General features: G+C 72.0%; 47 protein-coding genes, 2 tRNA genes and 1 pseudogene (2 of these 50 running past the window's edge). 5 read left to right on the top strand and 45 right to left on the bottom strand.

Annotated features, from left to right (window positions below; all coding sequences use genetic code 11):
- The 8 genes from DNK56_RS07795 to DNK56_RS07760 form a co-directional block, all read right to left on the bottom strand.
- A protein-coding gene (locus tag DNK56_RS07795) for a ComEC/Rec2 family competence protein (RefSeq protein WP_199563821.1) crosses the window boundary here: on the bottom strand, nucleotides 1-510 show its beginning. 2130 nt of this gene lie to the left of the window's left edge; 510 of the gene's 2640 nt are visible here — the first part of the coding sequence; the start codon lies at nucleotides 508-510; its stop codon lies off the left edge, out of view.
- Entirely contained in the window at nucleotides 507-1592 is a 1086-nt protein-coding gene (locus DNK56_RS35820) for a ComEA family DNA-binding protein (RefSeq protein WP_241989799.1), read from the bottom strand. Before DNK56_RS35820 ends, DNK56_RS07795 begins: the two co-directional genes overlap by 4 nt.
- A gap of 166 nt (nucleotides 1593-1758) precedes the next feature.
- On the bottom strand, nucleotides 1759-2604 hold the full coding sequence (locus tag DNK56_RS07785) for a DegV family protein (protein WP_111331752.1): 846 nt from the start codon (nucleotides 2602-2604) through the stop codon (nucleotides 1759-1761).
- A 65-nt stretch (nucleotides 2605-2669) separates the two neighbouring features.
- Entirely contained in the window at nucleotides 2670-3377 is a 708-nt protein-coding gene (locus DNK56_RS07780) for a hypothetical protein (RefSeq protein ID WP_111331750.1), read from the bottom strand.
- A gap of 136 nt (nucleotides 3378-3513) precedes the next feature.
- Entirely contained in the window at nucleotides 3514-6387 is a 2874-nt protein-coding gene (leuS, locus tag DNK56_RS07775; protein ID WP_111331748.1) for a leucine--tRNA ligase, read from the bottom strand.
- A gap of 293 nt (nucleotides 6388-6680) precedes the next feature.
- Nucleotides 6681-6753: transfer RNA gene (locus DNK56_RS07770), tRNA-Ala, on the bottom strand.
- A gap of 114 nt (nucleotides 6754-6867) precedes the next feature.
- On the bottom strand, nucleotides 6868-7101 hold the full coding sequence (locus tag DNK56_RS07765; protein ID WP_111331746.1) for a hypothetical protein: 234 nt from the start codon (nucleotides 7099-7101) through the stop codon (nucleotides 6868-6870).
- A 136-nt stretch (nucleotides 7102-7237) separates the two neighbouring features.
- Nucleotides 7238-8623: an MFS transporter gene (locus DNK56_RS07760; RefSeq protein ID WP_111331744.1), complete on the bottom strand. Its 1386-nt coding sequence runs from the start codon at nucleotides 8621-8623 to the stop codon at nucleotides 7238-7240.
- Between the two features lie 189 nt (nucleotides 8624-8812).
- Here DNK56_RS07760 and DNK56_RS07755 point away from each other — a divergent pair, with 189 nt between their 5' ends.
- Nucleotides 8813-9712 carry a helix-turn-helix transcriptional regulator gene (locus DNK56_RS07755; RefSeq protein WP_111331742.1) on the top strand — a complete coding sequence of 300 codons (900 nt, stop codon included), beginning with the start codon at nucleotides 8813-8815 and terminating at the stop codon, nucleotides 9710-9712.
- A 61-nt stretch (nucleotides 9713-9773) separates the two neighbouring features.
- On the opposite strand, the gene DNK56_RS07750 is transcribed toward DNK56_RS07755, so the two are convergent.
- From DNK56_RS07750 to DNK56_RS35255, 7 genes are all read right to left on the bottom strand, one after another.
- Nucleotides 9774-9846 (bottom strand) — tRNA-Ala (locus DNK56_RS07750).
- A gap of 117 nt (nucleotides 9847-9963) precedes the next feature.
- Nucleotides 9964-10617, bottom strand: coding sequence for a histidine phosphatase family protein (locus DNK56_RS07745; RefSeq protein ID WP_111331740.1), 654 nt, complete (start codon nucleotides 10615-10617; stop codon nucleotides 9964-9966).
- Nucleotides 10614-11045, bottom strand: a complete 432-nt coding sequence (gene rsfS, locus DNK56_RS07740; protein WP_111331738.1) for a ribosome silencing factor — start codon at nucleotides 11043-11045, stop codon at nucleotides 10614-10616. Before rsfS ends, DNK56_RS07745 begins: the two co-directional genes overlap by 4 nt.
- A gap of 477 nt (nucleotides 11046-11522) precedes the next feature.
- Nucleotides 11523-13343, bottom strand: a complete 1821-nt coding sequence (locus DNK56_RS07735) for an LCP family protein (protein WP_111331736.1) — start codon at nucleotides 13341-13343, stop codon at nucleotides 11523-11525.
- A 16-nt stretch (nucleotides 13344-13359) separates the two neighbouring features.
- On the bottom strand, nucleotides 13360-13977 hold the full coding sequence (nadD, locus tag DNK56_RS07730; protein ID WP_111331734.1) for a nicotinate-nucleotide adenylyltransferase: 618 nt from the start codon (nucleotides 13975-13977) through the stop codon (nucleotides 13360-13362).
- 38 nt (nucleotides 13978-14015) lie between these two features.
- A complete protein-coding gene (locus DNK56_RS35260; protein ID WP_199563822.1) occupies nucleotides 14016-14177 on the bottom strand; it encodes a hypothetical protein in 162 nt (53 codons plus the stop codon).
- Nucleotides 14178-14260: 83 nt separating this feature from the next.
- Nucleotides 14261-14413, bottom strand: coding sequence for a hypothetical protein (locus DNK56_RS35255; protein ID WP_199563823.1), 153 nt, complete (start codon nucleotides 14411-14413; stop codon nucleotides 14261-14263).
- 113 nt (nucleotides 14414-14526) lie between these two features.
- Here DNK56_RS35255 and DNK56_RS07725 point away from each other — a divergent pair, with 113 nt between their 5' ends.
- The gene (locus DNK56_RS07725) at nucleotides 14527-15672 is read left to right on the top strand and encodes a M48 family metallopeptidase (RefSeq protein ID WP_111331732.1); all 1146 of its coding nucleotides are present in this window, start codon (nucleotides 14527-14529) and stop codon (nucleotides 15670-15672) included.
- Here the strand turns inward: DNK56_RS07725 and DNK56_RS07720 are convergent.
- The 5 genes from DNK56_RS07720 to proB all read right to left on the bottom strand — a co-directional run bounded on the left by DNK56_RS07720 (nucleotide 15569) and on the right by proB (nucleotide 20676).
- Nucleotides 15569-16723 (bottom strand): SCO2583 family membrane protein, encoded by a 1155-nt coding sequence (locus DNK56_RS07720; protein ID WP_111331730.1) that lies wholly within the window; start codon nucleotides 16721-16723, stop codon nucleotides 15569-15571. The genes DNK56_RS07725 and DNK56_RS07720 overlap by 104 nt on opposite strands.
- Before the next feature lie 146 nt (nucleotides 16724-16869).
- Nucleotides 16870-17466 carry an SCO2584 family spore wall biosynthesis protein gene (locus DNK56_RS07715; RefSeq protein ID WP_111331728.1) on the bottom strand — a complete coding sequence of 199 codons (597 nt, stop codon included), beginning with the start codon at nucleotides 17464-17466 and terminating at the stop codon, nucleotides 16870-16872.
- A gap of 65 nt (nucleotides 17467-17531) precedes the next feature.
- A complete protein-coding gene (locus DNK56_RS07710) occupies nucleotides 17532-18815 on the bottom strand; it encodes a glutamate-5-semialdehyde dehydrogenase (protein WP_111331726.1) in 1284 nt (427 codons plus the stop codon).
- 134 nt (nucleotides 18816-18949) lie between these two features.
- Complete coding sequence (locus DNK56_RS07705; protein ID WP_111331724.1) at nucleotides 18950-19450, bottom strand: hypothetical protein; 501 nt, start codon at nucleotides 19448-19450, stop codon at nucleotides 18950-18952.
- 140 nt (nucleotides 19451-19590) lie between these two features.
- The gene (proB, locus tag DNK56_RS07700; RefSeq protein ID WP_241989944.1) at nucleotides 19591-20676 is read right to left on the bottom strand and encodes a glutamate 5-kinase; all 1086 of its coding nucleotides are present in this window, start codon (nucleotides 20674-20676) and stop codon (nucleotides 19591-19593) included.
- 242 nt (nucleotides 20677-20918) lie between these two features.
- Here proB and rfbC point away from each other — a divergent pair, with 242 nt between their 5' ends.
- Entirely contained in the window at nucleotides 20919-21572 is a 654-nt protein-coding gene (gene rfbC / locus DNK56_RS07695; protein ID WP_111331720.1) for a dTDP-4-dehydrorhamnose 3,5-epimerase, read from the top strand.
- Here rfbC and rfbD read toward each other — a convergent pair.
- The 4 genes from rfbD to galE all read right to left on the bottom strand — a co-directional run bounded on the left by rfbD (nucleotide 21491) and on the right by galE (nucleotide 25680).
- Entirely contained in the window at nucleotides 21491-22480 is a 990-nt protein-coding gene (gene rfbD, locus DNK56_RS07690; protein ID WP_111331718.1) for a dTDP-4-dehydrorhamnose reductase, read from the bottom strand. The genes rfbC and rfbD overlap by 82 nt on opposite strands.
- Nucleotides 22477-23466: a dTDP-glucose 4,6-dehydratase gene (rfbB, locus tag DNK56_RS07685; RefSeq protein ID WP_111331716.1), complete on the bottom strand. Its 990-nt coding sequence runs from the start codon at nucleotides 23464-23466 to the stop codon at nucleotides 22477-22479. Before rfbB ends, rfbD begins: the two co-directional genes overlap by 4 nt.
- Nucleotides 23463-24533, bottom strand: coding sequence for a glucose-1-phosphate thymidylyltransferase (locus DNK56_RS07680; RefSeq protein ID WP_111331714.1), 1071 nt, complete (start codon nucleotides 24531-24533; stop codon nucleotides 23463-23465). The genes rfbB and DNK56_RS07680 overlap by 4 nt, the downstream gene beginning before the upstream one ends.
- A 175-nt stretch (nucleotides 24534-24708) precedes the next feature.
- Nucleotides 24709-25680, bottom strand: coding sequence for a UDP-glucose 4-epimerase GalE (gene galE / locus DNK56_RS07675; RefSeq protein ID WP_111331712.1), 972 nt, complete (start codon nucleotides 25678-25680; stop codon nucleotides 24709-24711).
- 185 nt (nucleotides 25681-25865) lie between these two features.
- Here galE and DNK56_RS07670 point away from each other — a divergent pair, with 185 nt between their 5' ends.
- Nucleotides 25866-28094, top strand: coding sequence for a bifunctional glycosyltransferase/CDP-glycerol:glycerophosphate glycerophosphotransferase (locus DNK56_RS07670; RefSeq protein WP_111331710.1), 2229 nt, complete (start codon nucleotides 25866-25868; stop codon nucleotides 28092-28094).
- An 82-nt stretch (nucleotides 28095-28176) separates the two neighbouring features.
- Here the strand turns inward: DNK56_RS07670 and obgE are convergent, their stop codons facing one another.
- From obgE to DNK56_RS07570, 20 genes and pseudogenes are all read right to left on the bottom strand, one after another.
- A complete protein-coding gene (gene obgE / locus DNK56_RS07665; RefSeq protein WP_111331708.1) occupies nucleotides 28177-29619 on the bottom strand; it encodes a GTPase ObgE in 1443 nt (480 codons plus the stop codon).
- 138 nt (nucleotides 29620-29757) lie between these two features.
- Nucleotides 29758-30015: a 50S ribosomal protein L27 gene (gene rpmA / locus DNK56_RS07660; RefSeq protein WP_018103204.1), complete on the bottom strand. Its 258-nt coding sequence runs from the start codon at nucleotides 30013-30015 to the stop codon at nucleotides 29758-29760.
- A gap of 14 nt (nucleotides 30016-30029) precedes the next feature.
- Nucleotides 30030-30350, bottom strand: coding sequence for a 50S ribosomal protein L21 (gene rplU, locus DNK56_RS07655; protein ID WP_014045903.1), 321 nt, complete (start codon nucleotides 30348-30350; stop codon nucleotides 30030-30032).
- A gap of 177 nt (nucleotides 30351-30527) precedes the next feature.
- Nucleotides 30528-31631 (bottom strand): iron-containing alcohol dehydrogenase family protein, encoded by a 1104-nt coding sequence (locus tag DNK56_RS07650; RefSeq protein WP_111331706.1) that lies wholly within the window; start codon nucleotides 31629-31631, stop codon nucleotides 30528-30530.
- On the bottom strand, nucleotides 31619-32371 hold the full coding sequence (locus DNK56_RS07645; RefSeq protein WP_111331704.1) for a phosphocholine cytidylyltransferase family protein: 753 nt from the start codon (nucleotides 32369-32371) through the stop codon (nucleotides 31619-31621). The genes DNK56_RS07650 and DNK56_RS07645 overlap by 13 nt, the downstream gene beginning before the upstream one ends.
- A 28-nt stretch (nucleotides 32372-32399) precedes the next feature.
- Nucleotides 32400-33290, bottom strand: coding sequence for a UTP--glucose-1-phosphate uridylyltransferase GalU (gene galU, locus DNK56_RS07640; protein WP_111331702.1), 891 nt, complete (start codon nucleotides 33288-33290; stop codon nucleotides 32400-32402).
- A gap of 97 nt (nucleotides 33291-33387) precedes the next feature.
- On the bottom strand, nucleotides 33388-37668 hold the full coding sequence (locus tag DNK56_RS07635; RefSeq protein WP_111331700.1) for an Rne/Rng family ribonuclease: 4281 nt from the start codon (nucleotides 37666-37668) through the stop codon (nucleotides 33388-33390).
- Nucleotides 37669-37901: 233 nt separating this feature from the next.
- Entirely contained in the window at nucleotides 37902-38723 is an 822-nt protein-coding gene (locus tag DNK56_RS07630; protein WP_111331698.1) for a TIGR03936 family radical SAM-associated protein, read from the bottom strand.
- A gap of 121 nt (nucleotides 38724-38844) precedes the next feature.
- On the bottom strand, nucleotides 38845-40092 hold the full coding sequence (locus tag DNK56_RS07625; RefSeq protein ID WP_111331696.1) for a hypothetical protein: 1248 nt from the start codon (nucleotides 40090-40092) through the stop codon (nucleotides 38845-38847).
- An 89-nt stretch (nucleotides 40093-40181) separates the two neighbouring features.
- Nucleotides 40182-42107, bottom strand: coding sequence for a TIGR03960 family B12-binding radical SAM protein (locus DNK56_RS07620; protein WP_111331694.1), 1926 nt, complete (start codon nucleotides 42105-42107; stop codon nucleotides 40182-40184).
- 526 nt (nucleotides 42108-42633) lie between these two features.
- A pseudogene (locus tag DNK56_RS07615) lies at nucleotides 42634-43572 on the bottom strand (CYTH and CHAD domain-containing protein); the annotation flags it as partial.
- Between the two features lie 34 nt (nucleotides 43573-43606).
- On the bottom strand, nucleotides 43607-44797 hold the full coding sequence (rodA, locus tag DNK56_RS07610) for a rod shape-determining protein RodA (RefSeq protein ID WP_111331692.1): 1191 nt from the start codon (nucleotides 44795-44797) through the stop codon (nucleotides 43607-43609).
- Nucleotides 44797-46962: a penicillin-binding protein 2 gene (gene mrdA, locus DNK56_RS07605; protein ID WP_111331690.1), complete on the bottom strand. Its 2166-nt coding sequence runs from the start codon at nucleotides 46960-46962 to the stop codon at nucleotides 44797-44799. Before mrdA ends, rodA begins: the two co-directional genes overlap by 1 nt.
- 58 nt (nucleotides 46963-47020) lie before the next feature.
- A complete protein-coding gene (gene mreD, locus DNK56_RS07600; RefSeq protein ID WP_111331688.1) occupies nucleotides 47021-47686 on the bottom strand; it encodes a rod shape-determining protein MreD in 666 nt (221 codons plus the stop codon).
- Between the two features lie 11 nt (nucleotides 47687-47697).
- Nucleotides 47698-48726, bottom strand: a complete 1029-nt coding sequence (mreC, locus tag DNK56_RS07595; protein ID WP_111331686.1) for a rod shape-determining protein MreC — start codon at nucleotides 48724-48726, stop codon at nucleotides 47698-47700.
- A gap of 108 nt (nucleotides 48727-48834) precedes the next feature.
- Nucleotides 48835-49854 carry a rod shape-determining protein gene (locus tag DNK56_RS07590; protein ID WP_111331684.1) on the bottom strand — a complete coding sequence of 340 codons (1020 nt, stop codon included), beginning with the start codon at nucleotides 49852-49854 and terminating at the stop codon, nucleotides 48835-48837.
- 293 nt (nucleotides 49855-50147) lie between these two features.
- Nucleotides 50148-50561 carry a nucleoside-diphosphate kinase gene (gene ndk / locus DNK56_RS07585; RefSeq protein ID WP_111331682.1) on the bottom strand — a complete coding sequence of 138 codons (414 nt, stop codon included), beginning with the start codon at nucleotides 50559-50561 and terminating at the stop codon, nucleotides 50148-50150.
- 94 nt (nucleotides 50562-50655) lie between these two features.
- Nucleotides 50656-51015, bottom strand: coding sequence for a DUF4233 domain-containing protein (locus DNK56_RS07580; RefSeq protein ID WP_111331680.1), 360 nt, complete (start codon nucleotides 51013-51015; stop codon nucleotides 50656-50658).
- 3 nt (nucleotides 51016-51018) lie between these two features.
- The gene (gene folC / locus DNK56_RS07575; RefSeq protein WP_111331678.1) at nucleotides 51019-52539 is read right to left on the bottom strand and encodes a bifunctional tetrahydrofolate synthase/dihydrofolate synthase; all 1521 of its coding nucleotides are present in this window, start codon (nucleotides 52537-52539) and stop codon (nucleotides 51019-51021) included.
- Nucleotides 52540-52660: 121 nt separating this feature from the next.
- Nucleotides 52661-55282 (bottom strand): valine--tRNA ligase, encoded by a 2622-nt coding sequence (locus DNK56_RS07570; RefSeq protein WP_111331676.1) that lies wholly within the window; start codon nucleotides 55280-55282, stop codon nucleotides 52661-52663.
- A gap of 139 nt (nucleotides 55283-55421) precedes the next feature.
- Here DNK56_RS07570 and DNK56_RS07565 point away from each other — a divergent pair, with 139 nt between their 5' ends.
- A complete protein-coding gene (locus DNK56_RS07565) occupies nucleotides 55422-56417 on the top strand; it encodes a hypothetical protein (RefSeq protein ID WP_111331674.1) in 996 nt (331 codons plus the stop codon).
- Between the two features lie 79 nt (nucleotides 56418-56496).
- On the opposite strand, the gene clpX is transcribed toward DNK56_RS07565, so the two are convergent.
- Nucleotides 56497-57671: the 3' portion of an ATP-dependent Clp protease ATP-binding subunit ClpX gene (clpX, locus tag DNK56_RS07560; RefSeq protein WP_111331672.1), read on the bottom strand. Its footprint extends 124 nt past the window's final position; the window shows 1175 of its 1299 coding nt (coding positions 125-1299); the start codon falls outside the window, past its right edge; the stop codon is at nucleotides 56497-56499.

The raw sequence follows: 57671 nt of genomic DNA, 5'->3' as shown, positions 1-57671 counted from the left end.
GCGGGCGAACTTGCGGGCCAGTTCCGGCACCGGGCCTGCGCGTACGCCGGCGCCATGCAGTCCGGCGGACGCCACCCCGGCGGCGGCGCAGAGCAGCACCGCGGCGGCGGCCGTGGCGTTCAGTCGGCGCCGGACGCGGGCGCTCGTGCCCGCCCTGTCTCCCCCGGCCGCCCGCAGCCGGTCCGGGCGGGGCCCGCCTCGACCGGGGCGCGCCGTGCGGGGGCGTCGCAGGCTCACCGCGAGGAGGATCATCGCCGCCACCAGGCAGAGAGCCGCCCCTGCCGCCGCCCAGTGCCCCGGAGCGCCCACCGCGAGCCCGGCCCCGGCCCAGGCCGCCGCTGCGGGCGCGATCAGGCGGAGGTCGGCGGGGCCCTCCTGACGGGGGTCGGAAAGCCCCAGCCGCTTGCCGGACGCGGCGTGAATGTCCGGCCCGTGGATGGCCGACCCAGAGGTCTCCGGCCCGTCAACGTCCGCGCCCGTGCCGCCGGGTACCCCGGTCCGCGTGTTCATGGCCGCACCAGCGGGTGCAGGTCCGCGAATCGGCGCGCACCGATCCCCGTCACTTCGCGGAGTTCGTCGACGGACCGGAAGCCGCCGTGCTGGGTGCGGTAGTCGAGGATGTGTTGGGCGAGGACGGGGCCGACGCCCGGAAGCCCCTCCAACTGCTCGGCCGTCGCGGTGTTCAGGCTCACCGGTCCGGTGGCGCCCCCGGCGGACGCGGGGCCGGTGGCGCCCGCGGCGGGGGCCGGAGGGGCGCCGACCACGATCTGTTCGCCGTCCACGAGCACCCGCGCCCGGTTGAGCCCCGCCAGATCCGTACCGGGCCGCGCCCCGCCCGCCGCCTTCAGCGCGTCGTCCACCCGTGATCCGGAGGGCAGCCGGCGCAGCCCCGGGCTGCGCACCTTCCCGCTCACGTCCACCACGATCGGGCCGCCCGGCCCGGCGACGGGCGCGGCACCGGGCGCCGGCTCGGGCCGCCCCGCGCCGCCGTCCGGGGTCGGCTCCGCCTCCTCCGGGTCCGGGGCGTGCACCGCCTCGCCGACCGTCTCCGGAGCCCGTACGCCCTCGGGCCGGGCCGACCGGAAGTGCATCCCGGCGAACACGGCGGCGGCCACCAGGACCACGGCGAGCGCGGCGAGGGTCTTCGGTTCGAGGCCGCATCGGAGCTGCACCCACATCGGCAGCCGCTCCCGCACCGCGAACGCGGCCGCCGCCCACCGCCCCACGGGAGCCCCGGCCGAAGCAGCGGCCGGAGCCGGCGCAGGGGGCGGGGCGGGTTCCCCGGCCGGGGCCGGCCCCGGAAGCCCGCCCGGATCGGACACCGGCTCGGCCGGCACCGTTCCCGCATCCCCGGCCCAGGACTCCGGCCCCGCCCCCGGGCGCGCGACGCGCCCGCCGTAGCCGCCCGCCATGAGCGCATCGGCCCGGCTGCGGGCCGCCGCCACCGCTTCGGCGCGGTCCGTGGTCCGCCGCCTCCGGCCCGTTCCCGGGCGCGCCGTCGCGCGGAAGCGGCCGTCGGAGGCCGGGTCGCGTCCGGGGCCGGCACCCGGTCCGCCGGGTCCGCTGGTTGCACGATGTGATCGGGAAGCCATACGGGCGACGCTAGGCCGTCACGCCAAATCCCGCTGAGCGCACCCGATTTCGGTGGACGGCCGACCGAATGTGGATAACTCCCCCACTCCGGAGGGTGATCGACCTCCGCCGGAATCCGCACCGGGCCGCACCGGGCCGCCCCGGCCGCGCCCCCTCCCCGCCGTATCAGCGCGGCGAGACCACCGCGCCCAGCAGCCCCGGTCCCGTGTGGGCGCCGATCACCGCGCCCACCTCGCTGACATGCAGGTCCACCAGCCCCGGCACGCGCTCCCGCAGCCGCTCGGCGAGACGTTCCGCCCGCTCCGGGGCCGACAGGTGATGCACCGCGATGTCCACGCTGCCGTCGCCCGCGTGCTCGGCGACGATCTCCTCCAGCCGGGCGATGGCCTTCGAGGCCGTCCGCACCTTCTCCAGCAGTTCGATCCGGCCGCCGTCCAGCTGGAGCAGCGGCTTGACCGCGAGGGCCGATCCGAGGAGGGCCTGTGCCGCGCCGATCCGGCCGCCCCTGCGCAGATAGTCCAGGGTGTCCACGTAGAAGTAGGCGGAGGTTCCCGAGGCGCGCTTCTCGGCCGCCGCGACCGCCTCGTCCAGGCTTCCGCCCGTCTCCGCCGTCTCGGCGGCCGACAGGGCGCAGAAGCCGAGGGCCATCGCGACCATCCCGGTGTCCACCACCCGCACCGGCACCGGGGCGTCCTTCGCGGCGAGCAGCGCCGCGTCGTACGTACCGGAGAACTCCGCGGACAGGTGGAGCGAGACGATGCCGCTCGCACCGGCCTCGGCCGCGGCCCGGTAGGTGGCGGCGAAGACCTCGGGGCTGGGCCGGGAGGTCGTCACGGGGCGCCGCTTCTGGAGGGCCAGGGCCAGGGAGCGCGCCGAGATTTCGGTGCCCTCCTCCAGGGCCTGGTCGCCGAGGACCACGGTGAGCGGTACCGCGGTGATGCCGTGCCGCCGCATCGCGTCGGGTGGCAGGTAGGCCGTTGAATCGGTGACGATCGCGACATGGCGGGACATGAGCGGGAGGTTACCCGCAGGGGCGGGCCGTCGGCATTCCGCCCCCGCGCGTCCTGCGCCGGCGGTCAGTTGGAGGTCTCGGGCCTGGCCCTCTTCTGCCAGGGGTAGGTGGTGTTCTGCCGGGGGTCCCGGGCCGTGAGGGCCTCCGGCGGCGCCTGCCGGTCGCGCTCACCGGGCGCGGGCGCCGCTTCCGGCTCCGGTGTCGGCGCCGCCTCGGGCTCATGCGCCGTGGTGGCCCAGTGGCGCAGGGCGCCGGCCTCCAGGTCGATCTGGGCGTTCAGCGTGGACAGGTCGTCGTCCGCGAACTTGCGGGCCCGGTCCCTGGCGGCCCAGCGCAGCGCGTCGGCGGAGCGGGTGACCTGTGCGGTGCGCTCCTTGAGGCCGGGCAGCCGGGAGGTCACCGTCGCCTTGTCGGGCTCGTGCTCCAGCGCCTTGAGCTCGGCGTCCAGTTCGTGGCCGTGGACGCTCAGCCGGTCGAACAGGCTGAGGGACTCGGCGAGCGACGCGTCCTCGGCCACACCGGCCTGGAGCGCGTCCTGTGTGGCGCGCATCGACGTACGCAGCGAGAGGCGCAGCTGCGCCAGTTCGCCGCCGACGCCCAGCTGTCCGTAGCTCTTCGCCCGCAGGGTGGTGTCCTCCACCGTGCGGCGGGCCTGTGTGATCGTCCGGTCCACGCCGCGCCTGGCCGCGCCGACGACCTTGACCGTCGCGTAGACGCCGAGGGCCATGAAGGCGACGACGAGCAGCCCCAGGATCAGGATCACGGCTTCCATGAGCGCCCCTCGGTGGTGTGACGGCCTCCGGCACCCGTGCGCCGGTCCCCTCCACCGTAAACGGAACGGGCAGGCCGCGGGTTCCGATGGAACCCCCAACCTGCCCGTAGGGGAAAGCCCTCACCCGCAGAAAGTCCTAGGCGGGAACGATGTTGACCAGCTTCGGGGCGCGGACGATCACCTTGCGGATGCCGGCCCCGCCCAGCGCGGCGACGACCGCCGGGTCGGCCAGGGCCTGCGCCTCCAGGTCGGCGTCCGTGATCGACGGGGAGATCTCCAGGCGCGCCTTGACCTTGCCCTTCACCTGCACGACGCAGGTGACGGTCTCGTCCACGACGTACGCCGGGTCGGCCACCGGGAAGTCCTGGTGCACGACGGACTCCGTGTGGCCCAGGCGGTGCCACAGCTCCTCGGCGATGTGCGGGGCCAGCGGCGCCACCAGCAGCACCAGGGCCTCGGCGACCGAGCGGGGCAGCGGGCCGCCCGCCTTGGTCAGGTGGTTGTTCAGCTCGGTGACCTTGGCGATCGCCGTGTTGAACCGCATGCCGGCCATGTCGCCGCCGACGCCGTCGATCGCCTTGTGCAGGGCGCGCAGCGTGTCCTCGCCGGGCTCGCTGTCCACGACGGTGACCTGGCCGGTCTCCTCGTCGACGATGTTGCGCCACAGCCGCTGCAGCAGCCGGTACTGGCCGACGACCGCGCGCGTGTCCCAGGGGCGCGAGACGTCCAGCGGGCCCATCGCCATCTCGTACAGACGCAGCGTGTCCGCGCCGAACTCGGCGCAGATCTCGTCGGGCGTGACGGCGTTCTTCAGGGACTTGCCCATCTTGCCCAGGACGCGGGAGACCTTCTCGCCCTGGTGGTAGTACGCCCCGTCGCGCTCCTCGACCTCGGCGGCCGGGACCGCGATGCCGCGGCTGTCCCGGTAGACGAACGCCTGGATCATGCCCTGGTTGAACAGCTTGTGGAACGGCTCGGCGGAGGAGATGTGGCCCAGGTCGTGCAGCACCTTGGACCAGAAGCGGGCGTACAGCAGGTGCAGTACGGCGTGCTCGGCACCGCCCACGTACAGGTCCACGCCCCCGGTGGGCTGCCCCTCGCGCGGGCCCATCCAGTACTCCTCGATCGCCGGGTCGACCAGCTTCTCGGAGTTGTTCGGGTCCAGGTAGCGCAGCTCGTACCAGCAGGAGCCGGCCCAGTTGGGCATGGTGTTGGTCTCGCGGCGGTACTTCCGCGGACCGGAGCCGTCGCCCAGGTCCAGCGTGACGTGGACCCAGTCCGCGTTGCGGGACAGCGGGGTCTCGGGCTGGGTGTCGGCGTCGTCCGGGTCGAAGGTGCGCGGCGAGTAGTCGTCGACCTCGGGCAGCTCCAGCGGCAGCATCGACTCGGGCAGCGGGTGTGCGATGCCCTCCTCGTCGTACACGATCGGGAAGGGCTCGCCCCAGTAGCGCTGGCGGCTGAACAGCCAGTCGCGCAGCCGGAAGTTGACGGTGCCCTCGCCGACGCCGCGCTCCTTCAGCCACTCGGTGATGCGGGCCTTGGCGTCGGTGACGCCCAGGCCGTTCAGCGAGATCTCGTCGTTGGCGGAGTTGACCAGCTTCGCGTCGTACGAGGCGAAGGCGTCCTCCCACGTGGAGGCGTCGGTGCCGCGGTCGTCGGACGGCTCGACGACACAGCGCACCGGCAGCTCGAAGGCGCGCGCGAAGGCGAAGTCACGGGCGTCGTGCGCCGGTACGGCCATGATCGCGCCGGTGCCGTAACCCATCAGCACGTAGTCGGCGATGAAGACGGGGATCTGCTCGCCGCTGACCGGGTTGGTGGCGTACGCGCCGGTGAAGACGCCGGTCTTGTCCTTGGCCTCGGCCTGCCGCTCGACGTCGGACTTGGCCGCCGCCTGCTTGCGGTACGCGGTGACCGCCTCGGCCGGGGAGGCGTGGCCGCCCGTCCAGACCGGGTGGGTGCCCTCGGGCCAGGCGGCGGGGATGATCCGCTCGACCAGCTCGTGCTCCGGCGCCAGCACCATGTAGGTGGCGCCGAACAGCGTGTCCTGGCGGGTGGTGAAGACGGTGACGCTGCCCGCCCCGTCCACCGGGAAGTCGACGCGCGCGCCCTCGGAGCGGCCGATCCAGTTGCGCTGCTGCAGCTTGATCGCCTCGGGCCAGTCCAGCCCGTCCAGGTCGTTCAGCAGCCGGTCGGCGTAGGCGGTGATGCGCATGTTCCACTGGCGCAGCTTGGCCTTGAAGACGGGGAAGTTGCCGCGCTCGGAGCGGCCGTCGGCGGTGACCTCCTCGTTGGCCAGGACGGTGCCCAGGCCGGGCGACCAGTTGACCGGCGCGTCGGAGGCGTAGGCCAGGCGGTACCCGCCCAGGACGTCGGCGCGCTCGGCGGCGCTCAGGGCGCTCCAGTCACGGCCGTCCGGCGTCGCGCGCTCGCCGCTCTCGAACTGGGCGACCAGTTCGGCGATCGGCCGGGCCCGGTCCGTCTCGGTGTCGTACCAGGCGTTGAAGATCTGCAGGAAGATCCACTGGGTCCACTTGTAGTACTCGGACTCGATCGTGGCGAACGAGCGGCGCTTGTCGTGGCCCAGGCCCAGCCGGCGCAGCTGCGCCTTCATGTTCCCGATGTTGGCCTCGGTGGAGATCCGCGGATGTGTGCCCGTCTGCACGGCGTACTGCTCGGCGGGCAGGCCGAAGGCGTCGAAGCCCAGGGTGTGCAGGACGTTGTGCCCGGTCATCCGCTGGTGGCGGGCGAAGACGTCGGTGGCGATGTATCCCAGCGGGTGGCCGACGTGCAGCCCCGCACCCGAGGGGTAGGGGAACATGTCCATGATGAACCGCTTGGGCTTGGCGGCCAGCTCGGGGTCGCCCGCCAGGTCACCGGTCGGGTTGGGTGCCTCGTACGTGCCCTCGGCGTCCCAGAAGTCCTGCCAGCGTGCCTCGATGTCGGCGGCCATCGCTGCCGTGTAGCGGTGCGGCGCAGCAGAGTCGGCTGCGGAATTCGTCTCGCTCATGATCCTCAAAGCTCCATTGGTCGTCATCTGCCGGCATCCACGTCCACGGACGCATGTCCTTGGGAAACGAAAAATCCCCTCGCACAGGAGGGGACGCCGCGCTGATGCCGACCAGGCGTTCTCACCGGTCGGGACTGGTCAGCGCGGCTCGCTAAGCAGAAGGGCTACGGCACGCATGGCGTCAGGGTACCGCACGGAGCCGGTTCACCCCTGGCCAGTGGCCGGGAACCGAGCCCGTACACGCGGAACGGCGGGCCATCCGATTCGGACGACCCGCCGTTCCCACTTCACTGTGGAGCTAAGGAGAATTGAACTCCTGACCTCTTGCATGCCATGCAAGCGCTCTACCAACTGAGCTATAGCCCCTCGCTTTGCCGCCCGGTCTCCCTGGCGACATCGAGAACAGTACCGGTCCTCCCGGCCGTCCACCAAATCGATTCCGGTCCGTCCGGTTTTCACCCGGCCCGGAAGGGGAAGCGGTCAGGCCGTGGCGAAGGAGTAGAAGCGTTTGAGGGTGCAGTGCTCCTCCAGGAGCCGGCCGTAGATCGGCTCCCCCTCCAGCTCCCGGTAGGTCTCGATGGGGTCGCCCTTTATGACGAGCGCCCGCGCGCATTCCTCGCACCAGTACTGGTAGTCCGCGTTGACCGGGTCCATGTCCCTGACGATGGGCGTACCACTGCCGCACCAGTCGCACTTCCGCCTGTGAGCACCCATGGTTCAGCTCCGGCCCCGGCGGACGAAAGGCGGCTTCGGAACCTCGTGGCGGCTCCCAGGCATTGCGCACACCCTCCCGTTCGGTCCGTCGCCCCCTCCGGCGGTCCGATTCTGCCATGACCTCGCAAAAAGGGGGTCAGCCCGCGCGAGTCACCGTCCGCCGCCGTACGAGCCCCGCCGCCGCGCCCGCGCACGCGGCACCCGCCAGGGCCAGTTCGCAGACCCATAGCGCGTGCCCCGAACCCTGCGGTCCCGGCGTACCGAGGCGGTTGAGGTAGAGGGTGCCGATCGTGGCGACGCCGATGACCTGACCGAGCTGGGTCACGGTCACCAGCACACCGCTGGCGTCGGCGGCGTCCTGCGGCCGTACGTCCGCCAGGGCGCCCGCGAGGTTGGGGCTGAACGCGAGAGCCATACCCGTCCCCAGCAGCACGAAACCCGTGTACAGCGTCACGCCCCCGCCGGAGCCGTCCCGCAGCGCGAGGCCGATCAGCGCGTTCCCGACCGCCACCAGCGCGAAACCACCGGGCACCAGGCCCCTTCGCAGCCGGGCCGGCCACCGCCGCCAGGTCAGCCCGGCGACCCCGAAGGCCACCGCGGTCGGCACGCACATCAGCCCGGCGCGCAGCGCCGAGTACCCGAGGCCGCCCTGGAGGTGCAGGGTCAGCGTGAACAGGAAGCCCGCGTTGACCGCCATCACCAGCAGGATGCGCACCGACGCCACGGCGATGCCCGGCAGCCGGAGCACCCGCGGCGCGATCAGGGGCGCACCGCCCCGGGCGGCGAGCCGCGTCTCGTACGCCACGAAACCGGCGAGGACCAGCACGCAGGCGAGCAGGCAGCTCCACGTCCAGGCGGGCCAGCCCAGTTCCTGGCCGAGCACCAGCGGAACGGTGAGCAGGGTGACGCCCACGGCCAGCACGGCCAGGCCCACCGGGTCGAAGCCGCGCGCCCGCGCCTCGCGCCGGGCCCGCGCGGTGCGCGGTTCACGGGGCAGGAAGCGGGCGCCGAGCACCAGCAGGACCAGCCCGATCGGCACATTGACCAGGAAGACCGGGCGCCAGCCCGCGCCGAACAGATCGACGCTCACCAGCACCCCGCCCACCACCTGCCCGGCGGCGGCCCCGGTGGCCAGCACGGCGCTGTAGGCGCCGATCGCGCGGACCCGCGCAGGGCCGGTGAAGTGCTGCTGGATCAGGCTGAGCACCTGCGGGATCATCACCGCGGCGCCCGCCCCCTGGATCACCCGGAACGCGATCAGCTGCCCCGAGCCCGCGGCCAGCCCGCAGGCGAGCGAGGCCGCGGTGAAGACCGCGAGTCCGGCGAGATGGGCGCGGCCGTGGCCGAGCAGACCGCCGAGCCGTGCGCCCGCGACGAGGAGGACGGCGTACGCGATGGTGTAACCGGCCACCACGAGCTGCAGTTGGGCCCCGGACGCGTCGAGTTCGGTGCGGATCGTCGGGGCGGCGACGTTCACGATGAAGATGTCGAGCATGGCCATGAACTGGGCCGTCAGCACCACGGCGAGCAGTCGGCCGGGGGTCTTGTCGGTGCCGGGTGTTCTACTGGTGACGGAGCGTGAGGCCGTCGTTTCTGTGGTCGCGGTCATGGGCTCCAGGCTGGTGCCGCGCGCATACGGGTAACGAGAGCCCGCCGATGCTGGTACTGGCAGCACCTGGCAACACCCTGGCGCAGCACCGACGATGGGGGCGTGACGACGGTGACGGCACAGCGGCAGACGCGCCGGTCCGGACCGGCGTCCGGCAGGCGGCCGGAGCTGGCCGCGTTCCTGCGGGGCCGCCGGGCGCGGGTGACCCCGGCGGACGTGGGCATGGCCCCCGGCTTACGGCGGCGTACGCCGGGCCTGCGCCGCGAGGAGGTCGCCCAGCTCTCCGGCGTCGGGGTCACCTGGTACACCTGGCTGGAGCAGGGCCGCCCGATCAACGCCTCCTCGCAGGTCCTGGACGCGGTGGCGCGGACGCTGCGGCTGGACCCGCCGGAGCGCGAGCACCTCTACGAGCTGGCCGGGGTGCCGTTCCTGCCGGGCCGGGAGTCCGATGTCTTCGAGGTCGGCGAGGAGATCCAGGGCATCATCGACGCGCTGGACCCGCTGCCCTCGGTCGTCTACAACGCCCGCTACGACGTGCTGGCGACCAACGCCGGCTACCGCGACCTCTTCGGCGTACCGCTGATGCAGGGCACCCGGGTCCGCAACGCGCTGTGGTCGCTGTTCACGTCGCCGGAGGAGGAGTGCCCGATCGTCCACCGCGCCCAGGAGCTGCCGCTGATGGCGGCGACCCTGCGCAGCGGCTACGGGCGCCATGTGGGCGAGCCCGCGTGGGAGACGTTCATCGCGGCGCTGTCGGAGGCGAGCCCCTACTTCGCGAAGCTGTGGCGCAGCGGGGACGTCGCCCCGCCGGGCCGGCGCGTGAAGACCTTCCGGCACTACGCGGTGGCCGGTGAGATACGGATGACCTCGGTGTCGCTGACGGTCAACGGGCTGCCGGAGTGCCGGATCGTCACGTACACACCGGCCGACGACGAGAGCGGAAAGCTGCTCGCCGTCCTGCGGGGGCTCCGCCGGAGCCCAGGCCCGGAGGCCCGCCCCTGACCGTCGCGACGGCGCACACGAAAAATCCCGCCCCCTGGCGGGGACGGGATTTCTTCGATTGTGGAGCTAAGGAGAATTGAACTCCTGACCTCTTGCATGCCATGCAAGCGCTCTACCAACTGAGCTATAGCCCCGCTGTTCGCTGTGTTTCCCTGCGCTCTCGCGCTGCGAACAAGAAGAACTTTAGCCTGTGACCAGCCGGAAAGTGAAATCCGGCCCCCACAGCCCGGGGACGGCCCGCCGCGACCGGGTCAGGTGTCGTCGCCGAGCACCGGTTCCGGCAGGGTGCCGGCGTTGTGCTCCAGCAGCCGCCAGCCCCGGGCGCCCTCGCCCAGCACGGACCAGCAGCAGTTGGTCAGCCCGCCGAGCCCCTCCCAGTGGTGCGCCTCCAGGCCCAGCAGCCGGCCGATGGTGGTGCGGATGGTGCCGCCGTGGCTGACGACGACCAGCGTGCCGTCGTCGGGCAGTTTCCCTGCGTGTCCGAGGACCACGGGGGCGGCCCGGTCGGCGACCTCGGTCTCCAGCTCGCCGCCGCCCCGCCGCACGGGCTCGCCGCGCTTCCAGGCGGCGTACTGCTCGCCGTACCGCTCCACGATCTCCTCGTGGGTCAGGCCCTGCCAGGCGCCCGCGTAGGTCTCGCGCAGGGCCGCGTCGTGCACCACGTCGAGGCCGGTGATCGCGGCCAGCTCGGCGGCCGTGGCCGCGGCCCGCCGCAGGTCGGAGGCGACGATCGCGTCCGGTGCGAGGGAGGCGAGCAGCCGGGCGGCCCGGCGGGCCTGCGCGACGCCGGTGTCGGTCAGCTCGATGTCCGTGGAGCCCTGGAAGCGGCGCTCCAGGTTCCACGCCGTCTGGCCGTGCCGCCAGAGGACGATCCTGCGGCCCCTGCCGCTCCTGCTGCCGTTCAGCTCTGCTCACCTTCCGTGACGCCGTTGAGCTGCGCGTGCTCAGCGGCCTTGCCCCGGGTGCGCACGGCGTCCTCGGGAAGGTCGATCTCCGGGCAGTCCTTCCACAGGCGCTCCAGCGCGTAGAAGACGCGCTCCTCGCTGTGCTGGACGTGGATGACGATGTCGACGTAGTCGAGGAGAATCCACCGCGCGTCGCGGTCGCCCTCGCGGCGGACCGGCTTGGCGCCGAGGTCCTTGAGGAGCCGCTCCTCGATCTCGTCGACGATCGACTTGACCTGGCGGTCGTTGGGGGCCGAGGCCAGCAGGAAGGCGTCGGTGATCGACAGCACGTCGCTGACGTCGTAGGCGATGATGTCGTGCGCGAGCCGGTCGGCGGCCGCCTGGGCGGCGGCGTTGATGAGCTCGATGGAGCGGTCCGTGGCGGTCACAAGCAAGCTTTCGTCGTCGGTCGGATTGTTCTCTAAGGGCTGTCCCGTAATCCCCGGCGGGCGCACGACGACAGCTACGGCACCTCGCTGCGTTGTCGGAACGTCCGAATACGTCCAGTATGCGAACGCCCCTCCGCCTTGCGATGCACCGCATCTGACGCCGCGCGCTGATCCACCGGGGATTACGGGACAGCCCTTAGGGGGTGTCTGACAAATCCCCGTGGAGGAAGGAGCGGCGTCTGGTGCGTGCGATCGCAAGGCGCCGGGAAGTCCTCGTAGCGGAGCTACTAGGGCTTTTCGGCAACGCGGCGAGCGTGCGTGCCAGACGCCGCGACGCCGCGGGGATTTGTCAGACACCCCCTAGGGTCTCACGGGGAGGGCGGGGGCCACGCAGCGATATTTCGGGGGCCGTGCGAGCCCGTCGCGGGCCGGAGGTCCGGGCCGTGCGGGCCCGGACCTCCCGCGACCGCCGGGCGGTCAGCCGATCTTGTAGTCCTGGCCGAGCAGGACGGACACCGTCGCGTTCCCGGCCGGCTTGCCCTGCTTCACCGTGCTCGTCGGCAGCCCGAGGGTCTTGGCGACCTGGACCGCCTTCTCCTTGTCGGCCGCCCCTGCGTAGACCACCTGCGAGGAGGCGGCCGCGTCGGCCTTCCCGCTGTTGACGAAGGCGAAACCGCCGTTGACCAGCTTGGCGCGGGCGGATTCGGTGCCCTCGGAGTCGCCGGTGGCGTTCCTGATCCCGACCCGGACCACTCCGTCCGCCGAGGGCGCCTTGACCGCGCCGCCGAGGATGTCCTTGACGACGCTTTCGGTCGCCTCGTCGGTGAGGGTGCCGTCCTCCCGGACCGGCAGCAGCGCCGTCTTGTAGTCGCCGAGCTTGGCGTGCTGGGCGAGCTTGGCCAGCGAGGCTCCGAGGTCCTTCTCGGGCAGCGACGGGTCGAGGATCTGGGCCAGCGTCTGGACGGTGACCGTGGCGGCCTTCGGGTCGTCGGAGATCTTGCGCAGGACGCCGCGCATGACCTGCCCGAACCTCGTCAGCTGCTTGGCCTCGGCCTCGCCGGGCCCCCGGTAGGTGGCGTACGCGACGGCCATCTGGCCGCTGAGCGTCTGGTCCTCGCCCTTCTTCACCAGGTCGCCGGAGCCCTTCTTGGCGCCGGGCACGGCGGTGTCGGTGTCGATGTCGATGTTGCCGACGAGGTCGACGAGGTTCTCCAGGTACGGCGTGTCCAGCCGCCAGGTCCCGCCGATGTCGGTGCCCAGCAGGTTGTCCAGGGCCTCACGGGTCCCGGAGGTGCCGTCGTCGTCGACGGACTTGCCGAGCGTCGTGGTACTCCCGTCCTCGTCGGAGACGGCGAGCGCGTTGGGGAGCAGGACGGTGGTGCCCTGCTTGGTGGTGACGTTGTCCACGAGCAGCGCGGTGGACGTGCCGCCGCCCTTGGTGTCGTGCAGGTGCACCACGATGACGTCGCGGCGCTGCGGGCCGGTCGTCGCGGTGTTCTCCTTCTCCGCGCCGTCGGACATGCCGGGGATCTTGTCCGCCGACCACAGGTAGCCCACGCCGCCGAGGACGGCGAGGACACCGGCCACGATCAGCGCGACGATCCGGTTGCGGCCCCGGCGGCGCGCCTCCTCGCGGCGCTCGCTGCGGCTCTCGGTGAACTTGAGCCAGTCGATGACGTCCTCGGAGTCCTCGTCGGGCTCCTCGATGAAGGCGAACTGCTCGGTGCGGTAGTCGTCCCGGCCGCCGCGCCGCTGTCCGGGCACGGCCGCGTCGGCCTCCGGCTGCGGCTCGGGCACACGGGAGGGCGCGGGCTCGCGCGGAGGGGCGGGAGCGGCGGGGGGCTGGGCCTGAGCAGGGGGCTGGGCCTGGGCCTGAGCCGGTGTCTGGGCCTGGGCGGGGGGCTGCTGCTGGGGCTGGGCGGGCGCGGGGGCCTGCTGCGGGATGCTCCACTGCTGGGTGGTGTCCACCGCGGCGGGCTGCTGCCCGGTGCCGTAGCCGTACGGGTCGTAGCCGTAGTCCTGCTGCGGGGCCGCGCCCGCGTAGGGGTCGTACTGCTGCTGCGGCGGCGGGGCGGGGGGCTGCTGCTGGGCGTACGGGTCGTAGCCGTACCCCTGTCCGCCGTCCTGCGGTGCCTGCTGCGGCGGCTGCTGGGCCTGCTGGTCCCCGTAGGACTGCTGGGCGTACGGGTCGTACTGCTGCTGACCCGGCTGCTGGTACACCGGCTGCCCGTACGCGTCGTAGCCGATGATCTGCGGCTGCTGGTAGTACGGGTCGTACGGGTTCTGTCGGTCGTTCACCGGTGCCCCTCTCCGCTCACTCGCCGCGGTACAGCTGGCGCTTGTCGATGTAGCGGACCACACCGTCCGGAACGAGATACCAGACCGGCTCGCCCTCGGCGACCCTCGCGCGGCAGTCCGTCGAGGAAATCGCGAGCGCGGGGACCTCCACCAGGGAGACGCCACCCTTCGGCAGGCCGGCGTCCGTGAGCAGATGGCCCGGCCGGGTGACTCCGATGAAGTGGGAGAGCGAGAACAGTTCGTCGGCGTCGCGCCAGGTGAGGATCTGGGCGAGCGCGTCGGCGCCGGTGATGAAGAAGAGGTCCGCGTCGCCGTGGACCTCGCGCAGGTCCCGCAGGGTGTCGATGGTGTACGTGGGGCCCTTGCGGTCGATGTCGCTGCGGCTGACCGAGAACTGCGGGTTGGACGCCGTCGCGATGACCGTCATCAGATAACGGTCCTCCGCCGGGGAGACGTGCTTGTGGCTCTTCTGCCACGGCTGCCCGGTCGGTACGAAGATCACCTCGTCGAGGTGGAACTGGGCGGCCACTTCACTGGCCGCCACCAGGTGTCCATGATGGATCGGGTCAAACGTCCCGCCCATCACGCCGAGTCGGCGTTTTCCGGGGCCGGTAGGCACTTCCTGCTCTCCCATGCGTGCAGAGCCTACTGGCACAGCTGTACGCCTCGGCCTCAGCGGTCGCGGTTGAAGCGCGTGGTGATCCACAGGAGGAGGAGAAGCACGACAAGGGCGCCGCCACCGGTGACGGCGGGGATGAGGCTGTCGTGATTGCCGCCGTGCTCGCCCTCGGCGGCGACGGTGACCAGCTGGTGTGCGGTGCTCGTGAGGCTCATCTTCGGCAGGACCTATCGATCGGGAGTCGGGGGAAGACGTCGCGGACATCGTATGCGGGGGTCACGGGCACGCTCACGCCGACTCAGTCGTTGTTGTCGTCGTTGCGGTATCCGCGCAGCAGGAACCAGGCCAGCAGGGCGGCGCCCAGGAGGGAGGCGACCAGCACGATGCGGATCGTGTTGCCCGGCCCCTGGTCCCCGGACGCGGCGGCGAACAGAGCAACTGAGTACGGCATGTCGGGCGTCTCCTCGGTTATCCACAGCCCCCCGCACACCGTAGCCCCAGCACCTAGGCTGGGCTGCGCCAGGGGGCGAGCGACGTCTCGCACGAAGATCAGGGGGATCATCCATGACCGGTGGCGGCCACGAGAGCAGCGGCGTACCGAGCAGGCAGCGCAAGCGATTTCCGGGGATCTCCTCCCGGTCCTACGAACATCCGGCCGACCGCTCCGCGCTGGTCGCGCTGCGGAAGCTGAGCGGCTTCGACACCGTCTTCAAGGCACTGAGCGGTCTGCTGCCCGAGCGCAGTCTGCGACTGCTCTTCCTGTCGGACTCCGTCCGGGTGAGTGACGCCCAGTTCGCCCACCTCAACGACATGCTGCGCGACGCGTGTTACATCCTGGACCTGGAGAAGGTCCCGCCGATGTACGTCACCCAGGACCCCAAGCCCAACGCCATGTGCATCGGGCTCGACGAGCCGATCATCGTGGTGACCACGGGCCTGGTGGAGCTGCTGGACGAGGAGGAGATGCGGGCGGTCGTCGGCCACGAGGTCGGACACGCCCTCTCGGGTCACGCGGTGTACCGCACGATCCTGCTGTTCCTCACCAACCTGGCGCTCAAGGTCGCCTGGATTCCGCTGGGCAACGTGGCGATCATGGCGATCGTGACGGCGCTGCGCGAGTGGTTCCGCAAGTCGGAGCTGTCGGCGGACCGGGCCGGGCTGCTGGTCGGCCAGGACATACAGGCGTCGATGCGCGGCCTGATGAAGATCGCCGGCGGCAACCACCTCCACGAGATGAACGTGGACGCCTTCCTGGCCCAGGCCGACGAGTACGAGAAGTCCGGCGACCTGCGCGACTCGGTGCTCAAGATCCTCAATGTGCTCCCCCGCTCCCACCCGTTCACCACGGTCCGGGCGGCGGAGCTGAAGAAGTGGTCGGAGACCCGCGACTTCCAGCGCATCATGGACGGCCACTACCCGCGCCGGGACGAGGACAAGGACACCTCGGTGACCGACTCGTTCAAGGAATCCGCCGCGCATTACGCCGATTCGGTGCGCAACAGCAAGGACCCGCTGATGAAGCTGGTCGGCGATATAGCCGGTGGCGCCGGGGACCTGGGCGGAAAGCTGCGGGACAAATTCACCGGGGGCGGCGGCAAGGGCGGTGCTACGGGCGGCTCGGCGGGGTCGCCGGGGACAGCGGGGGCGGAGGGGACGGAAGACTCCCGGGGCCCGGAGGGCTCGCAGGGGTCCGGGACGGACGGGAGCTGACCTCCAGCGTCCCGCACAGGGCGGCGGCGGGCCTGCCGGTGGCGTACGGGTCGGTGCCCGCCGGCCCCCGCGACTCCGCCCGCTCGCCGGCCAGCAGCGGCCGCAGCGCGCCCGAGGTGTCGGCCGGGCAGGACTGCGGGCCCGCCTGGAGGTAGCTCGTCCGCACCTCCACCCGGTGCAGCCGCAGGTCCTCCCGGTCGAACCGGAAGCTCATCTCCCGCCGCACGGTGAACAGGGAGGCGCCGCCCTGCGGCTGCGGCCCCGAGGCGGCGGGGCGCAGCGCGTACGTGAAGGTGTGGTCCGACACGACCTCCAGGGCGTCGGAGCCCGTCTGGGCGTAGCGCAGGGTGCCCCGGACCCGGACCTCGGGGTCCGGGACGGCCTCGGCGGGGTCGAAGCGGACGAGCCAGCCGGTCGCGGCGTGCTGCCCGTCGTCGTAGGGGTCCTCGACGCTGCGCTCGAACTGCTCCATCTGGTCCGGGTCGAGCAGGGCCTCCACGGGGCGCACGGTGCTCCCGCCGAGCACGTCGGGGTCGAGCGAGGAGGCCACCAGATAGTCCGTCGCGGTGGCGAGGGCGGCGCCGACCTGGCTCTCCGAGAAGTCCTCGGTGCGCCGGGCGGGCGGCGGGCTGATGCCGTCCCGGCCCGTGGCGTGGTCGGCGGCCGGGCTCCCGGCGAAGAGGGCGTCGGGGGTGCCGCCGGGCACGGCGCCGCGCGGGGCCAGGGGGACGAGGGTCATCCGCAGCGGCTCGGTCCGCCGGGCCGCCGGGCTCTCGTAGGGGTGGCGCAGTCCCATGAAGACGGCGGTGCCGAAGGCCAGGGCGATCAGGATCACCAGGGCGACGGCGATCCGCGAGCCGGTGCGGACCGTCCGTCCCGGCAGGCTGCGCACGGCACGGGCGTGCTCCCCCATGCGTTCCTGGGCGGAGAACTCCTGCAGCCGGGCGGCGCGTACGAAGGACTCGTCGAAGACGAGTGAGCCGTACTCGTCGTCCTGGCCGCCCGCGCCGTTCTCCGCCGGGCCATCGGGTGGGTCTCCGCGGTGTGCCATGACTTCTCCCGAGTCCGTGAGAAGTCCCCTCTTCGAGCGGACGAGGGGTCATACATTCAGGGTGGGTCGATCACGACGACGGTAAACGCGGTGGCGCCGGGCAACCACCGCAGAGTTCTGCCGGGCACCCCGTGGCAGGCGGATGTTCAGGGGGTGCGCGGGGCGGCGGATGCCTTCGGGCGGGAGTTGTCGTCCGCCTCGGACGGGGACGGCTCGGAGGGGGCCGAGCCGGGGCCGGGGCCGGGGCCGGGCGCGCTGTCGACGCCGGTGCTGGCCGGTGTCCGGACCGGGCTCTGCCGGGCGCCGGAGCTGTTGCGGTAGACGGCGCTGAACGCCAGCGCGACCATGCCGATGCCCATCAGGACGGCCAGCAGCCAGGCGACCGGGCGGTGCCAGCGGGCCGTGCCCCGGTACGGGCGGAACGAGCCGCCGTGGCGGCCGTAGGGGCCGTCGTCGCGGAAGCCGTCGTCGTCCAGCGGGTCGTGGTGGCCGGGGCCGTAGCCGTCGTCGTACGGCTCGTCGTCGTAGGGGCCGCCGCGGGCACCGGCGCGCCGGGCGTCGGCCTCGGCGCGCGCCTCGGCCGCCGCCAGCAGCCGCTCCACGGCGGTCGGCTCGTGGAAGGCGGCGGCCCGTACGAAGTCCTCGTCGAACACCACGGAGGCGAAGTCCTCGTCAGCGCCCCCGCGGTCGTCGTCGGGCTCCCGGCCGTTCGGATACGGCCTGCCCCCCACGTCGTCCGGCACGCGTTCAGACTAGACCCGCAGCCCCGCTTTGGGCAGGGAGACGGCGGATTCGGCCCCGCTCCGGGTCACCTCACATGGCCGTCGCCGGTGACGATGTACTTGGTCGAGGTGAGTTCCGGCAGGCCCATGGGGCCCCTGGCGTGCAGCTTCTGCGTGGAGATGCCGATCTCGGCGCCGAAACCGAACTGGCCTCCGTCGGTGAACCGCGTCGAGGCGTTGACGGCCACCGTGGTGGAGTCCACCAGCTGGGTGAAGCGGCGGGCGGCGGCCTGCGAGGTGGTGACGATCGCCTCGGTGTGGCCGGAGGACCAGAGCCGGATGTGGGCCACGGCCGCGTCCAGCGACTCCACGACGGCCGCCGCGATGTCGTACGAGAGGTATTCGGTCTCCCAGTCCTCGGGGGTCGCCGCGACCACGGTCGCCTTGGAGCCCTCGGCGTACTCCAGCACCGCCTCGTCGCCGTGCACGGTCACGCCGGCCTCGGCCAGGGCGTCCAGGGCGCGCGGCAGGAAGGCGCCCGCGACGTCCTTGTGGACGAGGAGGGTCTCGGCGGCGTTGCAGACGCTGGGGCGCTGGGCCTTGGAGTTGACCAGGATCTCCACGGCCATGTCCAGGTCGGTCTGCGCGTCCACGTACACATGGCAGTTGCCGGTGCCCGTCTCGATGACCGGGACCGTGGACTCCTCGACCACGGTCCGGATCAGCGAGGCGCCGCCGCGCGGGATGAGGACGTCCACCAGGCCGCGGGCGCGCATGAGTTCGCGCACCGAGTCACGGCTCTCGCCCGGCACCAGCTGCACCGCGTCGGCAGGCAGGCCGGAGCCGCCCACCGCGTCGCGCAGCACCCGCACCAGGGCGGTGTTGGAGGCGAAGGCGGAGGACGAGCCGCGCAGCAGGACGGCGTTGCCCGACTTCAGGCAGAGGGCCGCGGCGTCCACCGTCACGTTGGGCCGGGCCTCGTAGATGATCCCGACGACACCGAGCGGCACCCGGACCTGGCGCAGGTCGATGCCGTTGGGCAGGGTCGAGCCGCGCACCACCTCGCCGACCGGGTCGGGCAGGGCGGCGACATCGCGTACGTCGGCGGCGATGGCGCGGATGCGCTCGGGCGTGAGGGTCAGCCGGTCCACCACGGACTCGCTGGTCCCGGCCTCGCGGGCGCGGGCCACGTCCTCGGCGTTGGCCGCGAGGATGTCGCTCGTCCGTACCTCCAGGGCGTCCGCGATCGCCAGCAGCGCGTCGTCCTTGGCCGCGCGCGGAAGTGGCGCGATGTCGGCGGCGGCGGAGCGGGCCCGGTAGGCGGCCTGGGCCACGGGAGACATGTTGTCGTACGGCGAGAGCGTGGTCATGCCCGCAGAGTAGTGCGCGCCCTGCGGGCATCCCGTACGCATTTCGTGATGCGAGACGGCTGTTTCCCCGGTTCGGCTTCCCCCGTCCGGTTTCCCGGTTCGGTTTCCCGGTTCGGCTTCCCGGTTCGGCCGGATCAGTACGGATGGACGCCGACCGGGGCGGCCGGGGGCGGTCCGTACCCCTCGGCGACGCGCTGGTGGTAGGTCTCGCGGTCGATGACTTCGAGGCCGACGATCGTCCAGGGCGGCAGGCCGGCGCTGGAGCGGTGCTCGCCCCATAGGCGCAGGGCCACCGCCGCCGCGTCGTGCAGGTCGCGGGCCTCCTCCCAGTAGCGGATCTCCGCGTGGTCGTTGGCGTACCGGCTGGTCAGCAGGAAGGGGTGGTCGTGCGCGAGCTGTTCCAGGCCGCGTCTGACCTCCTTCAGCGGGAACTCGGCCCCGGAGACGCAGAGGGTGACGTGCCAGAGCTTCGACGGGGTGTGCTCCTGGGCGGCCGGTCCCGGCTCCGGCCGGGTGGTGCGCTCGTTTCTGCGGTCCATGGGCCGGTTCCCGTCGAAACCGGCTCCCGCTCCGACACTGGTCAGGGTGCGGCCACCCGTTCCTCGGGGCGGCGCCCCCGGGCGCGCTCGTCTCACCGGCGGCCTCCTGTGATGTGTTGCTTTGCTGTACCCCGCAGTTTCCCTGCTACAAAGTGGACCAGTCCGCGGCCCGGTGTGGGGCGGTTTTCGTGAAGCTCTCCGTCCGTTGGCCGGACTTTCAGCCGTTTCGGTGCGTGTCAGCCGTGCAGGACGACGAGATCGTCCCTGTGTACGACCTCGCGCTCGTAGGCGGGGCCGAGGTCGCGGGCGAGGTCGCGGGTGGAGCGGCCGAGGAGCCGCGGCATCTCCTTGGCGTCGAAGTTGACGAGTCCGCGGGCCACCGCCCGGCCGGTCAGGTCGCGCAGCTCCACCGGGTCGCCCGCGGTGAACTCGCCCTCGACGGACGCGATCCCGGCGGGCAGCAGCGAGCTGTGCCGCTCCACGACCGCCTGCACCGCCCCGTCGTCCAGGGTGAGCGAGCCGCGCGGCGCCGAGGCGTGGGCCAGCCAGAGCAGCCGGCCGGCGGAGCGGCGGCCGGTGGGGTGGAAGTAGGTGCCGGTGTCGCGGCCGGCGAGGGCGTCGGCCGCGTGGCTCGCGGAGGTGAGGACGACGGGGATGCCGGCGGCGGTGGCGATCCGGGCGGCCTCGACCTTGGTGACCATGCCGCCGGTGCCGACGCCCGCCTTGCCGGCGCTGCCGATGCTGACCCCGGCCAGGTCGGCGGGGCCGGTGACCTCGGCGATGCGGGTGGTGCCGGGGATGCTCGGGTCGCCGTCGTAGAGGCCGTCCACGTCGGAGAGGAGGACCAGCAGTTCGGCGCGGACCAGATGGGCGACGAGGGCGGCGAGCCGGTCGTTGTCGCCGAACCGGATCTCGTCGGTGGCGACGGTGTCGTTCTCGTTGACGACGGGCAGCGCGCCCATGTCCAGGAGCTGGTCCAGGGTGCGGTAGGCGTTGCGGTAGTGGGCGCGGCGGCTGGTGTCGTTGCTGGTGAGCAGGACCTGGCCGACGCGGACGCCGTAGCGGGCGAAGGAGGCGGTGTAGCGGGCGACCAGCAGTCCCTGGCCGACGCTGGCGGCGGCCTGCTGGCGGGCCAGGTCCCGGGGCCTGCGGTGCAGGCCGAGCGGGGCGAGCCCGGCCGCGATGGCGCCGCTGGAGACGAGGACGACCTCGCGCGCGCCGCCGTCGCGGACCTTGGCGAGTACGTCGACGAGGGCGTCGACCCGGTCGGCGTCGAGGCCGCCGGTGGCCGTGGTGAGGGAGGAGGAACCGACCTTGACCACGATCCTGCGGGCTTCCGTGACGCCGTTCCTTGCCCCTGACACCCGATCCCCCAAGTTTCGCTCGCTGGATCTCGCAATCTACATCTACACGCGGATCGCATATCGATGCGCTCGCATTCCGCACTACGGAACCCCTTTCATCCCGCTCTGTACCGTTCCGTATCTGTTCGGGCCCCGGTCTCGTTGGGCACAGGTACCGGGGCCGACAGGAGCCCCGCGGACCGCGAAGAGGATGTGATCGCATGCGCCGGCTCTCCGTCCCCGGGGCCTGGGTGCACGAGCCCGAGGTCTTCCCGGACAGCCGCGGCAGCTTCCACGAGTGGTTCCGGGCGGCGGACCTGGAGGCGGCGGCCGGGCACGCGCTGGGGCTCGCGCAGGCCAACTTCTCCCGCTCCCGCCGGGGCACGCTGCGCGGCATCCACTTCGCGGACGTGCCGCCGGGCCAGGCGAAGTACGTGAAGTGCGTACGGGGCGCGGTGCTGGACGTGATCGTGGACGTACGAACGGGCTCGCCGGCCCACGGGCGGTGGGAGGCGGTCCGGCTGGACGACACGAGCCACCGGGCGGTCTACCTCGCGGAGGGGCTCGGGCACGGCTTCATGGCGCTGACGGACGACGCCTGCGTGCTGTACCTGTGCTCCGAGGGGTACGCGCCGGAGCGGGAGCACGGCATCGATCCGCTCGACCCGGAACTGGGCATCGAGTGGCCGGCGGACATCGCCCCGCTGCTCTCCCCGAAGGACGCGGCGGCCCCGGCGCTCGCCGAGGCCGCGGAGCGGGGGCTGCTGCCCTCGTACGCCGCGTGCGAGGCGTACTACGCGCGGCTGCGCGCGGGCGGTTCGGCGGTGCCCGGCGTCCGGTCCGGCGAGCCGGCGGTCAGCCCGGCCGGCCGCTGACCGGGCCGTCCCGCAGGGCGTTCGGCGGGGCGCTCGGCGGCGAGCAGCTCGGGGAAGGCCGCGTGCAGCGCGGTGCGCCAGTCGCGCAGGGGGGCGAGTCCGGCGGCGGCGAGCCGGTCGTGCCCGAGCACGCTGTACGCGGGCCGGGGCGCGGGGCGGGCGAAGGCGGCGCTGTCGGTGGGGCGGACCCGGTCCGGGTCGGTGCCGAGCAGCCGGAACACCTCGCGGGCCAGGCCGTACCAGCTGACCTCGCCGGTGCTGGTGCCGTGCTGGACGCCCGCCGGTGCGGTGCCGTCGAGCGCGGCGCGGCCCAGCGCGGTCAGCAGTGCGGCGAGGTCGGCGGTCCAGGTGGGCTGTCCGCGCTGGTCGTCCACCACGTCGAGGGTGTCCTTGACCGCCTCCAGTCTGATCATCGTACGGACGAAGTTGGCGCCGCCCGCGCCGTAGAGCCAGGCGGTGCGGACGACGTGGCCGGTGTCGGGCAGGGTCTCCAGGACGGCGCGCTCGCCGGCGAGTTTGGTGCGGCCGTAGGCGCCGCGCGGGGCGGTCGGGGCGTCCTCCGGGTAGGGCCGGTCCGCGTCGCCCGCGAAGACGTAGTCGGTGGAGACGTGCAGCAGGACGCTGCCGTGGGCGCGGCAGGCCTCGGCGAGGACGGCGGGTCCGGTGCCGTTGACGCGCAGCGCGTCGGCCTCCCGGCTCTCCGCGTCGTCCACGGCGGTCCAGGCGGCGCAGTTGACGACGACGGCGGGCCGGTGGGCGTCGAAGGCGGCGCGGACGCGGGCCGGGTCGGCGATGTCCAGGGCGGAGCGGTCCGCCGCGACGGCGGTGGCGCCCTCGCGGGCCAGCGCGGCCGTCAGGTCCCGGCCGAGCATGCCGCCGGCGCCGGTGACCAGCCAGCGGGGGTTCACAGGGCGGCCCTCTCCTTGAGCGGCTCCCACCAGGCGCGGTTCTCGCGGTACCAGCGGACGGTCTCGGCGAGGCCGGTGCGGAAGTCCTTGCGGGGCGCGTAGCCCAGCTCGTCGCGGATCTTGGCGCAGTCCACGGAGTAGCGCCGGTCGTGGCCCTTGCGGTCCTCGACGTGGATCACATCGGTGTCCCAGTCGGCGTCGCACGCCTCCAGGAGCAGCCGGGTCAGCTCCTTGTTGGAGAGTTCGGTGCCGCCGCCGATGTTGTAGACCTCGCCGGGGCGGCCCTTGGTGCGGACGAGTTCGATGCCCTGGACGTGGTCGTCGATGTGGAGCCAGTCGCGGACGTGGGCGCCGTCGCCGTACAGCGGGACGGGCCGGCCCTCCAGGAGGTGGGTGACGAAGAGGGGGATGACCTTCTCGGGGAAGTGGTGGTGGCCGTAGTTGTTGGAGCAGCGGGTGACGCGCACGTCGAGGCCGTGGGTGCGGTGGTAGGCCAGCGCGACGAGGTCGCTCGACGCCTTGGAGGCGGAGTACGGGGAGGTGGGCGCGAGGGGTTCCTCCTCGGTCCAGGAGCCCTCGTCGATGGAGCCGTAGACCTCGTCGGTGGAGACGTGGACGAAGGTGCGCACCCCGGCCTCGTGCGCGGCGTGGACCAGGGTGTGGGTGCCGACCACATTCGTCCGCACGAAGGCGGCGCCGCCGTCGATGGAGCGGTCCACATGGGACTCGGCGGCGAAGTGCACCACCTGGTCGTGCCCGGCCATGAGCCGGCGCACCAGGTCCGCGTCGCAGATGTCGCCGTGCACGAAGGAGAAACCGGGGTGGGCGCGGACCTCGTCCAGGTTGGCCGGGTTCCCGGCGTAGGTGAGGGCGTCCAGGACGGTGACGGTGACGTCGCCGGGGCCGTCCGGGCCGAGGAGCGTACGGACGTAGTGGGAGCCGATGAAGCCGGCGCCGCCGGTGACGAGGAGGCGTGTAGGGGTCATGAGGAGATCTGCACCTTGCTGTGGTCGCCGAGGACGAGGCGGTGGGCGGAGGGGCTGCGGGGCGCGGGGGTCACCTCGACGTCATGCCCGATCAGCGACGCCTCCACGCGCCGGACGCCGTCGATGGACGCGCCGCGCAGCACGATGGAGTACTCGATCTCGCTGTCCTCGATGCGGCAGTGCCGGCCGATGGAGGTGAACGGGCCGACGTAGGCGTCGCTGATCACCGAGCCGGTGCCGATGACGGCGGGTCCGACGATCCGGCTGCGGGTGACGCGGGCGCCCGGTTCGATGAGCACCCGGCCGATGATCTCGCTCTCGCCGTCGACGTAGGCGCCCTCCGTGCAGGGCTCGACGCTCTCCAGGACGGTGCGGTTGACCTCCAGCATGTCGGTGACGTTGCCGGTGTCCTTCCAGTAGCCCCGGATGACGGTGGAGCGCACGTCGCGTTCCCGGTCGATGAGCCACTGGATGGCGTGGGTGATCTCCAGTTCGCCGCGCCAGGAGGGCCGGATGGAGCGGACGGCCTCGTGGACGGCGGGCGTGAAGAGGTAGACGCCGACGAGCGCGAGGTCGCTCTTGGGGTGCTCCGGCTTCTCCTCCAGGGCCACCACCCTGCCGTCCCCGTCCAGTTCCGCGACGCCGAAGGAGCTGGGGTCGGGCACCTGTGTCAGCAGGATCTGCGCGTCGGGCCGGTCCGCGCGGAACTCCCCGACCAGGCCCGCGATGCCGCCGACGATGAAGTTGTCGCCGAGGTACATCACGAAGTCGTCGTCGCCCAGGAAGCGCTGGGCGACCAGGACCGCGTGGGCGAGGCCCAGGGGCTCGGCCTGCCGGATGTAGGTGACGTCGATACCGAAGCGGGAACCGTCGCCGACCGCCGCGCGGATCTCCTCCTCGGTGTCGCCCACGATGATGCCGACCTCGGTGATGCCGGCTTCGGCGATGGCCTCCAGGCCGTAGAACAGCACCGGTTTGTTCGCCACCGGCACGAGCTGTTTGGCGGAGGTGTGGGTGATGGGGCGCAGCCGGGTGCCCGCCCCACCGGAAAGTACGAGAGCCTTCACGGTTTGCTGCCCCCACGGTGAGAGTGGCCGATGCGGCGGCGGTCCGCCGCAGCCGACCCTACTGACCCACACCCCCACTTCGGTGGCGAAACGACCCATGACCGGCGTTCACTGACACATCCGGACGAAAAGCGGCAACTTTTCGTCACCCGTACGGGGGGCGGCGTACCGGGGACTACGGGTGGCGCAGGCGCCAGCCCTGCCAGGCGGACTCGATCATCTCGTCCACGCCGTACCGCGCCGACCAGTCCAGCTCCGCACGGATGCGGTCGGCGGAGGCGACCACACGGGCCGGGTCGCCGGGGCGGCGGTCGGTGACCTCGACGGCGGTGTCCTCGTTGCCCGTCACCTTGAGGATGCGGTCCACCATCTCGCGGACCGAGCTGCCCTCGCCCCGGCCGATGTTCAGCGTGAGGTCCGTACCGGGCTCGGCGGTCTCCAGCCGGCGCGCGGCGGCCAGATGGGCGGAGGCGATGTCCTCGACGTGGATGTAGTCGCGGACGCAGGTGCCGTCCGGGGTGGCGTAGTCGTCGCCGAAGACGCGCGGGGAGCCGCCCGCCTCCAGGCGCTCGAAGACCATCGGGATCAGGTTGAACACCCCGGCGTCGGCCAGCTCCGGCGAGGCGGCGCCCGCCACGTTGAAGTAGCGCAGCGAGGCGCAGCGCAGCCCGTGGGCCCGGGCGGCGGCGTGGATCAGCCATTCGCCGACGAGCTTGGTCTCGCCGTACGGGCTCATCGGCGCGCAGGGCGTCGTCTCGGTGACGAGGTCCACGTCGGGCATGCCGTAGACGGCGGCCGACGAGGAGAACACCAGCCGCTCGACCCCGGCCGCGACCATGGCCTCCAGCAGGACCTCCAGGCCGGTGACGTTCTCCTTGTAGTAGTGGAGCGGGCGCTCCACGGACTCGCCGACCTGCTTCTTGCCGGCGACGTGCACCACGCCGGTCACCCCGTGCTCGCGGATGGCCGCGTCCAGGGCCTCGCGGTCCAGCACGGTGCCGGTCACCAGCGGAACCCCGGCGGGGACCGCGTCGGCGCTTCCGGTGGACAGATCGTCGAACACGACCACCCGCTGACCGCCCGCGAGCATCGCACGCACCACGTGCGCACCGATGTATCCCGCCCCGCCCGTAACCATCCAGGTCATGTCGTGCGTCTCCTGTCAGATGCTGTATCCGTCGGCATTCCACCCTACGTGGACGTCTCGGGCACCCCCGGCCGCGCTGAAGGCCATCAATTACGCTGTCCGGGTGCCGGACGCCGACCACTCTCGCACGGTCCGGCCCCGCCTCCCGTACAGCCCTTGCGGACAGCCTCTGGAACTGGTGGACGATGCCTCGACTGACCCTCATCGTGCCTGCGTACAACGTGCAGGGGTACATCGGGGAGTGTCTGGACTCCGTGCTGGGGCAGGACTTCACCGACATCGAGGTCATCGGCGTCGACGACCGCTCCCCGGACGGCTCCGGCGCCATCCTGGACGCGTACGCGGCGCGGGACTCCCGGCTGCGTGTGCTGCACCTCACGGAGAACGTGGGCCTGGGGCGCGCCCGCAACGCCGGTCTGGAGCTGGCGAGCGGTGACTACGTCCTCTTCCTGGACAGCGACGACACGCTGGCGCCGGGCTCCCTGTCGGCCATCGCGGCGCGCCTCGACGCCACGGACGACCCGGACATCCTGGTCTACGACTACACCCGGACCTACTGGGACGGGCGGATGCTGCGCAACAAGCGCGCCGACCTGATGTCCGAGGAGGGCCCGGACGTCTTCTCGCTGGCCGAACGCCCGCAGCTGCTGGACCTGCTCCAGATCGTGTGGAACAAGGCGTACCGCCGCGACTTCGTCACCCGGCACGGCTTCCGGTTCCCGCCCGGTTACTACGAGGACGCCCCCTGGACGTACGGCTCGCTGATGGCGGCGGAGCGCATCGCGGTGCTCGACCGCTCCTGTGTGCTGTACCGGCAGCGGCGCGAGGGCGGCAACATCCTGCGCACGGTCAGCCGCAAGCACTTCGACGTCTTCGACCAGTACGACCGGGTGTTCGCGTTCCTGGACGAGCGGCCCGAGCTGGCCTCGTGGCGCCCGGCGCTGTTCCGGAAGATGGTCGACCACTTCCTGACGGTGCTGGAGAAGCCCGGCCGGCTGCCGCGCGACGCCCGCGCCGAGTTCTTCCACCGGGCGGCGAAGGACTACCGCGCCCGGCTGCCGGAGGACTTCGAGCGGCCGGCCGGGGGGCGCGGCTACAAGTACGCGCTGCTCGGCGTCGACTCGTACTCCGCGTTCTTCGGCCTGACCCGCGCCAACAACGCGCGCCACCGCGCCCGGCTGGGCGGCCAGGCCCGCATCGGCCGGGCCAAGCGGGCCGCCCTCGGCATGTTCTACCGGTCCCAGCTGCGGATGCCGCTCGACGAGAACCTCGCCGTGTTCTCCGCGTACTGGGGGCGCGGCTACTCCTGCAACCCCGCCGCCGTCGAGGCCGAGCTGGGCCGCCTCGCGCCGCAGATCCGCCGGGTCTGGGCGGTGCGCGCCGAGCACCAGGGCCGGGTGCCCGAGGGCGTCGAGAAGGTGATCGTCGGCTCCCGCGAGTACTGGGCGGCCATGGCCCGTGCCACGTACCTGACGAACAACGTCAACTTCGGGGACACCGTCGTCAAGCGCGACGGCCAGATCCACGTGCAGACCCATCACGGCACCCCGCTCAAGACGATGGGTCTCGACCAGGCGCAGTACCCCGCGTCCACCAGCATGGACATGGAGAAGCTGCTGCGCCGGTGCGACCGCTGGGACTACAGCCTGTCCGCCAACCGGTTCTCCACCACCGTCTGGGAGCGGGTCTACCCCTGCCGCTACACCACGCTGGAGACGGGCTACCCGCGCAACGACGTCCTCGTGAACGCCACCGCCGCCGACGTGGTCGAGGCGCGGCGGGAGCTGGGGATCGCGGACGGCACGACCGCCTTCCTCTACATGCCGACGCACCGCGAGTACGAGAAGTCCTTCACGCCCCGGCTCGACCTGACAAAGCTCGCCGAGGACCTGGGCCCGGACGTCACCCTGCTGGTGCGCGGGCACTACTTCTACAAGCCCGCCGACCGGCCGGACGAGCGGCGGGCCGCCGGCCGGATCGTGGACGTCTCCGGGCACGGCAGCGTCGAGCGGCTCTACCTGGCGGCGGACGCCCTGATCACCGACTACTCGTCCGCGATGTTCGACTACGCCAACCTGGACCGGCCGATCGTCATCCACGCCGACGACTGGGACACCTACCGGGTGGTGCGCGGCACCTACTTCGACCTGATGGCCGAGCCGCCGGGCGCCGTCGCCACGACCCAGGAGCGGCTGACCTCGATCCTGCGCTCCGGCGAGTGGCGCGACGAGGAGGCGGCGGCGCTGCGCGCGGCGTTCCGGGAGCGCTACTGCGACTACGACGACGGGCGGGCCGCCGAGCGCGTGGTGCGCAAGGTGTTCCTGGGCGAGGCGGAGCTGCTGCCGGTGGTCCCGCTCGCCGAGCGCACCCCGCCCCCCTCCCCCGCCGAGGCCGTGAAGGCCGGGCGCGCCTGACGGGCCCCGTACGACGACGACCGCGGTCCCGGTCCCCTCTCCGTCCTGCGGAAGGGGCCGGGACCGCGGTCGTTCACCCGCGCTACGCGAACGGGTCGAAGTCCTGGTACTCCTGGGCGGCCTCGTCGCGCTCCGCCTCGCGGTCGCGGCGGCGCTGGGCGGCCGGGCGCGGCTCCTCCAGGCGGTGGTCCTCGCCGCGGCGGCCGAGCATCTCGGCACCCGCGGTGACCGTGGGCTCCCAGTCGAAGACGACCGCGTTGTCCTCGGCGCCGATGGCCACGCCGTCGCCGGCGCGGGCCCCGGCCTTGCGCAGCTGGTCCTCGACGCCGAGCCGGGCGAGCCGGTCCGCGAGGTAGCCGACGGCCTCGTCGTTGTTGAAGTCGGTCTGGCGCACCCAGCGCTCCGGCTTCTCGCCGCGCACCCGGTAGACGCCCTCCTCCTCGTCCAGGGTGACGGTGAACCCTGCGTCGTCCACGGCCTTGGGCCGGATGACGATGCGGGTGGCCTCCTCGACCGGCTTGGCGGCGCGCGCCTCGGCGATGATGCCGGCCAGCGCGAAGGACAGCTCCTTGAGCCCGGTCCTGGCGACGGCGGACACCTCGAAGACGCGGTAGCCGCGCGCCTCCAGGTCGGGGCGGATCATCTCCGCGAGGTCCCGGCCGTCCGGCACGTCGATCTTGTTGAGGACGACGATGCGGGGCCGGTCCTCCAGACCGCCGTACAGCTTCAGCTCCTCCTCGATGATGTCGAGGTCGGAGACCGGGTCGCGGTCCGACTCCAGCGTCGCCGTGTCCAGTACGTGCACGAGCACCGAGCAGCGCTCGACGTGGCGCAGGAACTCCAGGCCGAGGCCCTTGCCCTGGCTGGCGCCCGGGATCAGGCCGGGCACGTCGGCGATGGTGTACACCGTGCTGCCGGCGGTGACCACGCCCAGGTTGGGGACGAGGGTGGTGAACGGGTAGTCCGCGATCTTCGGCTTGGCGGCCGACAGGACGGAGATCAACGAGGACTTGCCGGCGCTCGGGTAGCCCACGAGGGCCACGTCGGCGACGGTCTTCAACTCCAGGACGATGTCCCGCGCCTCGCCGGGCTCGCCCAGCAGCGCGAAGCCGGGGGCCTTGCGGCGGGCGGAGGCCAGCGCGGCGTTGCCGAGGCCGCCGCGGCCGCCCTGGCCGGCGACGAAGGCGGTGCCCTGGCCGACGAGGTCGGCGAGCACGTTGCCCCGGCGGTCCAGGACGACGGTGCCGTCCGGCACGGGCAGGACCAGGTCCTGGCCCTCCTTGCCGGTGCGGTGGTCGCCGCCGCCGGGCTGGCCGTTGGTGGCCTTGCGGTGGGGGTGGTGGTGGTAGTCGAGGAGCGTGGTGACGGACTGGTCGACGACCAGGGTCACATCGCCGCCCCGGCCGCCGTTGCCGCCGTCCGGGCCGCCCAGCGGCTTGAACTTCTCACGGTGAACGGAGGCACAGCCGTGGCCTCCGTTACCCGCGGCGACATGCAGTTCGACGCGGTCCACGAAGGTGGTCATGGGTGGAACCTCCAGTTGCATACCTGCGGAAAGATCTCGCTCGCCCCCGTAGGGACAACACGTGAAAGGCGGACCCACTTCCCTGCTCGGGAAGTGAGGTCCGCCTCCACGTCATACCGCTCGACGAGCGCCGGGAATTCAGCCGGCGATCGGAACGATGTTCACGACCTTGCGGCCACGGTGCGTGCCGAACTCGACCGCACCGGCGGCGAGGGCGAACAGCGTGTCGTCGCCACCGCGGCCGACGCCCGTGCCGGGGTGGAAGTGGGTGCCACGCTGGCGGACCAGGATCTCACCGGCGTTGACGGCCTGGCCGCCGAAGCGCTTCACGCCGAGCCGCTGAGCATTGGAATCGCGCCCGTTCCGGGTGGACGATGCGCCCTTCTTGTGTGCCATGTGTTCTCAGTCCCTTACTTCGCAGCCGCGGGAATACCGGTGACCTTGATCGCCGTGTACTGCTGGCGGTGACCCTGGCGACGGCGGTAGCCGGTCTTGTTCTTGTAGCGAAGGATGTCGATCTTCGCGCCCTTGTGGTGGTCCACGACCTCGGCCTGGACCTTGATGCCGTCCAGGACCCACGGGTCGCTGGTCACGGCGTCGCCGTCGACAACGAGCAGGGTAGAGAGCTCTACCGTGTCGCCCACCTTGGCAGTGGAAATCTTGTCAACCTCAACGATGTCGCCGACAGCAACCTTGTGCTGGCGACCACCGCTGCGCACGATGGCGTACACGCGGATCTCACTCTCACTCGAAGCGGAAACCCCTGATGCCAGCCGCTCGCACGGGTCCGGGGACCCATGACGATCCGGAGTGGACGAGCGGCCTCTCCCGTACGAGCGGGAGGTCGGTGCTCAGAGGTGTGGCGAACAAACGCCGAGGGTCAAGGTTACGGGGCCCCGCACAGCCGGTCAAACCGGGCCCCCGACGCCTGGAGGGTGTCCGGCGAATCCCTGGACCCCGGCGGTTCTGCGGTACTCGGCGTAGGCGTCCCGGATGCCGTCCTCGGACAGGTTCAGGTGCTCCAGGATCGTGTAGCGGCCCGGCCGGGTCCTCGGCGCGAACGCCACCACCCGGACGAACTCGTCCACGTCGAAGCCCATGTCCTCGGCCGTCACCGGCAGCCCGTGGCGCCGCAGCACCTCGGTCATCCGGACCGACTCCTGCACGGCGCCGCGCAGGTGCATGGCGAACGCGGCGCCGAGCCCGCACTGCTCGCCGTGGCTGGCGGCCCGCTGCGGGAAGAGCAGGTCGAAGGCGTGGTTGATCTCGTGGCAGGCGCCGGAGGCCGGGCGGCTGTCCCCGGCCACCGACATGGAGATCCCGGTGAGCACCAGGCCCTCGGCGAGCACCTGGAGGAACGCGTCGTCGTCCAGCCCGCCGGGGTGGCGCAGCACGGCCTCGCCGGCCTGCCGGGCCATCGCGGCGGCCAGTCCGTCGATGTCCTCGCCGTTGACCCGGTGGGCCAGCTCCCAGTCCGCCACGGCGGAGATGTTGGAGAGCGCGTCCCCGATGCCGGACCGCACGAAGCGGGCGGGGGCCTCGCGGATGACGTCGAGGTCGATGACGACGGCGATCGGGTTCGGCACGCCGTACGAGCCCCGGCCCGCGTCGTTGTCGAGCGTGGCCACCGGGGAGCACAGCCCGTCGTGGGACAGGTTCGTCGCCACGGCGACCAGCGGCAGCCCGACGCGCGCCGCGGCGAACTTGGCGCAGTCGATGATCTTGCCGCCGCCGAGACCCACCACCGCGTCGTACCGCCCGGACTTCATGGCCTCGGCGAGCTTCACGGCGTCGTTCAGCGTGCCGCCGCCCACCTCGAACCAGGAGGCGCCCGGCAGGCTGTCCGAGAGCCGTTCCCGCAGGGCCCGGCCGGAACCCCCGCTGATCGCCACCGCCAGCTTGCCGGAGCCGGAGATCCGCTGGTCGGCGAGGACGGCCGCCAGATTCGCGAGGGCTCCGGGCCGGATGTCGACGACGACCGGCGCGGGGATCAGCCGGGTCAGTACTGGCACGCGATCTTCCTGCCCTTGGCGAGGTCGTCGTGGTTGTCGATCTCGACCCACTGGACGTCGCCGATCGGCTCCACGTCGATCTTGAAGCCGCGGTTGACGAGCTCCTGGTAGCCGTCCTCGTAGTAGAGGTCCGGGTCGCGCTCGAAGGTGGTCTTCAACGCGTCGGCCAGCGCCTCGGCGGCCTCGGCCTCGATGAGGGTGACGCCGATGTACTCACCGGTGGCCTCGGCCGGGTCCATGAGCTTGGTGATGCGCCGGACGCCCTCGGCGGGGTCCACGACGACCTTCATCTCCTCGTCGGCGAGCTGCTTCACCGTGTCGAGGGCGAGGATGATCTTCTTGCCCTCGCCGCGCGCGGCCAGCAGCGACTTCTCGACCGAGACCGGGTGCACGGTGTCGCCGTTGGCGAGCAGGACGCCGTCCTTGAGGGCGTCCCGGCCGCACCACAGGGAGTAGGCGTTGTTCCACTCCTCGGCCTTGTCGTTGTCGATCAGCGTGATGCTGACGCCGTACTTGGCCTCCAGCGCCGCCTTGCGCTCGTACAGGGCCTCCTTGCGGTAGCCCACGATGATCGCCACCTCGGTCAGCCCGACCTCGGCGAAGTTGCCGAGCGCCAGGTCGACGACGGTGATGCTCTCCTCGTCGCCCTCGGGCCCGACCGGCACCAGGGCCTTGGGCAGCGTGTCGGTGTAGGGGCGCAGACGGCGGCCGGCGCCGGCCGCCAGAATCATGCCGATCATGGGTGTTCTCCTTGGTCCTCGGTACGGGTCAGAGTTCGGCCGCTGCGAAGGAGCGCAGCCAGGTACGGAAGTCGGGGCCCAGGTCCTCGCGCTCGCAGGCGAGGCGGACGATGGCCCGCAGGTAGTCGCCCCGGTCCCCGGTGTCGTAGCGGCGGCCCCGGAAGACCACGCCGTGCACCGGGCCGCCGAGCTTCTCGTCGGCGGCCAGCCGCTGGAGCGCGTCGGTCAGCTGGATCTCGCCGCCCCGGCCGGGCTCGGTCTCGCGCAGTACGGCGAAGACGGCGGGGTCCAGGACGTAGCGGCCGATGACCGCGAGATTGCTGGGGGCCTCGCCCGGCTCCGGCTTCTCGACCAGGCCGGTGACCCGGACGAGGTCGTCCTCCGCCGTGGGCTCCACCGCCGCGCAGCCGTACTGCTGGATCATCGCGGGCGGGACCTCCATGAGCGCGACGACGCTGCCGCCCTCGCGCTGCTGGACCTCGGTCATCCGGGTCAGCAGCGGGTCGCGCGGGTCGATCAGGTCGTCGCCGAGCAGGACCGCGAACGGCTCGTCCCCGACATGGGGCTCCGCGCACAGGACGGCGTGTCCGAGGCCCTTGGGGTCGCCCTGGCGGACGTAGTGCATGGTGGCGAGTTCGTTGGACTCCTGGACCTTCGCCAGCCGTGCGGCGTCGCCCTTGCGGGTCAGCGCCGACTCCAGCTCGTAGTTCCGGTCGAAGTGGTCCTCCAGCGGCCGCTTGTTGCGTCCGGTGACCATCAGGACGTCGTTCAGGCCCGCTGCGGCGGCCTCCTCCACGACGTACTGGATCGCCGGCTTGTCGACGACCGGCAGCATCTCCTTGGGAGTGGCCTTCGTCGCCGGCAGGAACCGGGTACCGAGCCCGGCGGCCGGTATGACGGCCTTCTGGATCTTGCGCATGGAGGGCTTTCTGTCAGGGGCGGGAGCGGCCCGCGCCGCGGCCGGCCGGTCCCTCGGGGGGACCGGCCGGACCGCGCCGCGCACGTACGGGGGCGGGTCAGCCCTCGTCGGCCGCGGCCGTGACGGACGGGGCGGTCTGCTCGGCCGCCGCCGTCTTCTTCGCCGCCGCCTTCTTGGCCGTCGTCTTCTTCGCGGCCGTCTTCTTGGCCGCGGTCTTCTTGACGGCCGCCTTCTTGGCCGCGGTCTTCTTGGCGGTCTTGCGGGCCGCCTTCTTGGCCGTGGCGGCCTCGGGCTCGGCCGCCGACGCCTCGGAGGCGGGTGCCTCGGGAGCCTCAGTGGCCTCGGGGGCCTCGGGGGCGGGGGCCTCGGGGGTCTCCACCACGACGACCGCGGCCTCCTCCGCCCCTGCGGGGGAACCGGCGGGCGCGCTCACCTTGCGGGTGGCGCGGCGCCGGACGCGCGGCGGGGCGGCCGGCTCCTCGGCCGGTGCCTCGGCGTGCGCGGCCTCGACGACCGGGTCCTCGGCGGCGACCGGGTCCGGGGCGAGCGCCGGCTCCTCGGCGGTGGCCGACGCGAGCGCGGCCGGCTCCGCCGGGGCCGGTTCGGCCACGACCGCTTCGGCCGGGGCACCCGCCGGGGCGGTGGCCTTACGGGTCGCCCGGCGCCGTGTCCGGCCCTGCGGGGCCTCGGCCGGTGTCTCCTGCGGGGCCTCGGCGGGCGCCGCGGCCTCGGGCTCCGGCTGCGCGACCGGCTCGGCGGCCGGGGCGGCCTCGGGCTCCCGCGCCGGGGCGGCGGACTTCGGGGCGCCGGCCGGGGCCGATGCCTTGCGGGTCGCCCGGCGGCGGCCGCGGCCGCGCGATGCGGCGGCCTCGGCCTCGGCGGCGCTGCTGTACAGCTCCTCGTCCGGGGCGAACTCCGGCTCGGGCAGGGCGACCGGCGCCGCGGCCTCCGCCGCCACCTCGGCCGCGCTCTCGGCCTCGGGCTCCGCCTCGGCGGCGTGCTCGTGGGTGTGCTCGTGGCCGTGGTCGTGCTCGTGGTCCTGGCCGGCACCGCCGCGGCGCTTCTTGGAGCGCTTGCCGCCGCCCCCGCCGCCCACCGAGGAGGGCTGCTCCATGTGGACGATGACCCCGCGGCCGTTGCAGTGCACGCAGGTCTCGGAGAAGGACTCCAGCAGCCCCTGGCCGACCCGCTTGCGGGTCATCTGGACCAGGCCCAGCGAGGTGACCTCGGCGACCTGGTGCTTCGTACGGTCGCGACCCAGGCACTCCAGCAGGCGCCGCAGCACCAGGTCCCGGTTGGACTCCAGCACCATGTCGATGAAGTCGACGACGACGATGCCGCCGAGGTCGCGCAGCCGCAGCTGGCGCACGATCTCCTCGGCCGCCTCCAGGTTGTTCTTGGTGACGGTCTCTTCCAGGTTGCCGCCCTGGCCGGTGAACTTGCCGGTGTTGACGTCGACGACGACCATCGCCTCGGTCTTGTCGATCACCAGCGAGCCGCCGCTCGGCAGGTAGACCTTGCGGTCCAGCGCCTTCATGAGCTGCTCGTCGATCCGGTACGTCGCGAAGACGTCCACCTCGGACGTCCACCGCGAGAGCCGGTCCGTCAGGTCGGGCGCCACGTGCGAGACGTAGCCGTGGATGGTCTCCCACGCGTCGTCGCCGCTGACGATGACCTTGGAGAAGTCCTCGTTGAAGATGTCCCGGACGACGCGGACGGTCATGTCCGGCTCGCCGTACAGAAGGGTCGGCGCGTTGGAGCCGCCGGTGCCCTTCGCCTTCTTCCGGATGTCCTCCCACTGCTGCTGCAGCCGCTCGACGTCACGGCGCAGCTCGTCCTCGCTCGCGCCCTCGGCGGCGGTGCGCACGATGACGCCCGCGTCCTCGGGGACGATCTTCTTGAGGATGGTCTTGAGCCGGGCGCGCTCGGTGTCGGGCAGCTTGCGGCTGATCCCGGTCATCGAGCCCTCGGGCACGTAGACCAGGTAGCGGCCGGGCAGTGAGACCTGGCTCGTCAGACGGGCGCCCTTGTGGCCGATCGGGTCCTTGGTGACCTGGACCAGGACGGACTGGCCGGACTTGAGAGCGGTCTCGATGCGGCGCGGCCCGTGGGCCATGCCGAGCGCCTCGAAGTTGACCTCACCGGCGTACAGGACGGCGTTGCGGCCCTTGCCGATGTCGACGAAGGCGGCCTCCATGGACGGCAGCACGTTCTGGACCTTGCCCAGGTAGACGTTGCCGACGTAGCTGGTGGCCTGCTCCTTGTTGACGTAGTGCTCCACGAGCACGTTGTCCTCGAGGACGCCGATCTGCGTGCGCTCGCCGCTCTGGCGGACGACCATGACGCGCTCGACGGCCTCGCGGCGGGCCAGGAACTCCGCCTCGGTGATGATCGGCACCCGGCGGCGGCCCTGCTCGCGGCCCTCGCGGCGGCGCTGCTTCTTGGCCTCCATACGGGTCGAGCCCTTGATGGACTGGACCTCGTCGAAGCCGGTGCCGGGCTCCCGCTCCTCCTTCTTGCGGGGCTCGCGGACCTTGACGACGGTGCGCTCCGGGTCGTCCGTGCCGGTCTCGGCCTCGGGCAGGGCGTCACCGCTGCGACGGCGGCGGCGCCGGCGACGGCGGCTGCTGCTCGTGCCGGAGGCGACGGCCTCGTGCTCGTCGTGGTCGTCGTCGCCCTCGTCCTCGGACTCCTGGGCGGCGGCCCCGGACTCGTCCTCGGTGTGGTCGGCGGCCTCGTCCGCGTGCTGCGGCTCGGTGTGCTCGTCGTCGCCGGTCTCGCCCCGGCGGCGGCGCCGGCCACCCCGGCGGCGGCGGCGCGAGGGGCGGTCGCCGTACTCGTCGGTGTCCTCGCCGTCGTGCCCGGCCTCGGCGGCGGCCTCCGGCTCCGGCTCGTCCTCCGGCTGCTCCCGCTCCGGGGCGGCGGTCACCGGCTCGGCGGTGTCGGCGGCCTCGACGGCCTCGCCCCGGCGGCGGCGACGGCGACGCGAACCGCCCTGCGGCCCGGTCTCGGACTCGGCGCGCTCCTGGACCGGGGCGGGCTCGTGGGCCGGCTCCTCCTGCGAGACCGCGGCAGCAGCGGCGGCGGCCGCGGTCTCCGGGGTCTGGAACATCGGCTCGGCGAAGACCGGCGCCTGGAAGACGGCCACGGCCGGACGGGTCGCGCGGCGGCTGCGGCGCGCCGGCTCCTCCGTCTGCGCGGTGAACTCGGGGCGGCCGGCGGCGGCGGTGGCCCGGCGGCGCTGACGGCCGCGCGGGGCGGCCTCCTCGACCTCGACGGGCTCGGCGGCCAGCTCCTCGACGGCGGCCTCGGGCAGGCTCTCGCCGGTCTGCACGTCGGCGGACTGCCCCTCGGCGGCCTTCGGCGCACCGGCCGGGGACGCCGCGCGGCGCGTGGCGCGCCGACGACCGCGCGGGGCCTCGGCGGCGGGCTCGGCGACCGGCTCGGCGGTCTCGGCGGTCTCGGCCGTTGCGGTGACCTCGTCGGTCTCCTCGGCCTCTTCCTCCTCCGCCTCGTCGGTCACCTCGGCGACCGGCTCCACGGGGGCGGCGGCCTGCGGAGCACCGGCCGGGGCGGACGCCCGACGGCGGGCACGGCCGCGCGGGGCCTCGGCGGGCTCGTCGGCGGCGACCGGCTCGGCGGCGGGCTCGGCCACGGCGGGCTCCTCGACGATCTCGACCGGCTCGGCGGCCTTGGGCGCACCGGCGGGCGACGTGGCCTTGCGGACGGCACGGCGACGGGTGCGGGGGGCCTCGGCGGGCTCCGCAACCGGTTCGGGGCTCTCGGCCACCACGGCCTCCTCAACGATCTCGACCGGCTCGACGGCCTTCGGCGCACCGGCGGGCGAGGTCGCCTTGCGCACGGCACGGCGGCGCGGACGCGCCGGGGCGGCGGACTCCGCGGCCGGCTCGGGGCTCTCCGCCACCACGGCCTCCTCAACGATCTCGACCGGCTCGACGGCCTTCGGCGCACCGGCGGGCGACGTGGCCTTGCGGACCGCGCGGCGGCGGGTGCGGGGGGCCTCGGCGGCGGGCTCCGCCGCGGGCTCTTCGGCGACCGGCTCGGCGGCCGGGGCGGGCTCCACGGTCTCCGCCGGCTCGGCGGCCTGCGGAGCGCCCGGGGCGGAGGTGGCCTTGCGGACCGCGCGGCGGCGCGGGCGGGCCGGGGCGGCGTCGGCGGCCGGCTCGGCGTTCGTCGGGGACTCTCCGGCGTCAACGGCCGGTACGGCCGCGGCGTCGGCGGCGGCCCGTTCCCCCGTGGTCGGGGGGCCGGCGGGGCGTGAGGCCGCGCGGCGCCTGCGGCGCGGCGGCAGCTTGTCGCCGGGGGTGTTGTTGTCCTCTGCGTTTCCGGCGGTGCCGGATTCGTTGGGCTGGGGCATGCGGGCGGTTCTCCCGTCGCGCTACCGGGGCGCCGCGCCTGGTTCCGGTCCGGTTCGGGCCGCGTCACAGTCGCGGCTCCGCCGTCCGGGGCGCGGGCGCCGCACGGAAGCTGAATGTCTGGCTCGCCGGTTCCGTACGCGGTGTGCGTACGGCCTGGCGAAAGTCTTATGGGTCAGCGCGTGGCCCGGCCCAGGTGGCTCCCGAGCGCGAGGGCTGCGCTACAACGACCGCCTTACGCGGAACCTGCACCTTCCGGCGCCGTCGCGACGGCGGTCCCGGCGGCCGTGGTTGCTGCGGCCGGGGCTGCCTCGCGGTCGGGCGCGAGCGGGTCGGTCACCGTGCCGGACTCCTCGTCGAAGAGCCCCTGCGCCAGCCTGGTCACCGCTGCGGGGACCGTTCCCCAAGTTCTCGGCTTCGCTTGAACAGGGGAGGCCCCATCCGCCAGGTCGGCCACAACGCGGAGACCGGACAGGACGTCGTCAGGACGCACGGCAGGTGTCACGTGCCGAACGACCAGCCGCAGTATCGCACAGGCCCTGTCACCGGACCTATCAGCCGGAAGATCGACGCTGCGGAGTTCCACCACGGCGGCGCGGGCGTCGAAGGCCCGCATGCCGTTCTTCGTACGGCGCTCGACCTCGACGGTCTCGGCCGCGTCGAAGGCGGCGACGGCCTTCTCGGCCGCCTCCCGCTCCACCCCGTCCAGGCGGATCTCCCAGACGGAGGCGGTCAGCCGGTCGGCGAGGCCCGAGGTGCGGGCCTCGACGGCGTCCGTGATGTCCAGGCCGTCCGGCATCGAGTCGTCGAGCTGCCGGCGCAAAACGTCCGGGTCACGCCGCTCGGTGAGGGCGATCTCCAGGAACTCGGCCTCACTGCCCGTCCCGGTGGGGGCGGCGTTGGCGTACGACACCTTGGGGTGCGGGGTGAAGCCGGCCGAGTAGGCCATGGGCACCTGCGAGCGGCGCAGCGCCCGCTCGAAGGCACGCTGGAAGTCGCGGTGACTGGTGAACCGGAGGCGGCCGCGCTTGGTGTAGCGCAGTCGGATGCGCTGCACCGCCGGTGCGGGCGGCGGGCCTTCGGGCTGTCGCTTGCCCAGTGGTTCTTCTCCTCGGTGCGGGGCGGGCGCGGTGGCGCGCCGCCCACGAAATGCGGGTGGCCCGGCGGCTCCGACCGGCTCACCCCTGCCGTACGGATTTCTCCGGGAGCGGGGAGACCTCTGGTCCGGGTGCCGTGCTGGGCACAGTCGTTGCACTGTCCAGAGTACGCGCAAGGGGGCCCCCGGGTTTCCCCGGCTCGGGGCGGGCGGGGCCGCCGACCAGTGCGCGCCAGGCGTCGCGGCGGGCCTGCCGGACCGTTTCGCGCGCCGCGCGCAGGGTGTCGCGGGCCGTGCGGCCCACCGCGCGCAGAGCGCGTCCGGCGGGTGCCAGGAGGGTGTCGCGTACGAAGTGGCCGACCGGGACGCACACCGTGCGGTACGCCCAGCGCACCGGCGTGGCGATCAGGGTCCGGGCCAGCCACACGAGCGCCCGGCCGACCGCGCGCGAGACGAAGCCGGCGACCCGCCAGGCGATGCCGAGCGCGGCCGCGATCTCCCGGCCCACCGGGGCCAGCACGTGCCGGCACACCCACACGACGGGAACCACCAGCAGGGTGACGACGAGCCATCGCACGGCGAACCACAGCCCCCGGACCACCGCCTCGATCCCCCGGATCAGCACCTCCACCGTCCACGCGACGGCGCGGCCCACCGGGGTGAGCACCTCGCGGTACAGCCAGACGAGCGGGACCACGATCAGGTACCGGACCAGCCAGGCCACGGCGAGCCCCACCGGCACCAGGACGTAGCGCCACAGCAGCACCACCGGCAGCACGAGGACCGCGGTCAGCAGCCATTTCAGGCCGGTGCCGAGCCATCGCAGCGCCGCGCCCAGCGCGTGGGCGGCGGGCACCAGCACCGCCCGGTACACCCACCGCAGCCCGTGTCCGAGCGGGGTGAGCAGATGCGCGTACGCCCACCGCAGCGGCAGCACGATCCCGTACCGCACACCGGGCACCAGGACGTGGCGCCAGAGGGCGACCCACGGCCAGACGAACAGCGCACGGGCCAGCCAGGCCAGGGCGCACCCCAGCGGGATCGCGACCCAGCGCCACAGCCACCGGGCCGGAATCACCACCAGCGCGTCGAACAGCCACGCCAGGGCGCGGCCGAGGGGGCGCAGGAGCACGCGTTCGGCGGCGCGGGCCGTAACGACGAGGGCGTCCCACAGCATCCGCAGCGGCAGGACGACGAGGACGACCACGATGCGGACCGGGACCCGGACCAGCGTGGTGAGACAGCCGTCTCCGCCCTCGTAGTGTGCGGGTGCCTGGTGGGCGCCGTGCGTCGGCTGCGGCACGGGCGCGCGGTGCTTTCCGTGTTCCATGCACCTGATGACGCAGCGGCCCGGTCCGGGGTTTCCCCGGACCGGGCCGTCGTCACCGAGTCGTCACCCGCGGGCGGTGGACCCGCCGCTCACTTCACGACCGTCAGCGGCAGGAGCTTCTTGCCGGTGGGGCCGATCTGGATGCTGGTGTCCATCTGCGGGCAGACCCCGCAGTCGAAGCACGGCGTCCAGCGGCAGTCCTCGACCTCCGTCTCGTCGAGCGCGTCCTGCCAGTCCTCCCAGAGCCAGTCCTTGTCGAGACCCGAGTCCAGGTGGTCCCAGGGCAGGACCTCCTCGTAGGTGCGCTCGCGGGTGGTGTACCAGTCGACGTCCACGCCGAACTCCGGCAGCGTCGCCTCGGCGCTCTTCATCCACAGGTCGTAGCTGAAGTACTCGCGCCAGCCGTCGAACCGGCCGCCGGCCTCGTACACCGCGCGGATGACGGAGCCGATCCGGCGGTCACCGCGCGAGAGGAGGCCCTCGACGATGCCGGGCTTGCCGTCGTGGTAGCGGAAGCCGATGGAGCGGCCGTACTTCTTGTCGCCGCGGATCTTGTCCCGGAGCTTGCCGAGACGGGCGTCGGTCTCCTCGGCGCTCAGCTGCGGCGCCCACTGGAAGGGGGTGTGCGGCTTGGGCACGAAGCCGCCGATGGAGACGGTGCAGCGGATGTCGTTCTGGCCGGAGACCTCGCGGCCCTTGGCGATCACGTTGACCGCCATGTCGCCGATCTGGAGGACGTCCTCGTCGGTCTCGGTGGGCAGCCCGCACATGAAGTACAGCTTCACCTGGCGCCAGCCGTTGCCGTAGGCGGTGGCGACCGTGCGGATCAGGTCCTCCTCCGAGACCATCTTGTTGATGACCTTGCGCATGCGCTCGGAGCCGCCCTCGGGGGCGAAGGTGAGGCCGGAGCGGCGGCCGTTGCGGGTCAGCTCGTTGGCCAGGTCCACGTTGAACGCGTCGACGCGGGTGGACGGCAGCGAGAGGCCGATCTTGTCCTCGGTGTAGCGGTCCGCGAGGCCCTTGGCGATCTCACCGATCTCGGTGTGGTCGGCGGAGGACAGCGAGAGCAGGCCCACCTCTTCGAAGCCGGTGGCCTTGAGACCCGCTTCCACCATCTCGCCGATGCCGGTGATGCTTCGCTCCCGCACGGGGCGCGTGATCATGCCGGCCTGGCAGAAACGGCAGCCGCGGGTGCAGCCGCGGAAGATCTCCACGGACATCCGCTCGTGGACGGTCTCGGCGAGCGGGACCAGCGGCTGCTTCGGATACGGCCACTCGTCGAGGTCCATGACGGTGTGCTTGGACACCCGCCACGGCACGCCCGACCTGTTCGGTACGACGCGGCCGATGCGGCCGTCCGGGAGGTACTCCACGTCGTAGAAGCCGGGGACGTACACGCCGCCGGTCCTCGCGAGGCGGAACAGCACCTCCTCGCGGCCGCCGGGACGGCCCTCGGCCTTCCAGGCGCGGACGATCTCGGTGATCTCCAGGACCGCCTGCTCGCCGTCGCCGATGACCGCGCAGTCGATGAACTCGGCGATCGGCTCCGGGTTGAACGCGGCGTGGCCGCCCGCGAGCACGATCGGGTCGTCGATGTCCCGGTCCCTGGCGGCCAGCGGGATACCGGCCAGGTCCAGGGCGGTGAGCATGTTGGTGTAGCCCAGCTCGGTGGAGAAGCTGAGCCCGAAGACGTCGAACGCCTTGACCGGGCGGTGGCTGTCCACGGTGAACTGCGGCACCTTGTGCTCGCGCATCAGCGCTTCGAGGTCCGGCCAGACGCTGTAGGTGCGCTCGGCGAGGACGCCCTGGCGCTCGTTGAGTACCTCGTAGAGGATCATGACGCCCTGGTTGGGCAGCCCGACCTCGTACGCGTCCGGGTACATCAGCGCCCAGCGGACGTCGCACTCGTCCCACGGCTTGACGGTGGAGTTCAGCTCACCGCCGACGTACTGGATGGGCTTCTGCACATGCGGGAGCAGAGCTTCGAGCTGTGGGAAGACCGAATCGACAGACATCGCGAACTTTCGAGAGCCGGCAGGGGGGACCATCCAGCGTACCTCGCTGCCCGGAATGCCCGCGCCCCTCGGAGTACGCCGCTCAGCTCCCGGAGGACCGCCGGATACGGCCCGGGCCACCCGGCGTCACACCCCGGGCGGCTCAGTCGCGGCGGAGGCCGCTCCTCGCGGCCCCGTACACCAGTCCCCAGTTGAATCCTCCCCCAGCCGAAGCAGGGGGATTCCTGGCTCACGCCGCCTGCGGGTCAGCGACCTGACAGGTCTTCCACGATCAACACCAGCCGGGACGAAACCTGCCCGGTTTGGTACGGCAATGCTTGGTGGTGCATGTGCTGTCTTGGCTCTCGATCAGCACGCGTACGGAGCTTGGTTCTCGCACTGCACGCCGGGCAGCTTACCCGACCATGTAGGCGGTTTTCTCACCTTCGAGGCAAAACCCCCGCTCTCCGCCCAGCTGCGCAGCAGTTTGGTTCCTCACGCGTCACGTACGCCTCCACGGCGTGGGGTCGCAACAGGTCCGGGACACGCGCGAACCGCTGTGGCCCGCCGCCGACCAGAGCCGCAGCCGGGCGTCCAGCACCTCCTGGTCGCGGTCGACGCCCAGCTCCCCCGCGAGCCACTTCAGCTCGGCGCCCAGCGCCGCGGTGGCGTCCCGGTCCAGGACGCGGCGGTGGGTGCGCAGGGCGCTGCGCAGCCGGCGGGTGGCGACGCGCATCCGGTGCACGGAGTCGGGCAGCCCCCGGCGTACGGCCGGGTCGAGCGCGGTGAGGGCCGCGGCCTGCCGGCGTACGTAGGTGAGGACGTGGTCGCCCGCGGTGTGCGGGGTGGCGGGGTCGTCGGGCGGGGCTCCGGCGGGCGCCGGGTCCGGTGCCGTGTCGATGAGCGCGCGGGCGAGTTCGGAGGAGGAGGCGGAGGGCCGGATGCCGGCCGCTTCGAGGTGGCGCTCGACGGTGTCGAGGAAGGCGGGGTCGCCGTCGTCGGCGAGTTCGACCTCGATCTCGGTCCAGGCGGCGGTGCGGTCGCCGCCGTGCAGCCGTTCGGCGCGGACCTCGTCGACGCTCAGCTCGGCCGGCGCGGTGCCGTCCGGGGCGGTGAGGACGTGGACGTCGCGGGCGGAGCGCAGCCGGACCACGGGGACGACGGGGGCGTCCAGGGTGCGGAAGCGGGTCAGGGCGGTGAGTCGGGCCGGCGGGGTGTCGGAGAGCGGGGCGCGGATCTCGTCCCGGACGTGTGCGGCGACGGGGAGTTTGAGGTGCCAGCCGGCGTCCGCCCCGCCGGTGCGGCGGCGCAGGGTGACCCCGGTGGCGGCGAGGCGCAGGTCGCCGGTGTCGTAGTGGACGGCGTCCAGTTCGGTGACGCCCTCGTGCGTGACGGACCCGACCCCGGCCACCCGGTCCAGGGCGGGGAGCCGGGTGGCGTCGGTGGCTTCGTACTTCCGCTCGATCTCGCGCTTGGAGTCGGCCATGTACCGAATCCAACGCCGGACCGGGCGGCCGGGGTCAGGCCGTTATCGGCCGTTGCACCCGGATCGACTGGAGCAGCCCGATGGCCACCCAGACGGCGAACATGGAGGAGCCGCCGTAGGAGACGAACGGCAGCGGGAGTCCGGCGACCGGCATGATGCCGAGCGTCATGCCGATGTTCTCGAAGGACTGGAAGGCGAACCAGGCGATGATCCCGGCGGCGACGACCGTGCCGTACAGCTCGGTGGTCTCGCGGGCGATGCGGCAGGCGCGCCACAGGACGATGCCGAGCAGGACGAGGATGAGCCCGGCGCCGAGGAAGCCGAGTTCCTCGCCGGCGACCGTGAAGACGAAGTCGGTCTGCTGCTCGGGGACGAACTGCCCGGTGGTCTGGGTGCCCTGGAAGAGGCCGGTGCCGTACAGGCCGCCGGAGCCGATGGCGATGCGCGCCTGGTTGGTGTTGTAGCCGACGCCTGCCGGGTCGAGCGCCGGGTTGGCGAAGGCGGCGAACCGGGCGATCTGGTAGTCGTCGAGGAGCCCGAGCTGCCAGACGGCGACCGCCCCGGCCACGCCCGCGCCCAGGAGTCCGAAGATCCAGCGGTTGGGCGCGCCGGAGGCCAGGAGCACGCCGAGCACGATGACGACCATGACCATCACGGAGCCGAGGTCCGGCATCCCCATGACGATCGCCATCGGGAGCGCGGCGAGCCCGAGTGCCTTGGCCACGGTGCGGTGGTCGGGGTAGAGCTGGTCGCCGGCGTCCACCCGGGCGGCCAGCAGCATCGCCATGCCCAGGATGATGGTGATCTTGGTGAACTCGGAGGGCTGGAGGGAGAACCCGCCGGGCAGCAGAATCCAGGCGTGGGCGCCGTTGACCGTGGCGCCCAGCGGGGTGAGGACGATCAGCACCAGCACCACGGACAGGCCGTAGAGGACCGGCACCGCGCCGCGCAGGGTGCGGTGGCCGAGCCAGATGGTGCCGATCATCAGCGCCATGCCGATGCCGGTGTTGAGGGCGTGCCGGAACAGGAAGTAGTACGGGTCGCCGTGGGTCAGCGAGTCGCGTCCCCGGGTCGCCGACCAGACGAGCAGCGAGCCGATGAAGGAGAGCGCGACGGCGGAGCCGAGGAGCGGCCAGTCGAGCCGGCGCACCATGGAGTCCCGTGCCGTGAGGCGGCCCCACGCGGACCTCTCGGGGCCGTAGCGCGGGACGGAGAAGCCGGCCATCAGTCGCGCCTCCCCACGAGCGCGGCGAGCGTCTGTTCGGCGGCCGGTTTCTCGGACGCGGGGTGGTAGGGCTTGATGGTCGGGGCGTCGATGGTGCCGTCCGTCCGGATGCCGGGCAGGCCCTTCTGGGGCGTGGGCAGGAGGGCCTTCTTGAGGTCCTGCTTGCCGGTGGCGTCGAGGCCGTAGAGCGCGTTGTAGATGTTGCGGACGGCGGGCCCGGACGCGCCGGAACCCGTACCGCCCTGGGAGATCGTCATGACGATCGCGTAGTCCTTGGTGTACGTGGCGAACCAGGAGGTCGTCTGCTTGCCGTAGACCTCGGCGGTACCCGTCTTGGCGTGCATCGGGATCTTGTCCTGCGGCCAGCCGCCGAATCGCCAGGCGGCCGAACCGCGGGTCGCGACACCCGCGAGGGCTTCGTCTATCTGGTCGCGGGTCTTCTTGTCGAACGGCAGCTTGCCGTGCGACGTGGGCTCGATCATCCGCACGTCCTTGCCGTCGGGGCTGATGATCGCCTTGCCGACGGTGGGGTCGTACAGCGTGCCGCCGTTGGAGATGGCCGCGTAGATGGTGGCCATCTGGATCGGGGTGACGAGGGTGTCGCCCTGGCCGATCGAGTAGTTGACGGAGTCACCGGCGCGCATCCGGTCGCCTTCGAGGCAGTTCTCGTAGGCGATCTGCTCGACGTAGGTGCCGTCCTTCTTGCCCTGCTTGCACCAGGCGTCGTGGTTGGCCTTGGCGAAGTTCTTCTTCCACTCGCGGTCCGGGACGCGGCCGCTGACCTCGTTGGGGAGGTCGATGCCGGTGGTCTTGCCGAGGCCGAACTGGTGGGCGGTCTTGTAGAACCAGTCCTTGGGGTGCTTCTTGGGGTGGTTCCCGCCGTCCTTGAGCCACTCCTTGTGCGCGAGGCCGTAGTACACGGTGTCGCAGGAGACCTCCAGGGCGCGGCCGATGGTGATGTCGCCGTAGCTCTGGGACTCGTAGTTGGTGAAGGTCTGCCCGCCGATGGAGTACGAGCTGGGGCAGGGGTAGTGGCCGTCGAAGGGGTAGCCGGCGTTGACGGCGGCGGTGGAGGAGATGACCTTGAAGATGGAGCCGGGGGCGGCCTGGCCCTGGATGGCCCGGTTCAGCAGCGGGAAGTTCGACTTCTTGCCGGTGAGCTTGGCGTAGTCCTTGGCGGAGATGCCGCCGACCCAGGCGTTGGGGTCGTAGTTGGGCAGGGACGCCATCGCGACGACCCGGCCCGTCTTGGCCTCCATGACGACGACCGCGCCGGAGTCCGCCTTGTAGTTCTCGCCGGTGTTGTGGTCGAACTCCAGGCGCGCCTTCTTCATCGCGTCGTTGAGTTCGTACTCGGCGACGGCCTGGACGCGGGCGTCGATGGAGGTGACGACGCTGGAGCCGGCCTCCGCCTCGTCGTTCTTGGCCTGGCCGATGACCCGGCCCAGGTTGTCGACCTCGTAGCGCTTGACGCCCGCCTTGCCGCGCAGCTCCTTGTCGTACGTGCGCTCCAGGCCGGAGCGGCCGACCATGTCGGAGCGCAGGTAGGGCGACTCGCTGTCCTGGGCCTTGGTGATCTCCTCGTCCGTGACGGGCGAGAGGTAGCCGAGGACCTGGGCGGTGTTGGCCTTGCCGGGCGCCGGGTAGCGGCGGACGGCGGTGGGTTCGGCGGTGATGCCGGGGAAGTCCTCGGCGCGCTCCCGGATGGTCAGGGCCTGCTGGGTGGTGGCCTCGTCGGTGACCGGGATCGGCTGGTAGGGCGAGCCGTTCCAGCAGGGCTGCGGGGTCTTGGCGTCGCAGAGCCGGACCTTGTCGAAGACGTCCTTCGGCTTCATGTCGAGCACGTCGGCGAGCCGGGTGAGCACGGCCTTGCCGTCGTCGTCCATCTTCATCAGCTCGGTGCGGCTGGCGGAGACCACGAGCCGGGTCTCGTTGTCGGCGAGGGGCACGCCGCGCGCGTCGAGGATGGAGCCGCGGGCGGCGGGCTGGACGACCTGCTGGACGTGGTTGTTCTTCGCCTCGTCGGAGTACTCCTGGCCGTTGCGGATCTGGAGGTACCAGAGCCGGCCGCCCAGGGTGAGGAGCAGCGAGAAGACGAGGACCTGGATGACGACGAGCCGGATGCGGACGCGCTGGGTCCGGCCGGTCTCGGGGATGTTGCTCACGGGGCGCCCCCGGTGGTGGTCCGGGGGCCGGGCCCGTGCGGCCCGGAGTGTCGCAGCCTCACAGTCGCTTGACTCCCTTGATCCGTCCGGCGCGTGCGGCCCGGTTGCGGGCCGCCTTGACGCGCAGTCCGCCGCGCTGGCTGCCGATCCGCAGCCCGGTGCCCGACGCCAGCCAGCCGGCCGCCACGTCGCCGTGGCCCGAGGAGGACTCGGCGACGGGGTCGTTCACGGTACGTCTGGCGAGCGCCATGATCAGCGGCACGGTGAACGGCGCGAGCAGCAGGTCGTAGACGGCGGCGGTGAACAGCAGGCTGCCCAGGCCGACGTGGCGGGCGGCGGTGTCGCCGACGAGCGCGCCGACGCCCGCGTACAGCAGGGTCGTGCCGATCGCCGCCGCGACGACCACCGCCATCGGCAGGAACGCGGACTTGAGCTGCCCGTTCTCCGGCCGGGCCAGGCCCGCGAGGTAGCCGATGACGCACAGCACGAGGGCGTAGCGGCCGGCGGCGTGGTCGGCCGGGGGCGCCAGGTCGGCGAGCAGTCCGGCGCCGAAGCCGATGAGGGCGCCGGCGACGTGTCCGTACACGAAGGCGAGGCCGAGGACGACCATCAGCAGCAGGTCGGGCACGGCGCCGGGCAGCTGGAGCCGGGCCAGCACGGACACCTGGACGACCAGGGCGAAGACGACCAGAACGATGGAGAGCAGGGTCCGGTTGACGTGCATGGGAATCAGCTCTACCTCTGTTCGTCGGCCGCGTCGCCGGCGCCCGGGGTGGCGTTCGCGCTGGGGTCGGGGCTCTCGTGGATGTTGCCGACCACGTTGCCCTCGGTGTCGACGATGTCGCCGTTGGGCGAGATGGTGACGGTGACGGTCGGGGTGGGCTTCGGCTTGGCGGGCGCCTTCGGCTTCTTCGGCAGGACCATGTCGCGCGGGTCCGTGCGCGGGGCCTGGACGACGATGCCGACGATGTCGAGCTTGGTGAAGGAGACGTACGGGCGGACGTAGACGGTGCGGGTGAGGTCACCGCCGGAGGGGTCCACCCGGACGACCTCGCCGACCGGGACGCCGGGCACGAACGGCTTGTCCTTGCTGGAGCCGAAGGTGACGAGCCGGTCGCCCTTCTTGACCCTGGCCTTGCCGTTCAGGAACTGCACCGCGAGCGGGCGGGTGCCCTGGCCGGTGGCGAAGCCGAGTTCGTCGGTGGCCTCCATCCGGGTGCCCACGGTGAAGTCGGGGTCGTTGGCGAGGAGCACCGTGGCGGTGTCCGGGCCGACCGTGGTGACGCGGCCGACGAGCCCGTCCCCGTTGAGGACGGTCATGTCGCGCTTGACGCCGTCCTTGGAGCCGGCGTCGATGGTGACCGTCCAGGAGAAGCCCTGGGCCGCTCCTATGGCGATGACCTCGGCCGCCTTGATGCCGTACTGGCCGGTGGCCGACTTCTTGAGCAGCGCGTCGAGCTGGCGGACCCGGCTGCGGTTGCGGTCGTCGCTGCCGAGGCTCGCCTTCAGCTCGGCGTTCTCCTTCTCCAGGGCGGCGATCTTGTCGTGCCGGGAGCCGGAGGCGCGGACCGCCCCTATGGCGTTGCCCACCGGATCCACCGCCGACGCCACGCCGTTCTCCACAGGGCCGAACACCGTGGCGGCGGCCTGCCGGGCGCCGTCCACCGGTGAGCCCTCACCGCCCCGGATGTCCACCGTGATCAGTGCGAACGCGATGACGATCAGCAGCACCAGGAGCAGCCGGCTCTCTCGTGTGTCCCTCACGTGCGGCGGCCGTGCCTTCCTCGTAGGAATGTTCGTGCCTGTATATCAACGTTCCTCCGCGTCCCTCCGCACGGAGCGGCAGCGTCCGCGCGGAGGGCCGTGGGGTCGCTACCGTCGGGGCTGGGCGTCCAGCACCTGCTGGAGCGCCTCGAACTCCTCGACGCACTTGCCGGAGCCGAGCGCCACCGAGTCCAGCGGGTCCTCGGCGATGTGGATCGGCATGCCGGTCTCGTTGCGCAGCCGCTCGTCGAGCCCGCGCAGCAGCGCGCCGCCGCCGGTGAGGACGATGCCGCGGTCCATGACGTCGCCGGACAGCTCCGGCGGGCACTTGTCGAGCGTCGTCTTGACCGCGTCCACGATCGCGTTGACCGGCTCCTCGATGGCCTTGCGGACCTCGCCGGCCGAGATGACGACGGTCTTGGGCAGGCCCGAGACGAGGTCGCGGCCGCGGATCTCGGTGTGCTCGTCCTTCTCCAGGTCGTACGCCGAGCCGATGGTGATCTTGATCTGTTCGGCGCTGCGCTCGCCGAGGAGGAGCGAGTACTCCTTTTTGATGTGCTGGATGATCGCGTTGTCCAGCTCGTCGCCGGCCACCCGGATGGACTGTGCGGTGACGATTCCGCCGAGCGAGATCACCGCGACCTCGGTGGTGCCGCCGCCGATGTCGACGACCATGTTGCCGGTCGCCTCGTGGACCGGCAGGCCGGAGCCGATGGCCGCCGCCATGGGCTCCTCGATGATGTGCACCTGGCGGGCGCCGGCCTGCGTGGACGCCTCGATCACGGCGCGGCGCTCGACCCCGGTGATGCCGGAGGGCACACACACCACGACCCGGGGGCGGGCCAGGTAGCGGCGCTTGTGGATCTTCAGGATGAAGTAGCGGAGCATCCGCTCGGTGATCTCGAAGTCGGCGATCACACCGTCCTTGAGCGGCCGTACGGCGACGATGTTGCCGGGCGTACGGCCGATCATCTTCTTGGCCTCGGCACCGACCGCCAGAATTCCGCCGGTGTTGGTGTTGATGGCCACGACGGACGGCTCGTTCAGGACGATGCCGCGCCCCCTGACGTACACCAGCGTGTTGGCAGTCCCGAGGTCGATAGCCATGTCACGGCCGATGAACGACATTGAGTTCCCCTTGTTCCCCATGAGGATGCGTCGGGCCTTCCCGAGTGAAAGCTCGGGTGGCTTGTTTTGGTGGGCGGGATGGGCGCTGCGGGCGTGGAAGGTTCCATCGTAGTGCCGGTTGCACCGACACGGCGCGAGGGTACGCCGCCCTGCTGGGCAGAACGGGTGGCCGTTCCACTCATGGTGACGTTACGTCGGGGGGATGCGTTCCCGCGATCGGACACCCTATGCCGAAGGGCGACCGAATTAATTCGGTCGCCCCAGGTCATGAGCGCTGTTCGGCTGAGTGCGATTCAGGAAAGACCCGGAAAGAACAGCTTCATTTCCCGCTCTGCGGACTCCTCGGAGTCCGATGCGTGGATGAGGTTCTCACGGGTGATCGTGCCGAAGTCGCCGCGGATGGAGCCGGGCGCGGCGGCGATCGGGTCGGTGGGGCCGGCCAGCGTGCGGACGCCCTCGATGACCCGCTCGCCCTCGACCACCAGCGCGACGGCCGGGCCGGACTGCATGAACTCCATGAGCGGCTCGTAGAACGGGCGGCCCACGTGCTCCGCGTAGTGCTGCTCCAGCGTGGCGCGGTCCAGGGTACGCAGCTCCAGCGCCGTGATCTTCCAGCCGGCCTTGCGCTCGATGCGGCCGACGATCTCGCCGACCAGACCGCGACGGACGGCGTCGGGCTTGAGAAGAACGAGGGTGCGCTGGGTCATCTGCGGCTCCTTGAAGGCATACGGGTGCGGTGAGGCGACATTACAGGGGCCGGGCGGGGGCGCCGCGGCCGGGTTTGCCGTGGTGGGGGCGGGATCAGCCGCCGGCGGGTGTCCCCGCCTCGGCCTGGGCCGCCGCCCACCGGGCCTTCACCTCGTCGATGCGGCGGCCGTAGTGCACCGAGGCCCACCACAGCGCGCCGAAGGCGAGGCCCAGGATGTACATCATCGGGATCACGAGGCCGCTCGCGAGCAGCGCGACCTGGAGCGCCCAGCCGAGCTGGACGCCGCCGGGCCGGGTGATCATGCCGCAGAGCAGCAGGGAGAACAGCATCCCGATGCCGCACACCGTCCAGACCGTGGCGCCGGTCAGGTCGTCGGACTTCATGGCGACGAGTCCGGCGAACCCGATCACGAAGAACTCGCCGATCAGCGTGGAAGCACAGAGCGTGCGCATGGGTCAGCGCCTTCCCAGGAGCAGCCGGGCCTCGCCGACCGTGATCACCGAGCCGGTCACCAGGACTCCGGCGCCCGCGTACTCGTCCTCTTCCTCGGCCAGCGTGATCGCCGCCTCCAGGGCGTCGTCGAGCCGGGGTTCGACCTGCACCCGGTCGTGGCCGAAGACCTCGACGGCGATGGCCGCGAGGGTGTCGGCGTCCATGGCGCGCTCGGTGGAGTTCCGGGTGACGACGACCTCGGCGAAGATCGGCTCGAACGCCTCCAGGAGGCCCCGCACGTCCTTGTCGCCGCTGACGCCGACGACCCCGATCAGCCGGGAGAAGCCGAACGCCTCGGAGATCCCCTCGGCGGTGGCGCGGGCGCCGGCCGGGTTGTGGGCGGCGTCCAGGATGACGGTCGGGCTGGAGCGCACGACCTCCAGCCGGCCGGGCGAGCGCACCGAGGCGAACGCGGCGCGCACGATGTCCGGGTCGAGCGAGCCGGGCTGCTCGGCGCCGACGCCGAAGAACGCCTCGACCGCGCAGAGCGCCACCACCGCGTTGTGCGCCTGGTGGGCGCCGTACAGCGGGAGGAAGACCTCCGGGTACTCGCCGCCGAGGCCGCGCAGCGTCAGCAGCTGGCCGCCGACCGCGATCTCGCGGGAGACCACGCCGAACTCCATGCCCTCGCGGGCCACGGTGGCGTCCACCTCGACGGCCTTCTTCAGCATGACCTGGGCGGCGTCCACCGGCTGCTGGGCGAGGATGACCGTGGCGTCCTGCTTGATGATTCCGGACTTCTCCGTGGCGATCTCGCCCGGCGTGGAGCCCAGGCGGTCGGTGTGGTCGAGCGCGATCGGGGTGACGACGGCGACCTGGGCGTCGATGACGTTGGTCGCGTCCCAGGTGCCGCCCATGCCGACCTCGACGACGGCGACGTCGACCGGCGCGTCGGCGAAGGCCGCGTACGCCATGCCCGTGAGCACCTCGAAGAAGGACAGCCGGTAGGGCTGCCGGGAGTCGACCATCTCGACGTACGGCTTGATGTCCTCGTACGTGGAGATGAACCGCTCGGCGTCGATGGGGGCGCCGTCCAGGCTGATCCGCTCGGTGATCGACTGCACGTGCGGCGAGGTGTACCGGCCGGTGCGCAGGTCGAAGGCGCCGAGCAGGGCCTCGACCATGCGGGCGGTGCTCGTCTTGCCGTTGGTGCCGGTGATGTGGATCGAGGGGTACGCGCGCTGCGGGTCGCCCAGGACGTCCATCAGGGCGGCGATGCGGGTGACGGACGGCTCCAGCTTGGTCTCGCCCCAGCGCCCGGCGAGCTCCTGCTCCACCGCGCGCAGCGCCTTGTCGACCTCCGGGTCGGCGGGGCGGGTGGGGACCTCGTCGCCGGGCGGCGGCCCCGAGGCGGCGCGCAGCGTGCGGCTGCCGGCCTCGATCACCGCCAGGTCGGGGTCGCGCTGGGTCGCTTCGTCGACGATCTCCGCGAAGGTGTCGTCGGGGTCGGACGCGTCGGGCCGGTCGGGGCGGGGCTCACTCACGGGCCCCAGTCTACGGATGGCCTCCGACATCGCGCGCAGCCGCCCGCGCCCGGACATCGCGGAGCCCCCGCGCCGCCCGGCTCTCGCCGGGGTGCGGGGGCTCCGCGGTGTGCGGTACGGGTCAGGCCTGCGGGAGGCCCGCCAGCTGGCCGGTGATCCGCTCGATGTCGGCCTCGGCCTTGGCGAGCCGGCCGCGGATCTTGTCGACCACGTTGTCCGGGGCCTTGGCCAGGAACGCCTCGTTGCCGAGCTTGGCGCCGGCCTGGGCGACCTCCTTCTTGGCCGCCTCCAAGTCCTTCGTCAGCCGCTTGCGCTCGGCGGCCACGTCGATGGTGCCCGACAGGTCGAGCGCGACGGTGGCACCGGCGACGGGCAGCGACGCGGTGGCCTGGAAGCCGTCCCCGGCGGGCTGGAGCCGCAGGAGCTGCCGCATGGCCGTCTCGTGCGGGACGAGCGGCGTACCGGTCAGGGTCAGCTCGGCCGGGACCTTCTGGCCGGGCTGGAGGCCCTGGTCGGAGCGGAAGCGGCGGACCTCGGTGACGACCTGCTGGACGAGCTCGATCTCCCGCTCGGCGGCGTCGTCGCGGAAGCCGGAGTCCTGCGGCCAGTCGGCGACGACGACGGACTCGCGGCCGGTGAGCGCGGTCCAGAGGGTCTCGGTGACGAAGGGGACGACGGGGTGCAGCAGGCGCAGCATCACGTCGAGGACCTCGCCCAGGACCCGGCCGGAGACCTCGGCCGGACGGCCGCCGCCGAAGAACGTGGTCTTGGACAGCTCGACGTACCAGTCGAAGACCTCGTCCCAGGCGAAGTGCCGCAGCGCCTCGCTGAGCTTGGAGAACTGGTAGTCGTCGTAATACGCGTCGACTTCGGCGACCGTCTTGTTGAGGCGGGACAGAATCCAGCGGTCGGTCACCGACATCTCGTCGGCGGACGGCAGCTCGCCCTCGATCGTCGCCCCGTTCATCAGGGCGAACCGGGTCGCGTTCCAGATCTTGTTGGAGAACTTCGCGGAACCCTGGACCCAGTCCTCGCCGATCGGGACGTCGGTGCCCGGGTTGGCGCCGCGCGCGAGCGTGAAGCGCAGCGCGTCGGAGCCGTACTTGTCCATCCAGTCCAGCGGGTTGACGACGTTGCCGAAGGACTTCGACATCTTCTTGCCGTGCTCGTCGCGGACCATGCCGTGCAGCACGATGGACTCGAACGGCGGGACGTCCTCGTTGATGTACAGGCCGAACATCATCATCCGGGCGACCCAGAAGAAGAGGATGTCGTAGCCGGTGACCAGGACGGAGTTCGGGTAGAACTTCGCGAGGCTCTCGGTCTGTTCGGGCCAGCCGAGCGTGGAGAACGGCCACAGGCCGGAGGAGAACCAGGTGTCCAGGACGTCGCTGTCCTGGGTCCAGCCCTCGCCGGTGGGCGGCTGCTCGTCGGGGCCGACGCAGACCATCTCGCCGTCCGGTCCGTGCCAGACGGGAATGCGGTGGCCCCACCAGAGCTGGCGCGAGATGCACCAGTCGTGGAGGTTGTCGACCCAGTCGAAGTACCGCTTCTCCATCTCCTGCGGGTGGATCTTGACCTTGCCGTCGCGGACGGCGTCACCGGCCGCCTTCGCGAGCGGGGCGACCTTGACCCACCACTGCATGGAGAGCCGGGGCTCGACGGTGGTCTTGCAGCGCGAGCAGTGGCCCACGGAATGGACGTAGGGCCGCTTCTCGGCGACGATCCGGCCCTCGGCGCGCAGGGCGGCGACGATGGCGGAGCGGGCCTCCATCCGGTCCAGGCCCTCGAAGGGCCCGGGGACGGTGATGACGGCGCGCTCGTCGAGGACCGTGAGGAACGGCAGGCCGTGGCGCAGACCGATCTCGAAGTCGTTCGGGTCGTGGGCGGGCGTGACCTTGACGGCACCGGTGCCGAACGAGGGGTCGACGTGGTGGTCCGCGACGACCGGGATCGTACGGTCGGTCAGCGGCAGCTTGATCTGCTTGCCGACCAGGTGCCGGTACCGCTCGTCGTCGGGGTGGACGGCGACGGCGGTGTCACCGAGCATCGTCTCGGCGCGGGTGGTGGCGACGACGATGGTCTCCTCGCCGTCGCCGTAGGTCATGGAGACCAGCTCGCCGTCGTCCTCCTGGTACTCGACCTCGATGTCCGAGATCGCGGTGAGACAGCGGGGGCACCAGTTGACGATGCGCTCGCGGCGGTAGATCAGCCCGTCGTCGTACATGCGCTTGAAGATGGTCTGGACGGCCTTGGACAGGCCCTCGTCCATCGTGAAGCGCTCGCGGGACCAGTCGACGCCCTCGCCGAGGCGGCGCATCTGGCCGGAGATCTGGCCGCCGGACTCGTTCCTCCACTGCCAGACCCGCTCGACGAACGCCTCGCGGCCCAGGTCGTGGCGGGACTTGCCCTCCTTGGCGAGCTCGCGCTCGACGACGTTCTGGGTGGCGATGCCGGCGTGGTCCATGCCGGGCTGATACAGCGCCTCGTAGCCCTGCATGCGCTTGCGGCGGACGAGGGCGTCGATCAGCGTGTGCTCGAAGGCGTGGCCCAGGTGCAGGGAGCCGGTGACGTTGGGCGGCGGGATCACGATGGTGAACGGCGGCTTGTCGCTCTTGGCGTCCGCCTCGAAGTAACCGCGTTCTACCCAGCGCTCGTACAGCTTCCCCTCTACCTCGGCCGGCGTGTACTGGGTCGGCAGTTCGGGGTTGCTGGCTGGCTGCTGCGTTGGATTCTCGGTCACGCGGACAGTTTAGGGCCGTCACAGGAGTGACCCGAAACCGGTTTGTTCCGTAACGGTGTGCCTCCCGGTGGTCCGCGCGCGCGGGGCTTGGGTCAGGATGTTCGCAACGCGTAAGTTTCACGAACAGGGGACACCGCAGATGAGCTACAACCAGCCGGGCCCGTACGGTGGCCAGCCGCCGCAGGGCCAGCCCGGACCGTACGGCCAGCAGCCGGGCCCGTACGGCGGTCAGCCGCCGCAGGGCCAGCCCGGCTACGGCTACCCGCAGCAGGCCCCCCAGGGCGTCCCGCCCCAGCAACCGCCCCAGCCCGGTTACGGCTACCCGCCGGCCCAGCAGCCCGGCCCGTACGGCCAGCAGCCGCCCACTCCCCCGTACGGCCAGCAGCCCTACGGCCAGCAGCCGGGCTTCCCGCCGCCGGCCCCGGCGAAGAAGAAGACGGGCCTGGTCATCGGCGCGGCGGTGCTGGCCCTCGCGGTCATCGGCGGCGGGGTGTACTACTTCACCTCGGGCGGCGGCAGCAGCTCCGTGGCCAGCTCCACCAAGGGCTACAAGCTGACCCTGCCGGAGTCGGTGGGCGACTACAAGCAGGACAAGTCCGACTCCGACAACAAGACGGGGCCGCTGACCGGCAAGGACAAGACCGAGGCCGAGGAGATGGGCATCAAGTCGCCCGTCGAGGCCAGCGGCTCCTACGCCAGCGGGGACATGGAGAAGAACCCGCTCACCACGAAGATGCTCATGCTCAAGGGCCTGTGGGGCGAGATCGACGACCCGGAGAAGACGCTGGACGCGGCCTTCGCCGGGGCCAAGGAGGAGATGGCGAAGGACGAGGGAGACAGCGACAGCGAGGTCTCGCTCGTCGGCTCCCCGAAGAGCTACACGCCGGAGGGCTTCGACGGCGCCCTGATGAAGTGCCAGTCGCTCAAGACGGTCAACAAGGACGCCGACGGCTCGCTCCAGAAGGGGCCCAAGGAGCTGAACATCCCGGTCTGCATCTGGACCGACTACAGCACCGTGGGCATCGTCTTCGCCGTGGACCTGGGCGCGGCCATGACCACCGGCAAGAGCATGGCGACCGAGGACGTCGCCGACCTCGCCGCCAAGCTCTACAACACCTCCCGCACCAAGATCTGACCCGCGGCAGCACGAAGGGGCGCCCGGCCGGATGAACCGGCCGGGCGCCCCTTCGTGTACGTGCGTCTGCCGCGCCGCGCTACGCGGACTTCTCGTGGCGGCCGTCGTCGCCCTTGCCGATCGTGCGCGGCTCGCGCGGGACCAGCGTGGGGTTGACGTTGTTGCGGACCACGTCGGCGGTGATCACGACGCGGGCGACGTCCTTGCGGGAGGGGACCTCGTACATCACCGACTGGAGGACCTCCTCCATGATCGCGCGCAGGCCGCGCGCGCCGGTCTGGCGCAGGATCGCCTGGTCGGCGATGGCCTCCAGCGCGCCGCGCTCGAAGTCCAGCTCCACGCCGTCGAGTTCGAACAGCCGCTGGTACTGCTTGACCAGGGCGTTGCGCGGCTCGACGAGGATCTGGAGCAGCGCCTCGCGGTCCAGGTTGTGGACCGAGGTCAGGACGGGGAGGCGGCCGATGAACTCGGGGATCATCCCGAACTTCACCAGGTCCTCCGGCATGACCTCCTGGAACTGGTCGCTCGCCTGGATCTCCCGCTTGGAGCGGATCGTGGCGCCGAAGCCGATGCCCTTGGCGCCGGACCGCGACTCGATGATCTTCTCCAGGCCGGAGAAGGCGCCGCCCACGATGAACAGGACGTTCGTCGTGTCGATCTGGATGAACTCCTGGTGCGGGTGCTTGCGGCCGCCCTGCGGCGGTACGGAGGCGGTGGTGCCCTCCAGGATCTTGAGCAGGGCCTGCTGGACGCCCTCGCCGGAGACGTCGCGCGTGATCGACGGGTTCTCGCTCTTGCGGGCGACCTTGTCGATCTCGTCGATGTAGATGATCCCGGTCTCGGCCTTCTTGACGTCGTAGTCGGCGGCCTGGATCAGCTTCAGCAGGATGTTCTCGACGTCCTCGCCGACGTAGCCGGCCTCCGTCAGCGCCGTCGCGTCCGCGATGGCGAACGGGACGTTGAGCATGCGGGCCAGCGTCTGCGCGAGGAGCGTCTTGCCGGAGCCGGTGGGCCCCAGCAGCAGAATGTTGGACTTGGCGAGCTCGATCGCGTCCTCGCGGTTGTTCCCGCCGCCGTTCTCACCGGCCTGGACCCGCTTGTAGTGGTTGTACACCGCGACCGAGAGGGCCTTCTTCGCGGGCTCCTGCCCGACGACGTACCCCTCGAGGAACTCGTAGATCTCGCGCGGCTTGGGAAGCTCTTCCCAGCGGACCTCGCTCGTCTCGGCGAGCTCCTCCTCGATGATCTCGTTGC

Source organism: Streptomyces sp. AC1-42W, from assembly GCF_003248355.1.
Taxonomy (GTDB): domain Bacteria; phylum Actinomycetota; class Actinomycetes; order Streptomycetales; family Streptomycetaceae; genus Streptomyces.
This window is presented reverse-complemented; position numbering and strand designations above follow the sequence as displayed.

What these genes read in the sequence shown, in the direction of transcription:
- DNK56_RS35820 (WP_241989799.1), bottom strand. Translation starts at nt 1,592, where the DNA reads ATGGCTTCCCGATCACATCGTGCAACCAGCGGACCCGGCGGACCGGGT.
- DNK56_RS07785 (WP_111331752.1), bottom strand. Translation starts at nt 2,604, where the DNA reads ATGTCCCGCCATGTCGCGATCGTCACCGATTCAACGGCCTACCTGCCA.
- DNK56_RS07780 (WP_111331750.1), bottom strand. Translation starts at nt 3,377, where the DNA reads ATGGAAGCCGTGATCCTGATCCTGGGGCTGCTCGTCGTCGCCTTCATG.
- leuS (WP_111331748.1), bottom strand. Translation starts at nt 6,387, where the DNA reads ATGAGCGAGACGAATTCCGCAGCCGACTCTGCTGCGCCGCACCGCTAC.
- DNK56_RS07765 (WP_111331746.1), bottom strand. Translation starts at nt 7,101, where the DNA reads ATGGGTGCTCACAGGCGGAAGTGCGACTGGTGCGGCAGTGGTACGCCC.
- nadD (WP_111331734.1), bottom strand. Translation starts at nt 13,977, where the DNA reads ATGGGAGAGCAGGAAGTGCCTACCGGCCCCGGAAAACGCCGACTCGGC.
- DNK56_RS35260 (WP_199563822.1), bottom strand. Translation starts at nt 14,177, where the DNA reads ATGAGCCTCACGAGCACCGCACACCAGCTGGTCACCGTCGCCGCCGAG.
- DNK56_RS35255 (WP_199563823.1), bottom strand. Translation starts at nt 14,413, where the DNA reads ATGCCGTACTCAGTTGCTCTGTTCGCCGCCGCGTCCGGGGACCAGGGG.
- DNK56_RS07725 (WP_111331732.1), top strand. Translation starts at nt 14,527, where the DNA reads ATGACCGGTGGCGGCCACGAGAGCAGCGGCGTACCGAGCAGGCAGCGC.
- DNK56_RS07720 (WP_111331730.1), bottom strand. Translation starts at nt 16,723, where the DNA reads ATGGCACACCGCGGAGACCCACCCGATGGCCCGGCGGAGAACGGCGCG.
- DNK56_RS07710 (WP_111331726.1), bottom strand. Translation starts at nt 18,815, where the DNA reads ATGACCACGCTCTCGCCGTACGACAACATGTCTCCCGTGGCCCAGGCC.
- rfbC (WP_111331720.1), top strand. Translation starts at nt 20,919, where the DNA reads ATGCGCCGGCTCTCCGTCCCCGGGGCCTGGGTGCACGAGCCCGAGGTC.
- rfbB (WP_111331716.1), bottom strand. Translation starts at nt 23,466, where the DNA reads ATGACCCCTACACGCCTCCTCGTCACCGGCGGCGCCGGCTTCATCGGC.
- galE (WP_111331712.1), bottom strand. Translation starts at nt 25,680, where the DNA reads ATGACCTGGATGGTTACGGGCGGGGCGGGATACATCGGTGCGCACGTG.
- DNK56_RS07670 (WP_111331710.1), top strand. Translation starts at nt 25,866, where the DNA reads ATGCCTCGACTGACCCTCATCGTGCCTGCGTACAACGTGCAGGGGTAC.
- obgE (WP_111331708.1), bottom strand. Translation starts at nt 29,619, where the DNA reads ATGACCACCTTCGTGGACCGCGTCGAACTGCATGTCGCCGCGGGTAAC.
- rpmA (WP_018103204.1), bottom strand. Translation starts at nt 30,015, where the DNA reads ATGGCACACAAGAAGGGCGCATCGTCCACCCGGAACGGGCGCGATTCC.
- DNK56_RS07645 (WP_111331704.1), bottom strand. Translation starts at nt 32,371, where the DNA reads ATGATCGGCATGATTCTGGCGGCCGGCGCCGGCCGCCGTCTGCGCCCC.
- galU (WP_111331702.1), bottom strand. Translation starts at nt 33,290, where the DNA reads ATGCGCAAGATCCAGAAGGCCGTCATACCGGCCGCCGGGCTCGGTACC.
- DNK56_RS07635 (WP_111331700.1), bottom strand. Translation starts at nt 37,668, where the DNA reads ATGCCCCAGCCCAACGAATCCGGCACCGCCGGAAACGCAGAGGACAAC.
- DNK56_RS07625 (WP_111331696.1), bottom strand. Translation starts at nt 40,092, where the DNA reads ATGGAACACGGAAAGCACCGCGCGCCCGTGCCGCAGCCGACGCACGGC.
- DNK56_RS07620 (WP_111331694.1), bottom strand. Translation starts at nt 42,107, where the DNA reads ATGTCTGTCGATTCGGTCTTCCCACAGCTCGAAGCTCTGCTCCCGCAT.
- rodA (WP_111331692.1), bottom strand. Translation starts at nt 44,797, where the DNA reads ATGGCCGGCTTCTCCGTCCCGCGCTACGGCCCCGAGAGGTCCGCGTGG.
- mreD (WP_111331688.1), bottom strand. Translation starts at nt 47,686, where the DNA reads ATGCACGTCAACCGGACCCTGCTCTCCATCGTTCTGGTCGTCTTCGCC.
- DNK56_RS07590 (WP_111331684.1), bottom strand. Translation starts at nt 49,854, where the DNA reads ATGTCGTTCATCGGCCGTGACATGGCTATCGACCTCGGGACTGCCAAC.
- ndk (WP_111331682.1), bottom strand. Translation starts at nt 50,561, where the DNA reads ATGACCCAGCGCACCCTCGTTCTTCTCAAGCCCGACGCCGTCCGTCGC.
- DNK56_RS07580 (WP_111331680.1), bottom strand. Translation starts at nt 51,015, where the DNA reads ATGCGCACGCTCTGTGCTTCCACGCTGATCGGCGAGTTCTTCGTGATC.
- DNK56_RS07565 (WP_111331674.1), top strand. Translation starts at nt 55,422, where the DNA reads ATGAGCTACAACCAGCCGGGCCCGTACGGTGGCCAGCCGCCGCAGGGC.